Origin of the sequence: Afifella sp. IM 167, assembly GCF_020144925.1 — a bacterium.
Taxonomy (GTDB): Bacteria; Pseudomonadota; Alphaproteobacteria; order Rhizobiales; family Afifellaceae; genus Afifella.
On record NZ_NSLC01000001.1, the window covers coordinates 1 to 55,868 of the forward strand.

Consider the following 55,868-nt stretch of genomic DNA (forward strand, 5'->3'; position numbering starts at 1 on the left):
TCCCGCCCCCGACCAGCCGCCCCGCTCGAAGGAGCGCATCGCCACGTCGACCTGATAGGTGTCGCCACCCTCCGGATTGACGAAACGGTCGATGCGCGAAGTGAAGTGCGGGAACATGACATAGGCGCCGAAAAGCCCCGCCACGGCGAGGCCTGCGAGCCCGCCCACGATCGGCAGCGGCACGCCGGCAAGGAAGAAGATGGCGCCCCAGACGGCGAAGATGAGGATCGTCTGGCCGAGATCCGGCTCGGCGACGAGAAGCGCCGCCGTGATGATGAGGAGGATGACGGCAAGCAGCCGGCCGGGAACCTCAGGATGCCGGGAGCCTTCCGCGAAGAGCCAGGAGACGATGACGATGAAGGCGGGCTTCAGGAATTCCGAGGGCTGCAGCGACATGCCGGCAAGATAGACCCAGCGCCGCGAGCCCTTCACTTCCTCGCCGATGAAGAGGACGGCGATCATCGCCGCCAGCGAAACGACGAGGATGAAGAGCGCCGTACGCCGCACCTGCCTCGGCGTCAGGAAAGAGATCGCGACGATGATCGCGGCCGCCACCGGCGCATAGATCGCCTGGCGGATAGCGAAGTGATAGGTCGGCAGCCCGATGCGCTCCGCCACCGGCGGGCTCGCCGCAAAGGAGAGGACGATGCCGGCGGCGAGCAGCAGGAGGACGAGGAAGAGCGTCGTCCGATCGACGGTCCACCACCATTCCGAAAGGGGCGAGCGTTCCCGGCGGCTGATCATCTGAGGGCCTCCCCAAGCTCCGGCTCCTGCGCCTTTCGCATATCAAGATCGGCGACGGCGGCGACGAAGGCCCGGCCGCGTGCCTCGAAATCGGCGAACTGGTCGAAGGAGGCGGCCGCCGGCGACAGGAGCACGACGGGCTCCGACTCCGGATCGAGCGCGGCATCCTCCGCAGCGAGCGCGACGGCGCGCGTCAACTCGCCAGCGATCACATGCGCAACCCGTCCGGCAAGCGTGGTGGAAAAGACATCCGCCCCCTCGCCGATCAGATAGGCCTTGGCGATCCGGGGAAAGAGGCCTTCCAGCCCCTCGATCCCGCCCGCCTTGGGGCGTCCGCCGGCGATCCAGTAGACCGGCGAGAAGGTCGAAAGCGCCGGCGCCGCCGCTTCTGCGTTGGTCGCCTTGGAATCGTCGACGAAGAGCACCTTGCCCCGCCGCGCGACGATCTGCATGCGGTGCTGGAGCCCCGGAAAGCTCTCCATCCCGGCTGCGATTGCCTCCACGGAAAGCCCGAGGACCCGCGCCGCGGCATAGGCCGAGGCAGCATTCTGCCAGTTATGCCGACCCCTGAGTGCCGGTAGCATCGAAAGGTCGAGCTGCTCTCCGTCTCGCCGGTCACTCATCAGCCCGCTATCGTCGACGGCGATCTCGGCCTCTTCGCCGTGCACGCTGACGCGTGCGATCTCGGGGTGCCCACCACGCGCCGAGAGCGACGCGAACACCTCCCGCATCTCCGGCTCGTCGACGCCGAGGATGGCAAGATCGTCCGCCTGCATCGCCTGGAAGACGCGCTCTTTGGCGCGCCGGTAGCCCGCCATGTCTCCGTGCCGATCGAGATGGTCAGGCGTCAGGTTGAGCCACAGCGCCACGTTAGGTCGGAACTTCACGCAAAGATCGAGCTGATAGGAGGAAAGCTCCAGCACATAGACACTTTCCGCAGCGGAAGGCGGTTCAAGATCGAGGGCGGAGCGGCCGATATTGCCACCGACCCTGGGTTCCAGGCCGGCCGTCTCGAGGATGTGGCCGATCAGCGCCGTCGTGGTCGATTTGCCGTTGGTGCCGGTGACGGCGACGAAGCGCGCCTTGCCGGCGAGTTCGCGGTAAAGAAGCTCTGCGTCGCAAACGATCTCGACGCCCGCCCCCTTGGCCGTTTCGACGATCTCGTGCGGGCGCGGATGGGTGAACGGCACACCCGGCGCGAGAGCGAGGAGCGACAGTTTATCCCACTCCCATGCGTCCGGTTCCGCGACCCGGGCGCCTTCGGCCTCCGCCTGCTGGCGTCCCTCCTGCCTCGCGTCCCAGGCAACGACAGAGGCTCCGCCGGCGATCGCTGCCCTGACGGTCGCAAGCCCGCTGCGCGCGAGCCCGAAGACCCCGATGCTCTGGCCGGCAAGGTGGGTGAGCGGGACCGTCATCTCCGCCTCAGCGCAGCTTCAGCGTGGAAAGGCCGATGAGGGCGAGCACGACGGCGACGATCCAGAAACGGATTACGACTTGTGGCTCCGTCCAGCCGAGTTGCTCGAAATGATGGTGGATGGGCGCCATCTTGAAGACGCGCTTGCCGGTCAGCTTGAAGGAAGCGACCTGAATGATGACCGACATCGCCTCCATGACGAAGATGCCGCCGATGATGGCGAGCACGATCTCGTGCTTGGTGGCAACCGCGACGGCGCCGATCATGCCGCCGAGCGCCAGCGAGCCCGTATCGCCCATGAAGATGGCGGCGGGCGGCGCGTTGAACCAGAGGAAGCCGAGGCCCGCTCCGATCAGGGCGCCGCACAGCACCGAGAGTTCGCCGGTCCCGGCGACGTAATGGATCTGCAGGTAGTCGGCGAAGCGCACGTTGCCGGCGAGATAGGCGATGAGACCGAAGGAGGCGGCGGCGATCATCACGGGGACGATGGCAAGCCCGTCGAGCCCGTCGGTCAGGTTCACCGCGTTGCCGGCGCCGACAATGACGAAGGCGCCGAAGACGACGAAGAAGATTCCGAGCTGGATCACCGTCTCCTTCAGGAACGGCAACGTCAGCGCGGAGGCGGTATTCCCCTCGCCTGCCCGCATGATGGCGAAGACGGCCGCTCCCGCGATCAAGGCCTCAAGGCCGAGCCGCGCTCGTCCGGAAAAGCCCTTCGCCGAGGCGCCCTTCACCTTCAGGTAGTCGTCGTAGAAGCCGATGAGGCCGAAACCCACCGTGACGGCGAGCACGCACCAGACATAGATGGAGGAAAGGTCGGCCCACAGGAGCGCCGAGACGAGAACGCCCGTCAGGATCATCAGCCCGCCCATCGTCGGCGTGCCGGCCTTCTTGAAATGCGTCTGTGGCCCGTCGGCGCGGATCGGCTGGCCCTTGCCCTGCCGGAAACGCAGGATCTCGATCATCGCCGGGCCGAAGAGGAAGACGAAGAGCAGCGCCGTCACCGTTGCCGCGCCGGTGCGGAAGGTGATGTAGCGGAAGATGTTGAACGCGGAGAACTCGTCCGCGAAGGTCTGCAGATAGGCGAGCATCCGTATCAGCTCTCGTCTTTGGCGCCCGTGGGCGGAAAGCGGTCCTTGATCGCCTGAACCAGCCGGCCGAGGCCGGTGGCATTCGATGCCTTGACGACAACGACGTCGCCCGCCCGCAGCGCCTTTACGAGAATCGGTTCAAGCTCGCCCGCATCCCTCGCATAGGCTCCTCTTGCCCCCTCGGGCAAGACCTCCCAAAGATCATGCATGAGAGGACCGACGAGAAAAACCTGATCAGCCTTCGCATCGGCAAGATCATCGGCAAGTGCGACATGAAGATCACGCGCCCGATGGCCGAGCTCACCCATATCGCCAAGGACGGCGATGCGTCTTCCGCCTTCGCCGGGCTTTGCATCCCTCAGCAGCGCGATCGCCGCGCGCATCGATGCCGGATTGGCGTTGTAGCTCTCGTCGACGAGCGTGATGACACCGCCGTCGCAGGAAAGACGGTGCCGGTCCCCGCGGCCGGCGGGTGCCTTGAAGGCGGAGAGCGCGTCGGCGACCGTCTTGATGTTCGCCTCGAAGACATACGCGGCGGCGAGAACGGCAAGCGAGTTTGCCGCAAGGTGCCGCCCCGGGGCACCGAGCCGGTACTGGACCGTCTCGCCGTAGACGTCGACGGTGAGGCGCGTGCCTTCCGCATCGGCCATGGAGCCGACGAGGCTGACATCGGCATTCGGATTCTCGCCAAAGCTGACGATCCGCGCCCCGACCTCGCCGGCCCTGCGCGACAGGCGCTCGAATTGCGCGTTGTCGCGGTTGAGGATGGCCGCACCGCGTGGCTCAAGCCCGTCGAATATCTCCGCCTTGGCATCGGCGATCGCCTCGACGCTGTCGAAATACTCGATATGGACCGCCTCGACCGTGGTGATGATCGCCGCATGCGGGCGCACCATCTCCGTCAGCGGGGTGATCTCTCCGGCATGGTTCATGCCGATCTCGAATATGCCGAAATCGGCGTCGGCGGGCAGCCGCGCCAGCGTCAGCGGCACGCCCCAGTGGTTGTTGAACGAGCCGACCGGCGCATGCGTCGATCCGATGGCGGACAGGCCGAGGCGCAGCATCTCCTTGGTGCCGGTCTTGCCGACCGAGCCGGTGACGGCAACGATCTTCGCGCGAGAGCGCTCGCGGGCGGCGACGGCCAGCCTCGTCAGCGCGTCGAGCGGATCGTCTTCGACGACAAGCAGCGGCCCGCCGGAAATGCCCTCGCGCCGGTCTACTGAAACGATCGCGAGCGCCGCGCCGGCCTGAAGCGCGGCCTCGACATAATCATGCCCGTCGAAGCGTTCGCCCTTGATGGCAACGAATGCCTCGCCCGGCCGGATGGTGCGGCTGTCGATGGAAATGCCGCTGATTTCGGCAGGCACGGCACCTTCCAGACTGCCGCCGGCAGCCTCCAGAAACTCGGCCGCTTCCCAGAGCACGGTCACTTTCCTTCCCCCTCGATCGCGAGCACGGCACGCACTTCTTCCTGGTCGGAGAAGGGCAGCACCTCGTTTCCGACGGTCTGGCCGGTCTCGTGGCCCTTGCCGGCGACAAGCAGCACGTCGCCGGGCTGAAGGGAAGAAATCGCCGTACGGATCGCCTCGCGCCGGTCGCCGATCTCGATAGCATGCGGCGCCGCATCGAGGATCGCCCGGCGGATTGCGGCCGGTTCCTCGCTGCGCGGATTGTCGTCGGTGACGATCACCCGGTCGGCCGCAAGGCTCGCGGCTTCGCCCATCAGCGCTCGCTTGCCAGGGTCGCGATCCCCGCCGGCACCGAAGACCACGACGAGATCGTGGTCGGTGTGCGGGCGCAGCGCTTCGAGCGCCGCCGTCAGCGCGCCCGGCTTGTGGGCATAGTCGACGAAGACCTTTGCGCCGTTGGCGTGCATGCCGACGAGTTCCAGCCGACCCGGCGCGCCCTCCAGTTCCGGCAGGGCGGCGAGCGCCTCGTCCGCCGAAAGCCCGGCGCCCATGGCAAGCGCGGCAGCCATCAACGCGTTCGCGACCTGGAATTCACCGATCAGAGGAAGCGGCACGTATTTGTGCTCGCCTTCCACATCGAGGAGGAGGCGGGCACCGTCCGGCATGCGCGTGACGGAAAGAAGCTTCAGGGTCTCGCCGGCGGTGCCGACCGATGAAAAGACGAGCCCACGCCGCTTGGCGATCTGCGCGACGGCGGCTGCCTGCTTCTGGTCGGCGTCGACCACCGCGACGGCGCCCTCCGGGAGCAGCGTATCGAAGAGCCGCATCTTGGCGCGGAGGTAGTCCTCGACGCTTTTATGGTAGTCGAGATGGTCGCGCGAGAGATTGGTGAAGCCTCCCGCGACGAGCTTCAGCCCGTCGAGCCGGCGCTGGTCGAGACCATGGCTGGAAGCCTCCAGCGCAAGGTGCGTGACGCCCGAATGGGCGAGATCGGCGAGCGTGCGGTGCAGCGTGACCGGGTCCGGTGTCGTCAGTCCCGGCCGGGTGCGCCCGTCGGAAGTGGCAAGTCCGATCGTCCCGAGGCTCGCGGCCTTCTTGCCGGCATGGGCGAAGATCTGGCGCGCGAAGACGGCAACCGAGGTCTTGCCGCTGGTGCCGGTGACGGCGACGACCTTGTCCGGCTGCTTGCCGAAGAAGGCGGCAGCGGCGAGCGCCAGGGCGCGGCGCGGATCGGGCGCGCGGACAACAGGGATTCCGGGATCTTCCGCAAGGGGCGCGGACCCGGTCAGGATCGCCCGCGCGCCCTTTTCAACCGCCTGCCCGATGAAGGCCGTGCCGTCCGCCTTGCTGCCGGGCAAAGCCGCGAAGAGCATGCCTTGCGTGACTTCACGGCTGTCGGCCGTCAGGCCCGTGACTTGGATGCCGCCCACCTTCTTCGGCAGCGACGCCTCTTCGCCGAAGAGGCCCTTCAGCGGCCGCGGCGGGTAGGACCTGCCGGCTTCCATGGCTCCCCCGCTCACTCGACGGCTGCAATGGTGGTAGCCGGCCCCTCGTCTGGATCGGTGAGCAGCGGCGTCACGCCCAGCATCGGCGCGATGCGCCGGATAATGGCTGCCGTGGTCGGCGCGGCGTTCATGCCGGCTGTGGCGGGCAAACCCTGCTCCTCCGGTTGCGGCTCGTCGATCACGACAAGCACGAGATACCGGGGCGCGTCCATCGGAAATGCTGCAAGGAAGGCATTGCGCCGCTTATCGTTCGCGTACTTGCCGTTGACGACTTTCTCGGCCGTGCCGGTCTTGCCGCCGACCCGGTAGCCCGGCACGGAAGCGCGCCGTCCAGAGCCCTTGAGGACGTTCATGCGCATCAGCTTGCGCATCAGTTCACTGGTCTCCGGCTTGACGACGCGGCGGGCGAGATGGCCGGCCTCCGCCTCCGTGCGCGGACGGAAAGTCGGCGGAATATAATAGCCCCCGTTCATCAGCGCCGCGCCGGCGACGGCCGTCTGCATCGGCGAGACGGAGATGCCGTGGCCGAAGGAGATCGTCACCGAGGACAGCTTCGTCCATTCGCGCGGCTTCAGCGGCGCGCCGCTTTCGGGAAGCTCGGTGTGCAATTCGTCGAGAAGGCCGAGCTTGCCGAGGAATTCCTGCTGCGCGGGAATGCCGACCTCGAGCGCCATCTTGGCGGTGCCGACATTGGAGGAGTGGATGAAGATCTCCGGCACGCTCAGCGGGCGGTGCAGGGCATGGAAATCGTGGATGGTGAAACCGGAGATATAGAGCGGCTTGGTGGCGTCGAAGATGTCGTTGATGTGCACGAGCCCGGAATCGAGCGCCATCGCCGTCGTGAAGGTCTTGAAGGTCGAGCCCATCTCGTAGACGCCGACCGTCGCGCGGTTCATCCGGTCCTTGTCGAGGGTCTGGGAGGGATCGTTCGGATCGTAATCCGGCAGCGAGCTCATGCCGAGCACCTCGCCGGTCTTCACGTCGAGGACGATGCCGATCGCGGCGATGGAACGATAGCGCTGCATGGCGGAGGCGAGTTCGCTGCGCACGGCATGCTGCACCCTGAGGTCGACGGAGAGCGCGATCGGCTCCTGGCCGCGCTCCACCGCAAAGCCCGCGTCGTGGAGGTCCGAGAGGCCGGAATCGTCGATATATTTCTCGATGCCGGCGATACCCTGATTGTCGACGTTGACGGTGCCGAGGATGTGGGCCGCGGTCGGGCCGCCCGGATAGAAGCGGCGGTTCTCCGAGCGGAAGCCGATGCCCGGCAGGCCGAGATCATGGATGCGCTTGCGCTGGGCAGGCGTGATCTCGCGCTTCAGCCAAAGAAAGCCGGCGTTGGTGGCGAGGTCGCGGCGCAGCCGGTCGCGGTCGAACTCGGGAAATACCATCGACAGCTGCTCGGCCGCCTCGTCCGCATCGACGATGCGCCGCGGCTCGGCAAAGAGCGAAAAGGTCTTGATGTCGGTGGCAAGGATTTCGCCATGGGCGTCGACGATGTCGGGTCGGGCCGACGCGATCTCGGAGGAGGCCGCGGCAACCGCGGTGTCGTCCGCATCCCCCGCGACGCCGAGCTGCACGAGGCGTACGGCGAGCGTCGCGTAGAGGAGGCCGAAGACGACCATCGCCATCACCACGCGCCAGGAAAGGCGATCGCCCTTGAGCCCCTCGCCCGCGCCGGACTTGCCCGAGCGTCCCGCGAGATGACGCCAGCGGCTCTGTTGCCCGCTTTCCTCGGCCGTCGGCGTACCGGAAACCGGAATCGAGAGGCTCACTGAAGGTTCTCCGCTAGGTCGCCGGCGATGCCGGACAAAAGGTCTCTGTCTGTGTCGCTGGGAGCGATCGTGCGCATGGGAATCTGCGCCGGATCCGCCAGCTGCTTGGGCTCCACCGGCTTCAGGCCGAGCGTGTCCTGGTAGCGCTCGGCAAGCTCCTCCACGCGATCGGGCTGGTTGAGAACGCTCCATTCGGCGCGCAGCAGCGAGATCGATTCCTTCTCCTGGTCGACCTTGCGCTGCAGTTCGGCCACCTCCTTGGCCACGCCCTCGGCGCGGTATTTGAGGTTGAAGACCGACATCGCGGCAATCAGCGCGGCCGCGATCGCGACGACGTTGAGGATGCGGGTCATTGGTAGGCCTCCGGTCCGGAAATGCCCGCAAGGGCCGGCACGCCGAGAAGGCGCCGGTCGATGGCGCGCGGCGAAGCTGCGGTGCGCTCGCCGGCCCTCAGCCGCGCCGAGCGGGCGCGCGGATTGCTCTCCAACTCGGCCTCGCCGGCCTTGATGCCGCGCGTCAGAAGACGGAACGTCGGCGCCGGGCCTTCCACCATCGGCTGATGGCGCGAGCCGCGCTGTTCCTCGCTGCGCTCGCGCAGGAAGCGTTTGACGATCCGGTCCTCCAAAGAATGAAAGACAACGACGACGAGGCGTCCGCCCTCCCTGAGAAGCCTTTCGGCGGCGGCGAGAGCCTCCGCCAGCTCCTCCAGCTCGCGATTGACGAAGATCCGCAGCGCCTGAAAGGTGCGCGTCGCCGGATGGATGGCATGGCCGGGCGCCCTTCCCCCGAGCGCGGTTTCCACGATGCGGGCAAGCTGGCCGGTGGTGTCGATCGCGGCTTCCTCGCGCGCCGAAACGATGGCCCGCGCGATACGGCCGGCCTTCCGCTCCTCGCCGAGACTTCCGATGATCCGGGTGAGTTCCTTGGATGGAGCCCGGTTGACGACATCGGCCGCCGAGGGACCATCGCCGCTCATGCGCATGTCGAGCGGCCCGTCGAGCCGGAAGGAAAAGCCGCGGCCGGCTTCATCGAGCTGCATGGAGGAGACGCCGACATCGAGGACGATGCCATCGGCGGGCGCCAGGCCTGCTTCCTCGGCAAGGGCGTCGAGTTCGGAAAAGCGCGCCTCGACCAGGGTGAGCCGGTCGGGAAACTCGGCCTTCAGCGCCGCCCCGGCGGCAATCGCGCTCGGATCGCGGTCGATGGCAAGCACCGTCCCGCCGGCTTCCAGGATGGCGCGGCTGTAGCCACCGGCCCCGAAGGTCCCGTCGACATAGACGCCGCCGGGCCGCACGGACAGGTGCTGCATCACTTCGGCCAGAAGCACCGGCCTGTGGCGCACGCTGCCTTCCTCGATCTTGGCGCTCTTTTCCATCAGCGCGCCTCTTCCGTGCCGCGGGCCGGGCGCGACTTGCGGCCGAGCGAGCCTTTGAGGGAGCGCAGATGCTCGCGCGCGGCCTTCTGGCGCTCGCGGAAACGGCTCTCCTCCCAGATCTGGAACTTGAGGCCCTGCCCGGCGAAGAGAGCGGCATCGCCGATCCCGGTCACCTCGCGGAATTCCTCGGGCAGCATGACGCGGCCGTCCTGGTCGATCTTCAGCACGCGGCTGTCGGCGTAGAACGCCGTCGACAGGGTTTCGTAGTCTTCGGAAAACGTCTCGAAATCGGAAAGCTGGTCGGCGATGGCCTCCTGCAGCCGCACGCCGCCGGCGTCGATGGCGGGAAGGTCGAGAGCGGGATAGCAGTAAAGGCCCTCCTGCCCTTCCCGGGCGAGAACGGCGCGGAACGCGGCAGGCACCGAAACCCGACCCTTTGCGTCGAGCCGGTTGATGTATGTCGCGACGAACCCGTCCATTCCCCTACCGACCCCACGATTGAGCTCCCTTGCGTTGGCGACGCATCGCGCCGGCCGCATTCGCGCCCGAGACGGCTCACGCTCTTTCGACCTAGCCGGAAGAGCCGCACCCCCTTCGGCGATCCGGGATGAAATGGGATATCATGGGACCACATGGTTTGCAATGGAACGTTCCCCACCCCGAAGGCTCTGCGAGGCCACCGCAAAGAGTGCCGAAACAGGGTAAACGGAGGGTAAGCGTCGTTGCAGCGGGCGCTTCCAAGGCCCTTTGCCGGCAAAAGAAAATCGCTTCGCAGCCGCCCGGAACGCATGCCTGCGGCATTCGTTACCGCCACACTGGGGCAAAGGTCGGCCGCCGGCCGATCGGGTGCCGGCCTGGCGGCCCGAGGCAGCGCGGCATTCGTGCCGCGCTGCCTTCGTCCCATCACCGCTCACCACTACGTTCCCGCCGCAACTTGCGCGGCCCTGCCGCCCCGTTTACTGACGCGGCGACCCGGCGCATCGCGCCGTAGAAGGATCAGCGATGAGCATCTGGTCGCGCCTTTCCGACTTCCTGGAGCGTACCGGCGCCACCATCGCCGGCCTGCGCGACGCCTTCCTCCAGGTCGCGGGAGCCGAGCGCCGTAAGGAGATCACCTTCACCATCGCCATGATCGCTCTCTCGGCGAAGATGGCGAAGGCCGACGGCATCGTCTCTTTCGAGGAGACGGAGGTTTTTCGGCAGCTCTTCGCCGTTCCGGAAGGCGAGCAGCGAAACGTGGAGCGCATCTACCGCCTCGCCGCGGCCGACGTCGCCGGCTTCGAGACCTATGCGGGCGACGTGGCGCGGCTGCTTTCCGACGACCCGGCCATGCTGGAGGATATCCTCGACGCGCTCTTTGCCATCTCCAAGGCGGACGGGGCGGTACATGAGCGCGAGATCGCCTATCTGGAGCGCGTTGCCGAGATCTTCGGCTTCGGCGCGCGCGACTTCGCCCGCATTCGCGCCCGCCATGTACGGGGCGGCAAGGCCGATCCCTGGCTGGTTCTCGGCGCGGATCCATCCTGGAGCGACGAGGAATTGCGGGCGCACCACCGAAAACTGGTGCGCGAGAACCATCCCGACCGGCTGATTGCCCGCAACGTGCCGGAAGAGTTCGTAGCCATCGCCAACGACCGCCTCGCCGCCATCAATGCCGCCTGGGAAGCGATCGGCCGCAGCCGACGCGAGCCGGAACGCCGCAGCGCGGGCGAGACGCGCTGAAGGGCACGCCTTGACGCTCGCAGTTCACCCCCACCCTTCGCCGAACTTCAACGATCGGGGCGGCGCGCCCGTCGACATCCTGCTTTTGCACTACACAGGCATGGAGAGCGAAGAGGCCGCCCTCGCCTGGCTCTGCGACCCACGTTCAGAGGTCTCCAGCCACTATTTCGTCCATGCGGACGGCCGGGTCGCCGCGCTCGTCGGCGAGGAGTGCCGCGCCTGGCATGCCGGCAAGGGCAGCTGGGCCGGCGACAGCGATGTCAACGCCCGCTCCATCGGCATCGAGATCGCCAATTGGGGCCATGCCGCCGAAGAGGCGGGCCAGCCTCTGCCGGCCTTTCCCGAAGCGCAGATGGTCTCCCTGGAGGCGCTCTGCCGGGACATCCTCGCCCGCCACGACATCGCCCCCCGCCGTGTCCTGGCCCATTCCGACGTCGCCCCGGGCCGCAAGCGCGATCCCGGCGAACTCTTTGACTGGGCGCGGCTGGCGAAGGCCGGCATTGGCCATTTCGTCGCCCCGGAGCCGCTCGCCAGCGACGAGGGCGCGCTTTGTCGCGGCTGCGAAGGCGCGGCGGTCGAACGCCTGCAGAGCCTTTTTTCGCTGTACGGCTACGGCATCGCCGTGACGGGAATCCTGGATGCGAAGACGGAGGCCGTCATCGCAGCGTTTCAGCGGCATTTCAGGCCCGCGCGCGTGGACGGCGTGGCCGATCGTTCGACCCTTCAAACGCTCCAGAAGCTGCTCTGGGCGGTGCCCTGAGCCCCGCGGCAGCCATCTCCGCGCCGCAGCCGCGCCTGCTGCAGTGCACCAAATCACCTTGGAACCCGCACATTCTGGCCACAGCTGCCCCTTAGGCGCCGCGCCCCTTGAGACATGGCAAAGGGCCCGAAATGAAATTTCTGCTTGCTGCTGCCGCTCTGACGGCAGCGTCCATTTCCGCACCGGCTATGGCCGAGACGAACAACGCCTCCAAGGCCGTCATCGTCGCGCGCGGACAGGAAGCTGCCGCGGAGGCCAAGAACGAGAAGAACCCGACGGAGCGGACCGAAAAGCCGGAAACGGCATCGATCGCGGCGGCCGCGCCGTCCTCCAACTCCAAGGCCGTCATCATCGCGCGTGCGCGCGCCTCAAGCCCGGCCGAGGACAAGAAGGATTCCGGCAAGAGCAATGCCAACGCCCGCAAGACCGGCAAGTCGAATCTGCATGATCTGGTTGTGAAGGTCGCGGCCGCCCATGGCGTGCCCGCGGGACTTGCCCATGCGGTCGTCACCATCGAGAGCCGCTACAATCCGCGCGCCCGCGGTTCGGCCGGCGAAGTCGGGCTCATGCAGATCAAGCCCGCCACCGCCCGCGGCATCGGCTACACCGGCTCCATTGCCGCGCTCTACGATCCGGCGACCAATCTGGAATGGGGAATGCGCTATCTCGCCAAGGCCTACAAGCTCGGCGGCGGCTCCGTCTGCGGCACGGCCCTACGCTACAATGCCGGCCATTTCGCCAAGCGGATGACGCGCGGTGCCTCGGCCTATTGCGGGCGCCTGAAGGCCGTGATGGCCTCTGCCGGCACTGAGGTCTGATGCTTGCCGGCCCGCCATCCGGCGGGCCGCCTCAAGGCGAATAAAATGCCAGCCGGCCTGTAAGCCGGGTTCTGTACGGCCGCGGTTGCCCGCGACGTGACGGCCATTCATCTGGAGCGCCGGTTGCCCGGCGCTTCTCGCGACCCACCCGGGCGGCTGGCCTGAAAACGGGCCTGGGGCCGATGGCGCATAGAACGCCGCCCCGCGCCGCCCCTTCTCGGTCTTGCTCCCGACGGGGCTTGCCTTGCCGTCCGCATTGCTGCGTCCGCGGTGGGCTCTTACCCCACCCTTTCACCCTTGCCGGAGAAACCTCCGGCGGACTTCTCTCTGTGGCGCTTTCCCTAAGGTTCGCCCGGACCGTTGCCGGTCCAGACTCCCTCGCCGGGCGTTACCCGGCGTCGTGTTTCCATGGAGCCCGGACTTTCCTCCCCGCCGCCCTTTCGAGCCTTGGCGGAGCGGCCGTCCGGCCGGCTGGCGGATGAGAGGTGGCACCGTGCCTGCCCGGCGTCAATGGCGCGCCCGGGTGCGGGGCTTGCCTGGGCCTGTACGGCACTTCGCCGGACAGCCGAAAAAGCGCCCGATCGCGCAAATCCGCACAAGCCGATTTACCACTTTTACGCGAATGAAAAGTACCTCTCGCGCAGAGGAGTGAACCCCGTGTCGCGTACCAGCCTGAAGTCCGCCCGCATCGAGGCGCGCATCGCACCCGAGACCCTCGCAGCCATCCGTCTCGCCGCCGAGCTGGAGGGCCGCTCCCTGAGCGATTTCGTGGTTGCGGCGGCAGAGGCCGAGGCGCTGAGGCGACTGGAGGAAGAACGCCTCGTGCAGCTTTCAGCCGAAGGTCAGCGCCGCTTCGTCGAAGCTCTCCTGTGCGCCCCGGAGCCGGGCCCGACCCTGAAGCGTGCGAAGGACCATCGCGAACACCTCATCGACGGGGCCTGAGCGTGCCGCCCTTTCGCATCGAGCTTCTCGCCCGGCATGAAACGGCCGGATTTCGCTGCGGCATCGCTGGGCTCGACGCCTATCTGCGGCGACGCGCTGCGCGTGACATGGTTGCCCGCAAATCCGCCTGCTACGTCGCAATCGAGGGCGGGACGGACCGCATCGCAGGCTTCTACACGCTCTCCGCGGCGGGCATTCCGCTCGCCGGCCTGCCGGAGGGCTTGCGCCACAGGCTGCAGGAAGACTCAATCCTCTCCGCCGCCCGCATCGGGAGGCTCGCCGTCGACATCGCCTTCCAGGGCCGCAAGCTCGGCTCGGCCCTGCTGATCGATGCGGCGGCAAAGGCGCTCGCCGCTGGAACGGAGCCCCACGCCCTTATCGCCACCGCCCGCACCGCCGAGGCGAAGGCCTTCTACGGCCAGCACGGCTTCGAGCGCCTGCGCTTTGAACCGGGCTGTCTCGCAATACCGGTATCAACGCTCGCCATCCTCCTCGGAGCCGAGGTGCCGTCCTACATGGCCACCGCCGCGCGCGCCGCCTGATCGTAATGGCCTGAAAGGGCGCGCAGCAGCGCCGCCATCCGGCTCATCTCCTTCTCGTCAAGACCGAGCGCCTTGATGGCGGAGACGAGGAGCGCCTCGCGGATCTCGCGGTAGCGCAGGCACGCCGCCTCCCCGGCTTGGGTCACGCCGACAGCCTTTTCCTTGCCGACGCGGCTGGAGCATACGAGGCCCATCCGCTCCAGCTTCTTCAGCGTATAGGTGACCGTGTGCGTGTCCTCGATATTGAGGACGAGGCAGATGTCGGAGACGGTCTTCACCCGGCCGCGATGGCTGACGGTATGCAGGACGAACACATCCAGCGGCGAAAGCCCGGTGATGCCCGCCGCCGCCATCGCCCGCACCATCCAGCGCTGGAAGGCGTGGCTCGTCATCTCCAGCGCGAATTCGACTTCCGAGAGGGCCGGCATCGCCCCTTCGGCAAGATGGGCCGCCGAGACGACGGGGCCGAGCCCCGGCGCCTCAATCTTCTCCGCCATCTTGCTCACCGCGCCATCATGGTTCTGGGCAGCCACAGTGCCAGCTCGGGGAAGATGGCGATCAGCGCAACGCCGATGACCATGATGAGGAAAAAGGGCAGCGCCATGCGTGCGATCCTGAAGATGTTGTGTCCTGTCATGCCCTGCAGGACGAAGAGGTTGAAGCCCACCGGAGGGGTGATCTGGCTCATCTCCACGACAAGCACGAGATAGATGCCGAACCAGATGAGATCGAAACCCGACTGCTCCACCATCGGCAGGATGACGGAGGTGGTCAGCACCACCACCGAGATGCCGTCGAGAAAGCAGCCCAGCACGATGAAGAGGAGCGTCAGTGCGGCAAGAAGGGCGAAGGGCGAGAGTTCCATTGCGCCGATGGCGGAGGCCAGCTGGCGCGGAATGCCGGTAAAGCCCATCGCGACGGTCAGCACCGCGGCGCCCATGAGGATGAAGGCGATCATGCAGGAGGTGCGCGTCGCGCCCATCAGCGCGCTGGAAAAGCTCTCCCAGTTTAGCGTGCCGGTGGCGAAGGAAAGGACGAGCGACAGGACAACGCCGATCGCCGCCGCCTCCGTCGGCGAGGCAAGGCCCGCATAGATGGAGCCGATCACGCCGGCAATCAGCAGGATCACCGGCAACAGGCGCCGCGCCGCGCGATACTTCTCGTCCCAGCTCGTCGAAGGCCCCGCATCGGGCATGCCATCGCGCTTGAAGGCCGCCCAAAGCATCACATAGCCCATGAAGAGCACCGCCAGCATCGCGCCCGGCAGGATGCCGGCGATGAAGAGGCGCGCGATCGACTGTTCCGTCGCCGCGCCGTAGACGATCAGGATGATCGAGGGCGGGATGAGGAGGCCGAGCGTGCCGGAACCGGCAAGCGTGCCGATTGCCATGCGCTCGTCGTAGCCGCGCGAGCGCAGCTCCGGCAGCGACATGCGCCCGATCGTGGCGGTCGTCGCCGCCGAGGAGCCGGAGACGGCCGCGAAGATCCCGCAGCCGACGATGTTGACGTGCAGCAGCCTTCCGGGAATGCGCCGCATGAAGGGCGCAAGGCCCGAAAACATGTCCTCCGAAAGGCGCGTGCGAAAGAGAATCTCGCCCATCCAGATGAACATCGGCAGGGCCGTCAGGTCCCAGGAATTGGAAGCTCCCCAGGCAGCGGTCGCGGCGACGGCGCCGGCCGGCACGCTGGTCATGAAATAGATGGCGACGAGCGCCACGCCGAGCAGCGCCATGCCCACCCAGATGCCGAGGCCAAGGCAGGCAAGGAGCCCGAAAGCCAGAAGCGCGGAGGTTGCACCCAGTCCCATCACTCGCCTCCTTCCACAAAGTCCTCGCCCTCATGCTCGGCGAAGACCGGCTCCTTGCCGGTCGCGGCCCGCAGGAAGTCGTCGAGAAGGGCGATGGTGAGGATCACGAGCCCCACCGCCATGCCGCTTTGGGGAATCCACAGCTGAATCGGCACGATGCCGAAGGAGACCTCGCCGAAGCGCCGCGATTCCAGGACGAGCGCGATGGCGTACCAGGAGAGGAACCCCGCCAGAACGGTGGCGATGGCGAGCGCCAGGGCGTTGAGCGCCTTGCGGGCTTTCGACGGCACGGTCTGCACCAGAAGATTCACCCGGATATGGACGCCGTGCCGGAAGGTGGAGGCAAGCGCCAGGAAAGAGGCGGAGACCAGGAGGAAGCCGGCAATCTCGGCCAGCGAAGGCACGAGGAAGCCGTAGATCGGATAGCCGGTCAGGTAGAGGACGAGATCCGCGAGGCGGCCGAGCACCTGCACGAAGACGAGAACGGCAATGGCGACGATGGCGGCCGCAGCCGCGACGCCGGAAGCCGCATAGAGCGTATCGAGCGCCCTGCGCATCTTCCCTCCCCCGGTTTGGAGCAAAGGCGGTGGAATGGCGAAACGAAGACGGGCCGGCCCGCGGCCGGCCCGTCGTTGTGGGCTACATGCTCTTGAAGGCGTCGAGCACCTTCTTGCCGGCCTCGCCGGCCGTCTCGGACCATTCGTCGGCCATCTTGGAGCCGATCTCCTTGAGACCGGTCATCAGCTCGTCGGAAGGCTGGGCGACCGTCATGCCGTTGTCCTCCAGCATCTTGGTCTTTTCCTCGGTCTCCTTCCTGGAAGCTTCCCAGCCGCGGGTCTCGGCCTCGGCCGCTGCCTCCATGACCGCCTTCTGCTGATCTTCCGGCAGGCCCTCGAACGAGGCCTTGTTGACGATCACCATGTTCTTCGGCAGCCAGGCCTGCGTGTCCGTATAGACGTTGACGTAATCCCAGGCCTTGGAATTGGCGCCGGTGGAGGGCGAGGTCACCATCGCCTCGACGCGGCCGGTGGAGAAGGCGGTCGGAAGGTCCGGCACCTCGACCTGCGTCGGCACGGAGCCGGCAAGCTGGGCGAGCCGTTCGGTGGCGGCGTTGTAGGCGCGCATCTTCAGGCCCTTGAGATCGTCGACAGTGGCGATCTCCTTGGTCGTGTAGAGGCCCTGCGGCGGCCATGGCACGGTGAAGAGCAGCTTCAGCCCCTGCTCGTCGAGCACCTTTTCGAGCTCCGGCTTGGAGGCGTCGTAGAGCTTCTTGGCATCGTCGTAGCTGGTCGCGACGAAGGGCACGGAATCGATGCCGAAGATGGCGTTTTCGTTGGAGAGGCGCGAGATCAGCACTTCGCCGATCGGCACCAGCCCCTTGCGTACCGCGTCCTTGATCTCCGGGTGCTTGAAGAGCGAGCCGGCCGAATGGATCGTGATGGTGAGGCCGCCATCGGTCGCCTCCTTCACGTCGTTGGCGAACTCGGCGATGTTCATGGTGTGGAAGTTGGTGTCGCCATAAGGCGTCGGCATGTCCCAGCTGGTCTGGGCCAAGGCGGCGCCGGCCGAAAGGCTGGCGGCGAAGGCGGCACCGAAGGTGGCGCCTGCGAGCTTCTTCAGCATCAACGTTCTCCCTCTTATTGTCGAAGCCGGGCAGGAACCCGGCTCCCGGCGGTCGGCCCGAATCCTGCATGCCCTTTTCCCGTGGGGACGCAGAGGCCGTTTCCGAGGCGACGACTGTGAGAATTCGACGACATTTTGTCAACGACGTGTTGACGTTTTTTTGCCGTCATGCTTCCAGTCCCACTATCCTCATCCGCTGGAGAGCCGATCGTGACACAAACTGCATCCGCCGGGAAATGGGACTTCTGGATCGACCGCGGCGGCACCTTCACCGACGTGGTGGCGAGCGACCCTGACGGAAAGATCAACGCCGCCAAGCTGCTCTCCGACAATCCGGGCGCCTACGAGGATGCCGCCATCGAGGCGATCCGCCGTTTCCTGAAGGTGCCGGAGGGCGAGAAGATCCCTTCCGAGAAGATCGGCGCGGTGAAGATGGGCACGACCGTCGCCACCAACGCGCTGCTGGAGCGCAAGGGCGAGCGCACCGCCCTTCTCGTCACCAGGGGCTTCCGCGATGCGCTGCGGATCGGCTACCAGGCGCGCCCCGACATCTTCGCCAAGAAGATCGTTTTACCGGACCTTCTCTATGACCGCGTCGAAGAGGTGGAAGAGCGGGTGCGCGCGGATGGCACGGTCGAGGCCGAGCCGGAGGACGCCGCGATCCGGGCGACCCTGAGCACGCTGAAGGAAGACGGCTTCACCGCGCTCGCGATCGTCTTCATGCACGCCTGGAAATACCCGGACCACGAAGCGAAGGTCGCAAGGCTCGCCCGCGAGATGGGCTTTGCGCAGGTTTCCGTCAGCCACGAAGTCTCGCCGCTCGTCAAGCTGGTCGGGCGCGGCGACACGACGGTGGTCGACGCCTATCTCTCGCCGATCCTGTCGCGCTACGTGAAGCGCGTTGCCGGCGAGCTCGGCGCCACTCACGCGACCGACGGCAAGGACCCCAATCCCGGAGAAGGTCCGCGCCTCATGTTCATGATGTCCTCGGGCGGACTTACCGCGGCCGAGCTCTTCGCCGGCAAGGACGCGATCCTCTCCGGCCCCGCCGGCGGCGTCGTCGGCGCCACGGAGACGGCGCGCATGGCGGGCCTGGACAGGATCATCGGCTTCGACATGGGCGGCACATCCACCGACGTCTCGCATTATGCGGGCGAACTGGAGCGCGCCTTCGAGACCGAGGTCGCGGGGGTGCGGATGCGCGCGCCGATGATGCGCATCCACACGGTCGCGGCGGGCGGTGGCTCGATCCTGCATTACGCTTCCGGCCGCTTCCAGGTCGGACCGGATTCGGCCGGCGCCCATCCCGGCCCCACGGCCTATCGCAACGGCGGGCCCCTCACCGTCACCGACGCCAACATCATGGTCGGCAAGATCCGCGCCGAGAACTTCCCCGCCATCTTCGGCCCCGAGCAGAACGAGCGCCTCGATATCGAGGCCGTCCGGGCGGGCTTCGGCGAGCTGACGGAAAAAATCGCCGAGGACGAGGGCGGCCGCCGCCGCTCGGCCGAGGAGATCGCCGACGGCTTCCTGACGGTCGCGGTGGAGAACATGGCGAACGCCATCAAGAAGATCTCCGTTGAGCGCGGCCACGACGTGACCAGCTACGCCCTTTCCTGCTTCGGCGGCGCCGGCGGCCAGCACGCCTGCCTGATCGCCGATCGTCTTGGGATGGAGAAAGTGCATATCCACCCCCTCTCCGGCATTCTTTCCGCCTACGGCATGGGCCTTGCCGATGTGCGCGCAAACAAGAGCCGCGCCGTCGTGCTGCCGCTGGAAGCTGAATCGGAATCAAAGCTTCAGGAAGTTGAATCGGAACTTGAAGAAGAAGCCGTCAAAGAACTTCAGGATCAGGGCATAAGCGATTCCGATACGGAGGTTTTCGCCCGCATCCATGTCCGCTACGAGGGCACCGACACGCCGATCCCGGTTTCCTTCGGCGCCGCTGCCGATGTCCGGGCCCGTTTCGAGGACGCGCACCGCGCCCAGTTCGGCTTCATCTACGACGACAAGCCGCTCATTGCCGAGCAGGTCGAAGTGGAGGCCGTCGGCGGTGGCGCCGATATCGGCGAGGAGGACGCGCCCGCCGAGCCGCACGAGGTCACGGCCGAAGAGACCACCCGCTTTTTCTCCGGCGGCGCATGGCACGAAGCCGGCATCGTCAAGCGCGCCGACCTTGCCCCCGGGGCCCGCCTCAAGGGCCCCGCCCTCGTCATCGAGGACCACCAGACGATCGTGCTCGAACCCGGCTGGTCGGCCGAGATCACGCCGAAGGACCACATCATCCTCAACCGCACCGAGGCGCTTCAGCGCGACCACGCCATTGGCACGGAAGCCGATCCGGTGCTCCTGGAGATCTTCAACAACCTCTTCATGTCGATCGCCGAGCAGATGGGCGTCACGCTGCAGAACACCGCCTATTCGGTGAACATCAAGGAACGGCTCGACTTCTCCTGCGCCGTCTTCGATCCCGAAGGCGCGCTCGTCGCCAACGCCCCGCACATGCCGGTGCATCTCGGCTCCATGGACCGCTCGGTGGAAACCGTGCGCGAGAAGAATCCGGACATCGCGCCCGGCGACGTCTATGCGCTGAACGCGCCCTATAACGGCGGCACGCATCTGCCCGACATCACCGTGGTAACGCCCGTCTTCGACGACACGGGCGAAAAAATCCTCTTCTGGGTCGCCTCGCGCGGCCACCATGCCGATGTCGGCGGCACGGCCCCGGGATCGATGACCCCGCGCGCCACCAACGTCGATCAGGAAGGCGTCCTCATCGACAACTTCAAGCTCGTCGACCGCGGGCGCTTCCGCGAGGCCGCCCTGCGCGAGCTCCTCACGGACCACCCCTTCCCCTGCCGCAACCCGGAGCAGAACGTCGCCGACCTCAAGGCGCAGATCGCCGCCAACGAGAAGGGCGTCGCCGAGATGCGCAAGATGGTCGGCCAGTTCACCCTCCCAGTCGTCCAGGCCTATATGCGCCATGTGCGCGACAACGCCGCCGAAAGCGTGCGCCGGGTTCTGGAGAAGCTGAAGGATTCAAGCTTCGAGATCACCACCGACCAGGAAGCGACGATCAGGGTCGCGATCACCGTGGACCGTGAGAACCGGACGGCGAAGGTCGACTTTACCGGCACGTCCGAGGCGAAGGAGAACAACTTCAACGCCCCTGCCCCTGTGACGCGCGCGGCCGTCCTTTACGCCTTCCGCGTCATGGTGGAGGCGGACATCCCGATGAATGCGGGCTGCCTGGAGCCGATCGAGATCGTCATCCCGAAGGGCTGCATGCTCGCGCCCGAATATCCGCGCGCCGTCGTCGCCGGGAATGTGGAGACGAGCCAGCACGTCACCAACGTCCTCTTCGGCGCGCTCGGCACGCTCGCCGCCTCCGAAGGCACGATGAACAACCTCACCTTCGGCAACGACACCTACCAGTATTACGAGACGATCTGTTCGGGCTCGCCGGCCGGCATCTTCAACGACCGCACGGGCTTTGACGGCACGGACGCCGTGCACGTTCACATGACCAATTCGCGCCTGACCGACCCGGAGGTGCTGGAGATGCGCTATCCCGTGCTGCTGGAGGATTTCCACATCCGCCACGGCTCGGGCGGCAAGGGCAAATGGCACGCCGGCTCCGGCACCCGCCGCACCATCCGCTTCCTGGAAGCGATGGACTGCGCCATCCTTTCCTCGCACCGAAAAGTCCGCCCGCACGGGCTGGAAGGCGGCGAGGCCGGTGAATGCGGCAAGACGGAAGTGCGCAGGACCGACGGCTCGCTGGAGCTTCTGGAAGGCGCCGACCAGACGTTTCTGGAGGCCGGCGAGGCGGTGATCGTCACAACGCCGACCGGCGGCGGGTTCGGCAAGGCGGAAGGCTAGCCAGGATTCGACCGCCCCCGACTGGGCCAGGAGGACATTACCCGACGCGCGGCCTGATGCAGGAATGAGCCGCTCAACTTGCCGGCGAAATTCAATCGGGGCATCCTTGCCGGCCGAACGACGGGAGCTGGCCATGAAGACGCTTGCGGGGCTCTCCGACGGCAGCCGGCTCGTCGCGATCGCCCAGAAGGGGATCATGCAGGATGACGACCCGTCGAGCCCGCTGCACATGAGTTCGCAGGACTGCGCCGGAACCGTTCTGGTGCCAAAGACAGGCGGAGAGCCGTTTGGGGCCGGCTCGTGCACGGCGAGCGACAGGGATGGCGATATCTGGTGGCTGTGGTGGACGTCGAAGGGCGGCACCGGCGGGCAATGGGGGGCCATTGCCGGCACCGGGAAATACGAGGGATTGAGCGGCGGTGGAGAGGTCGCCTACACGCTCAATCTCTCTGATCGCACGGCGATCCGCTACACGGGCAGTCTCAACCTCAAATGAAGCAATTCTCAGGAAAAAGGCGCGCCCCCGACATGGAAAGCGCGCCTCTGGCCGGCTTCGGCATGCCTGCCGTCGCCGAATGGCCGATCTTCAGCTCAGCCCCCCGAGCCGCCGCCCCCATCCGATGAAGGCGCCTGAATATCGACGTCGACGCTGGGTCCGCCGCCACCGCCGCCCGAAAAGAGGCTCGTGCCGCCGAGGGCGAGAAAGAGGATGACGACGAGGACGACGAGCCCCCCCACGATGAAGGCGAGGAAGGTCGTGCCTCCTCCACCGGATTGTTCGGCCATTTTCGGCTCCTTGGCTGTTTCAGGTCGCGGACACAATGCCCGGCAGCGGAGGTTCGTTCCGCTGGCTAAGGGCGCCCTGCCGCCTCCCGCTCGGGCGCATGATCGGCTAGTCTTTGCCGAAAGCTCTGGAGGAACCATGTCACGCGCCCTACTCGCAGCTGCTTTCGCCCTCCTGCCCCTGCCCGCGCTGGCGGCGGGCTATGCCGAAGAAGGCGATGTCATCGCCCACCAATGGTGCGCCGAATGCCATGTGGTGGATGACGCCCAGACCAGCGCCGACGCAGCGGCTCCGAGCTTCCAGGCGATCGCGAAGAAATACGGAGAGGATGGCATGGGCGCGCTCGCCGCTTTCCTCGCCGACCCGCATCCGGTGATGCCCGACATGAGCCTGACGCGGCAGGAGATCCGCGATCTCACTGCCTATATCAGCAGCCTGCGGGCGAAGTCGGGAGGCTGAGCCGGGCGCCGCTCAATAGATGCTCTTGGCGCAGATCGTCGCCTGAAAATGGTCGAACGCGGCACGCAGCTCGGCCTCGCTCGCCGGGATATAGCCGAAGCGGTTGCCGTCCACCTCCTGGCAGGGCCGGTCCTTGGAGGGCTCGCAGCGCTCAACGCTCGCTCCGAGATAATCGACGAGCGTCGTGCCGTCGGGTGCACGCGGGTCGCGCTTCGGAAAGGCGATCTCCGTGGCGCGCGAGAAGTCGAACTTCATCGTGACCTGCGTCTCTTTGCCGGTGATATGAAGCTCGTAGCGGCAGGCGTCGACCTCTTCGAGCCGGTGGTTGAGGACGAGCGTGTAGATGGAGTTCTGGGCAAGGGCACGCACGTATTTGAGCCGCCATTCGCCGGGCTGCGGCGAAGGCGTCACAGTGCGGATGCCGTTCTCGGCATCCACGACCCGCTTTTCCTCTCCGCCCGGCGAAACGCCGGCCAGCATGAAACCGACCGTCGCCTTCGCCGATTGCGCCTGCGCGCTGCCGGAAAACGCGGCGAGCGCTCCCAGAGCGAAGAGCGAAACGAGAAGTCGGGTGATGCGCATGAAGATCCTCCCGGGCCGCGCGGAGGGCGCCAAGCGACCCCTTGCCTATCAGGAAGGGATAGCATGCCAGGGCGGGGGAGGAAGTCGCACCGGTGTCGCCCTTTCGGGCAGCCGGCGACGGCGCGGCGCGCTCCGTGGCCTACTGGGCCGCGAGCGCACCGGCTGGAAGCTTAGTTGAGAGCGGTGAGATCGGTCGCGGTCAGCTCCTCGCCGCGCATCTCCACATCGAAGAACACGATCTGGTTCGGCTGCAGCGTCTTCAGTCCGGCCCGCTCCAGGGCGGTGCGGTGGACGAAGATGTCCGCGCCCTCGTCGGGGCGGATGAAGCCGTAGCCTCTGCGGGCGTCGAACCACATGACGTTTCCGGTATGCATTTGTCGTAATTCCTTGGATCGAATCGCTTCCGCGCCACGCGATGCACGCGCTGGCTGCGGGCTGGCGATAGTTGAATGGGGGTAGTAAGCGCGCCGCCCGGATCGACCCAGGCTATCGGGCGCGTATGACCGTGGGATCACGGCCGGATGACGCTCATATGGCAGAGCCGTGCGGCGCTTTCAAGGCCGCCCCGCAACAACAACTTGAGCGGGCAGGCTTGCGCCGGGCTGTCGCCCTGAAAAGCGGCCTTCGCCGTCAGGGCTCGTCGGCAAGCCGGTCGATCGTCTCAATCCAGGGTTTGAGGTCCAGGATCGGCGTGCCATCAAAACAGTCGAGCGCGTCGACGGTGATCTCGCCAGCCTCCCGGTCAATCCCCTTCACCCGGACGAGCGAGAGCCCGATCGGATTCGGCCGCACCGGGGAGCGCAGGGAGAAGAGCCCGGCCGGCTCCGCGCGGTGGCGCGAATTCTGGATGATCAGGTCGCGTCGCGACCCGTTCATCCACATCAGCACCATCACCTTGTCGCCCGCCTTTACGTCTTTCAGGCCCGGGCGGAACGGCAGGTCGATATGGACGCGGAAGGAAAGCTCCGGTTCTTCGGCGAGCCGCTCGCGCACCTGGCGCGTGTTGCGCGGGCAGTCTCGCTCCGGGCGCCATGGCGTTTCGGCATGGCCGATATAGATGAGCCGCGCATCGTCTGCGGTCTCGGCGGGGTCGAACGGCAGCGCCACTTCGCCGGCGCGGATGGGGTTGTTCTCCATGCGCCAAGTAAGGCCCGCCTCCCCCTTCCGATCAAGCGCCGGATTGCCGCGAGGCGCGCCCAGCCGTTGCATCCTCGCCGATCTCGGTATAAAGGTATCTTTATATCTTTCTAGGAATGCCGAAGCCGATGGAGCTTGCCGCCCTTTCACGCGCCGCACAGGCGCTCGCCGACGAGACACGGCTGCGCCTTCTGGCGCTGCTGGCCGAAGGCGAGCGTCCCGTGAAGGAGCTAGTGGAGGTCGTCGGCCAGTCGCAGCCGCGCATTTCGCGCCATCTCAAGATCCTGACGGAGGCCGGCCTCATCCGCCGCATGCCGGAAGGCGCGCATGTCTATTACCGGCTTGCGCGCGACGGCGCAGCCGCAACCCTTGCCCGCGCCGCCCTCGATGGTCTCGCAGAGAGCACCGGCGAACCTCAGCTTCGCCGCGATCACGAGCGCCTCGCTCTCATCCGCAGCCGCAACCAGGAGGCGGCCGAGCGCTATTTCGCCGAGCATGCGGAGGAATGGCATCGTCTGCGCGCCCTGCACGTGCCGGAGGGCGAGGTTGAGGAGGCGATCCTCGCCGCGCTCGGCAAGAGCCGGTTTCGCGCCCTGCTCGATATCGGCACGGGCTCCGGCCGCATGCTGGAGCTTCTGGCGGGCCGCGCCGAGCGCCTGACGGGCGTCGACCGCTCACCGCAGATGCTTTCGCTGGCCCGCGCCCATATGGAAAGCGCCGGGCTCCCGCGCGTGCAGCTGCGGGCCGGCGATGCCCTCGCACTGCCCCTGCCGCGCGGCGCTTACGATCTTGTCGTGCTGCATCAGGTGCTGCACTTCCTCGACGACCCGGCGGCGGCAATCGCCGAAGCGACGCGCGTGCTCGCGCCTGGCGGTACCCTCCTCATCGTCGATTTCGCCCCGCACCACGTGGAGTTCCTGCGCGAGGAGCACGCCCACCGGCGTCTTGGCTTCTCCGACGAGCAATTGACGGCATGGCTCGCCGCGACCGAGCTTGCCGCCCCCAAACTTTCCCATCTCTCGCCGCCGAGCGGCAGCGGCGAGCAACTCACGGTCACGATCTGCGCCTCCCTGAAGGCGGCAGCCGGCAGGGAGCCGGGCGCAGTCGGTGGAGGCAGTCTATGAGTAGCAGCGAGAAGCAAACCGGACCGGAACTCTCCTTCGAGTTCTTTCCACCGAAGAACGACGAACAGAACGAGGCTTTCCGGGAAGCAGCGACCCGCCTTGCCGCCTTCTCCCCGGATTTCGTCTCCGTCACCTACGGCGCCGGTGGCTCCTCCAAGGAGCGCTCCTTTGCGGCAATCCGGCTCCTCGTCTCCGAGCTCGGCCTGCGGGCGGCGGCACACCTGACCTGCGTCTCGGCCTCCTGCGCCGACGTGGACGCGGCGATCGACACGTTTGCGCGTTCCGGCGTCACCCATTTCGTGGCGCTGCGCGGCGACCCGCCCGAGGGCCCGGGCACGCCCTATGTCGCCCACCCGGAGGGCTACGCCGACACCGCCGACCTCATCCGGGGCCTGAAAAGGATCTCCCCCTTCGAGATTTCGGTCAGCGCCTATCCCGAGCGCCATCCCGAAAGCCCGGATTGGGAGACGGAGCTTGCGATCCTGAGGCGCAAGCGCGAGGCGGGAGCGACGCGCGCCATCACCCAGTTCTTCTATGACAACGAGGATTTCGAGCGTTACCGCGACCGCGTCCGCGCCGCCGGCATCGACATCGCCGTCGTCCCGGGGCTCCTGCCGGTGCATCGCTTTGCCTCGGTGGAAAAGTTCGCAGGCCGCTGTGGCGCGCGCATTCCCGAAAGCCTGCGCCCGCTCGCCTCGCTCTCCGGCGAGGCGCATTTCGACGCGGCGGTGGAACTGTGTGCGCGTCAGATGGAAGATCTCGCCCGCCGCGGCGTGCCGGGCTTCCACGTCTACACGCTCAACCAGCACAAGCTGGTATCGGCCGTGCTGCGCGCCGCCGGCTTCAACGGCGACCGCCGGGGCAGCCGGAACGCCGACCGACAGGCCGCCTGAGGCTGGCTCGAAGTCCCGCCTTTCGCGAGGGGGGCGCCGGTCATGCTGTCCGGGGCCGCGAAGGCCCCGGATCAGGCAGTTTTCAGCTTTCCAGAAGTCCCGCGATCAGTCGGAAGTCACGCGCTCAGATTGCGCCAAGCACAATCGCGCAGATGAAAACGAATGCCGACAGGAATGCGATTGCATTGAGGGATCGTGTCACGCTCATTGGTCAGCCTCCCGCATCGTTACGACTAAAGTCTAGCGGCAAAAAATGCCTCGCGGAACGGTTTTCGTCGCTGCGACGCATCGCAGCGGTTTGACGAAAACTCGACGCGATCCCGTTTGCCGAGTCGCTATAGGCATTTAAGCCATGATGCAGTGCCGAAGAGACCGCCGAAGAATTGGGGAAAAAATGGGAGGATACAGGCCTTGCAACGGCCGCAATTACGGCTGAAAAATGGCTTCTTGGCGCGACTCCAGACTTGAGAGGCACTATGCCCCCATTGCTCAGGTTCCTTCTTCGTCATGTCCTCGTCGGCTCCGCCATCGGCTGGAGCTTTCTGGCCATCCTCTTCGCCTTCGACACGGGCGGCCTCTTCACGCTGATCAGCCATGCCGCCAACCCGGCGCTGCCGCTGATGCTGCTTCTCGTCGCCTTCTCCGTCACCTTCGGTAGCGCGGCCGTCGCCAGCGCCGTCCTGATGGGCGTGGATTTCGACGAGCGCGGCACGCTTCCGCGTCGCCGCCTGCCGGTGCTTTCCTTCCTCGACCACCGTCAGCCGGAGCTTCGGCCCGTGCCGGTGCGCGTGAAGGTAACGCCCAGGCACGAGGCACGCCGCTTCTAGAAGCCTTCGCCGGCTTAAATGCACCTGACGGAGGGTCTTCGCCCCGCCGCCCTCTCCTGCTAAACGGTTCAGGCGGCGATTCCTCCGGATTGGGGCAAGACCATCAAGACCTTTGCGAATGCACGCGAGGCCGCGCTGGAGATGAGGCCGGACGTTCCGGTCTATTGTTTCCGACCTGCGGTGCTCACGGAAGACACCCGACGTTTCGCCGATGCGTTTCCCGGCAAGACTGCCTATGCGGTCAAGACCAACGGCGAGCCCTTCGTCCTGGAGGAGATCGCCCGTGCCGGCGTGAAGGCGTTCGACGTCGCCAGCCCCGCCGAATTCGCCGCCGCCAGGGCGGCCGCGCCCGAGGCCGAGCTTCTCTACATGCATCCGGTGAAGGCGCAGTCGGATATCCGTCTCGCGCTGGAGACCTACGGCATCCGCACCCTCTCTCTCGACCACGAGGACGAGGTCGCCAAGATCCTGAGGATCGTGCGCGGCATGGATCTCGATCCGGCCGATGTCAGTCTCTTCGTGCGCCTGCAGACCAAGGGCTCGGCGACCTACGAGCTCTCGAAGAAGTTCGGCGCCGCCCCGGCCCATGCGGTGGAGCTTTTGCAGCGCCTCGACGGCATTGGCTTCAAGCCGGCCCTGGCCTTCCATGTCGGCAGCCAGATCGAGGATCCGGAAATCTACGAGCGCGCGCTCGGCTCGGCCGACTGGGTGCGATCGCGCGCCGGCGTGGAGCTCGCCGCGCTTGATATCGGCGGCGGCTTCCCCGCCTCCTACGGCCACGATCCCCGCCGCAAGAAGCCGGTCATGCCGAGCTTCGAGGAGATCATGGAGCGGCTGAGGAAAGACATCGTCGAATGGGGTTTTTCCGACATGCCCCTGATCGCCGAGCCCGGCCGCGTCATCGTCGCCCGCTCCATCTCGCTGATCGTGCGCGTGCTCCTGAAGAAGGGAAAGCGCATCTACATCAACGACGGCATCTGGGCCTCGCTTTCGGATTCCTGGACGGGCAAGATCACCCTGCCCGCCCGCTTCATCCCCGATCCGGCGCGCAAGCGGCGCACTGGCAACGCCGAGAACATCGTGCCGTTCAAGGTCTGCGGCGCGACCTGCGACAGCGTCGACATCCTCTCGCGCCCCTTCTGGCTGCCGGAGACGGTCGATACCGGCGACTGGATCGAGATCGGCCATATCGGCGCCTATTCGCTGGCGCTGAGGAGCCGCTTCAACGGCTTTTATCCGGACACAGTCGTGGAGGTGGAGACGCCCTTCGATGCCGGCGAGGAGCCGGAGGGCTTTGCCGCCATCGAGACCATGGCGGACTGAGAACTCCCCAGCCTTTCCACAGGCTTATCCATCGTCTCTGAATCGATTTATCCACAAGGTTTGCACAGGCTTTCCACGCCTGTGCACAGGCTTGCCCGCAAACGCTCCCCATCCTGTGGAAAACTCAGGCGAGCATCAGCTTGTCGTCATCGATCTGTTTGCCGATCGCCTTGCCGAACAGGTTGGAAAGGTCCTGCACCGTCAGCTTGGCCCGCTCCTCCTCGGTGAAGTCGAGCACGATGCGGCCGGAATCCATCATGATGGTCCGGTGGCCGACGGCGAGCGCGTCGCGCATCGAATGCGTCACCATCAGCGTCGTCAGCTTGCGCGTCTCGGCGATCTCGGTCGATAGCGCCAGCACCTTGGCCGCCGCGCCCGGATCGAGCGCCGCCGTATGCTCGTCGAGGACGAGGATCTTCATCGGCAGGAGCGTCGCCATCAGGAGGCTGATCGCCTGCCGCTGTCCGCCCGAGAGCGTGCCGACCGGCTGGGTCATGCGGTCTTCCAGGCCGATCTCCAGCTTCGCCACCTGGTCAGCCAGCCATTGCCGGTTGGAACGCGAGCCGAGCGCGCCCTTCAGGGTCCGGTTCTTGCCGCGCGCCGCAGCGAGCGCGAGATTCTCCTCGATGGAGAGCGAGGAGCAGGTGCCGAGGCGCGGCTCCTGGAAAACGCGCCCCACATGCATCGCCCGCTTCGCCGGCGGCCAGGCGGTCACCGCCTCGCCGTCGAGATAGACGCTGCCGCGCTCCGGCTTCACCGTGCCCACCACGACGGAAAGGAGCGTCGACTTCCCGGCCCCGTTGGAGCCGATGACGGTGACGAACTCGCCATCGTGGATATGAAGGTCGATACCGGTCAGCGCCCGCACCTCGGTCGGCGTGCCGGCGTTGAAGGTGACGGAGATGTCGTCGAGCTTCAGCATCAGCCGGCCTTCTTCGCTGCGGGGGCGGTATTCGGCGCGCCGCCGGCCTTGCGCCGGCTGCGCTGCGCCCTCCCCTTGGAAAGGATGACGGCGATGGCGACAACGATCGCCGTCACGAGGTTGAGATCCTGCGGCTGGATGCCGATCCAGCCGGCGCTGAGCGAGAGCGCGATGAAAAGCCGGTAGATCAGCGCGCCGACGATGCAGCCGAGCGTCGCCACGAAGACCATGCGCCGGCCGAGAACCGCCTCGCCGATGATCAGCGCGGCAAGTCCCGTGACGATGGTGCCGATGCCCATGGAAACGTCGGCGACGCCCTGAAGCTGCGCGAAGAGCGCGCCCGCCAGCGCCACGAATCCGTTGCTCATCGCCATGCCGACGAGCCTCATGCGCCCGACGGCGATCCCCTGCGCCTCGGCCATGGCCGGGTTCTCGCCGGAGGCGCGCAGCGCCAGTCCGATCTCGGTCTTCAGGAACCAGTCGGTGAGAAGTTTCGCGCCGATGGCAAAGACGGCGATGAGAAGGGTATTCGTCCACAGCCCGAGATCGATCCAGCTCTCGGCGACGTCGAACACCGTATCGACGTTGTAGAGCGGGACGTTCGGCCCGCCCATGATCCTGAGATTGATGGAAAAGAGCGCCACCATCGTCAGGATGCCGGACAGAAGGTTCATGATGCCGAAGCGCACATTGAGCGTGGCGGTCACCAGCCCGGCCGCCCAGCCGGCGAGGATCGCAAGCCCGGTGGCCAGGAACGGGTCGATGCCGGAAGCCAGAGCGGCGGCCGCGACCGCGGCTCCGAGGGGAAAGCTGCCATCAACTGTCAGGTCGGGGAAGTCGAGCACACGGAACGACAGAAACACCCCGAGCGCGACGAGGGAGAACAGAAGCCCCGATTCAATCGCGCCTGCAAAGGCGAAAAGACTCATCTCTAGCGAACGACCTTCTTCGCCTTGGCGAGCATGTCTTCAGGGATGGTAACGCCCATCTTCTCGGCCGAAACGGCGTTGAGATAAAGGTCCTGGCTCTGCGAGACAGCGACAGGGATGTCGGCGGGCTTCTTGCCGTTGAGGATCTCGGCGGCCATCTCGCCGGAGAGAAGGCCCATCTGATAGTAGTCGAAGCCGAGGGCGGCGATGGCGCCGCGGTCGACGGAATCGACATCGGAGGCGAAGACGGGAAGCTTTGCCCGCTCGCCGACCGTGACGACGCCTTCCAGCACCGAGACGACGGTGTTGTCGACCGGCAGGAGCACGGCGTCGGCGCGCCCGACAAGGCTGCGCGCGGCGTCGGAAACGAGCGTCGACTGCGCGGCCGGCGCCTCGATCAGCGTCATGCCGTAAGGCTCGACGGCTGTCTTGAGGTCTTCCACCTGCTTGGCGGCGTTCGCCTCGCCCGGATTGTAGATGACGCCGAGATTCTTGATGCCGGGAACCAGCGCCTTGATCAGGTCGAGGGTCGGCTCGTAGGGCTGCTGGTCACTCGTGCCGGTGACCATGCCGCCCGGCTTCTCGCGGCTCTCCACGAGGCCGGCACCGACCGGGTCGGTGACGGCGGCGAAGATCACAGGCGTATCTTCCAGAGCATGCTTCACGGCCTGGGCCGACGGCGTGGAGATGCCGACGGCAAGGTCAGGCTTGAGGCCGGCGAATTCGGAGGCGATCTGCGCCTGCGTGGCCATGTTGCCCTGCGCCGAGCGGGCGACGATCTTCAGGTTCTCGCCTTCCTTGAAGCCGGCCTCGGCCAGCCCGTCGATAATGCCCTTGCGGACCGCATCCAGCGCCGGATGCTCGACGATATAGGTAATGGCGACGGTCTTCATATCCTGTGCGGCCGCCACGCTGGCGACGCCGGCAATGAGCGCGGCGAGAGCGGCACGTTTCAGCATGCGCATGTGAGCCCCCTTTCAAGGTCATGGAGAAGCGGTGATCCCGCCTCGGCGGCTTGCCGGGGCGCCCCCCTGTCGGTCCGGTCTTCGGCCACAGGACACCCCTCTTCGGCCAGGTCCCCGCCAAAGAGATCGCTTTTCAACGATTTACCGATAGCACGGCAAACGCGTCGGGCAACTCCTTCGCGACTCCGAACCTGCGGTTGTTCGTCCGATGTCAGGCCGGCATGAAGGCCGTTGCCGGTCTCCTGACGCCTACAGGCCATGCCGGCGTCGGAACTCCGCCACCATCTCCGCCGAAATGTCGTCCGGATAGCACAAGGGCGAAGCGCCGCCCGGCTTCGACCAGGCGCTGAAGCCACCGCAGCGGCGTCCGTTGCGCATCACATTGTAGGGACAGGGACATGGCCCGGAATAGGCCGTGATCGATTGCTCGATCATGATCTCGCGGATGCGGGCATCCTCGCTCTGCGCCTGCGCTGCCCCGCCGCCGCGAGCGACAAGAAGCGCGGTGATGAGGAAAGCCCCGGCGTATTTCATGGCATGCGCTAGGGAAGCCTAGGCTTTGCGCCAGAGCTTCTCAACCAGCCTTGCGGCGCCCGCCCCCCCCCCCGGCTGGCACATGAACCCTGCTCGCTTGCCGGCCTTTGACGCCTCTGCCAACCTCTGGCGATGCGGGCTCTTTGTCTCCTTGCCGCTCTTGGCCTCCTCGCCGCGCCGGCGGGCGCGAGAGAGCTGCGTGCCGCGGGCTATGCCTTCTCCGACGAACTCGGCGGCTTCCGCCTCGTCGGGCTAGCCGGCAGCGGCACGACGGCAGATCCGTTCATCCTGCACGAGGAGATCGATGGCGTCGGCCCGGTGACGCTTGTGGTTCGCAGGATCGGCATGGAGCAGCGATATTCGCCCCGCGGCTGGATGGCGCTGCATCTCCGGAAGGTGGTCGAGAACCTTTCCGGGCGCATCTGGGCCGGCTTCGACATGGAGCTGCAGGAAAGGCTCAACGTCCCGTCGATCTACGGCGACGGCCTCTCTTTCGACCAGGGAAGGCTGGTGCCGGAGGAAGTCTCCTCCGACGCCTTTTCGGAATCCGACCGACGGTTCGAGCCCTACGATCGGTTGCGCTTCTTCGGAGGGTCTGTCGATCCGGGCCGGAACGTGCGCTTTGCGTTTCACATCACCGATCCGACCCCGACAGGCATTTTCTACCTCGTCCAGGACCCGCAGACCCTCTTTGCCGCGAGGCCGGGCGGCACGCGGCTCGCCGCCGCGCCCCCTCCCTCCGCGCCGGTCGCGCCCTAGCGAACCTTCGCGAGAAGCTCCGGCGTCGGCCAGGCATCGGCCGGCAGGCCGAGGCGGAGTTGCTCGGAGCGCACCGCATCCCGCGTCATCGCTCCGAGGATGCCGTCGACTTTTCCGACCTGGTATCCGCGGTTGATGAGCGCCTGCTGCAGCTGCTTCATCTGCGCCGCCGAGAGCCCGTTGGTTCCCGAGCCCATATTGGCCGGCGGCGCGCCGTCGAGGCGCGTGGCGAGATAGGCCGCCGTCGTCGCGTAGACGAGGGACTGGTTCCATTCCAGGTACACATGAAAGTTCGGATAGGCGAGGAAAGCCGGCCCGTTCCGCCCCATCGGCAGGACGAGCGAGGCAGGCAGGCTGCCCGCCGGCAGCGAGCCGGAGCGCGCCTTGACGCCCCATCCGGCCCACTGGCTTACCGGCAGCTTCGAATAAAGCCCGGCCTCCGCCCAGGGGATGTCGGCGGGGATCGTCACCTCCTGCAGCCAGGGCTGTCCTGCCTGCCAGCCGAGCTTGCGAAGAAAGTTGCCGGCGGTGGCAAGCACGTCCGGCACGCTCCTCTTCAGATTCACATGCCCGTCGCCGTCATAGTCGACGCCCGATTCCAGATAGTCGGAGGGAAGGATCTGCGTCTGGCCGAGCTCGCCCGCCCAGGCGCCGACCATCTCCGAGCGCGAAAGGTCCCCACGGTCGAGAAGCTTCAGCGCCGCGATGAGCTGCGGGCGGAAGAGTTCCGGCCTGCGGCAATCGAAGGCGAGTGTCGCCAGCGCGTTGAGTGTGTTGAAATCGCCCTGCACGGCGCCGAAATCCGTCTCCAGCGCCCAGAAGGAGGCGATCACGGGTCCGGGCACGCCGTATTGCTGCTCGATCTTGCCGAAGGTGGAGGCGTATTTGCCGAGCAGAGCCTTGCCGTTCTTCAGCCGGTAGGAATTGACCATACGGCCGGCGAATTCGGCAAAGCTCTGGCTGAAGACGCCCTGGGCCCGGTCCCGCGAGATGACCCGCTTGTCGTAGGCGACGTCGTCGAGGACGGACAGCGCCCGCGCCGAAACGCCTGCCCCCTGCGCGTCCTTGCGCACGCCGGACTTCCAAGCCGCGAAATCGCCACCGCATTGCTGCGCGCTGACCGGCGCGGCCGTGAGAGCCGTCAGGGACGCCGCCAGGGCGGCCCCGGCCAGGATGTTCCAAAAGCGCATCTTTCCTCCCGCTGATTCGCAAGGCTTTCGCCTGCGCCCCAATTCTGGGGGGCGCGGCGACGGTTTCAAGGCAGGTGGGAGGGAAAGCCTCAGGCCTGGGCCGCGCGAGCACCCGCAGAGAGCGGCGGGTAGTCCGTGTAGCCATGCTCTCCGCCGCCATAGAAGGTCGTCTCGTCCCACTCGGCGAGCGGCGCGTTGCTCTTAAGCCGCTCCACCAGGTCCGGATTGGAGATGAAGGGACGACCAAAGGCGACGAGGTCCGTCTTGCCCTCTTCAACGGCCGATATGGCGAGGGCCCGATCGTAGCCGTTATTGCCGATGTAGAGGCCGGAGAATTCCTGCTTCAGTGTCGTCACGTCGAAGGCACCCTCGACCTGGCGCGGCCCTCGGGTCGCGCCCTCGATGACGTGCAGATAGGCGAGCCCACGCTCGGAGAGTTCGCGCACATAGGCCCGGAAGAGCGGCTCCGGATCGGAATCGGCACAGTCGTTCGCCGGGCTCACCGGCGAGATGCGGATGCCGACATGCTCCGGCCCCCAGACCTCGGTGACGGCATCGACCACCTGCAGCGGAAAGCGCATCCGGTTGTCGATACTGCCGCCGAACGTGTCGTGCCGGCGGTTGGTCTTGTCGCGCAGGAACTGGTCGAGGAGATAGCCATTCGCCGAATGCACCTCGACGCCGTCGAAGCCGGCATTCTTGGCGTTCTGCGCGGCGCGGCGATAATCCTCCACGATGCCCGGCAGCTCGTCGGCGGCAAGCGCCCGCGGCTCCGGGATGTCCTTGAAGCCCGTCTCGGTGAAGGCCTTGACGTCCGGCTTGACGGCGGAGGGCGCCACGGGCAGGCCGCCATTCGGCTGAAGGTCGGGATGCGAGATGCGCCCGACATGCCACAGCTGCAGGAACATCTTGCCGCCAGCCTCGTGCACGGCGTCGGTCACCTTTTGCCAGCGCTCCACCTGCAGATCGGAATGGATGCCGGGCGTGAAGGCGTAGCCCTTGCCCTGCTGGGTGATCTGGGTCGCCTCGGCGATGATGAGGCCGGCCGTGGCGCGCTGGCGGTAATACTCCACGTGCATCTCGCGCGGCGCATCGTTCTCGTCGGCGCGGCTTCGGGTCAGCGGCGCCATGACGATCCGGTTGGAAAGAGAGGTCGGGCCGAGATCGATCGGCTGGAAAAGCTTGGGCAAATTATCGTGCATGTCGCGTCCTTGAAACGGGTGGCAATATACCGCCAGGGCGGCAGTCCCCCTCACGTAGTGCGCGGCAGCGAAGAACACAGGCGGCGAATGGCAGCCCCATGAAGATTGCAGCCCTTGTCCAGCGCGCTAACCTTTTGTGTGAAGAAGCCGGAGCACCCTCGATGCACCCCTTCCTTCTCGTCCGCCGGATCGCCGCCTGCGCCGCCATCTTGGCGGCCATGTCCCTCGCCTCGCCGGCGTCGGCAGCGCCCCTCCTCGCGCAGGGAGCCGAGGCGCCACAGCCAAGCCGCTGCCTTGCCATAGCCGAGGCCGCGCCGCCGACCCTGCATGCGAAATTCCGGCGTGTTCCGGCGCCCGCTCCCATCCCACTTCCGGTCCAGGGCGGGCCGCTCGGCCTTTCGCCACCGGAGACCGGAACGGTGACGATCCGCTTCATCGGTCACGCCACCTTCCTCATCACCACGCCCGGGGGCGTGAACATCGCCACCGATTACGATGGCTGGGCGGGCGGCGTGACGCCGGACGTCGTCACCATGAACCACGCCCATACCTCGCACTATACCGAGAGCCCCGATCCGGCGATCGGCCATGTCCTGAGAGGCTGGAACCCGGAAGGCGGCCCGGCGCGCCACTATCTCACCGTCGGCGACGTCCTCATCCGCAACGTGCCGACGGACATACGCCGCTTCGGCACGCGCGAGGAGGCGGGAAATTCCATCTTCATTTTCGAGACGGCCAATCTGTGCATCGGCCATCTCGGCCACCTCCACCATGTGCTGGCGCCGGAGGACCTTGCCACCATCGGCCAGCTCGACGTCGTCATGGTGGCCGTCGACGGCTCCTATACGATGAGTCAGGACGCCGTCGTGGAAACGCTGAAAGTGCTGAAATCCCGGCTCATCCTGCCGATGCACTACTTCGGCATGGGCACGCTGCAGCGCTTTCTCGCCCGGCTCGACGAGGATTTCGACGTGGAGGTGAATACGGGCGCGGAGACGACGGTCTCCATCGCCACCCTGCCGAAGAGCCCCAAGGTGCTGGTGCTGCCGGGGTTTTAGCCGCACGCAGGTGCTGCACGGGTCACCCGGGGCTTGTGACATCGGCCCGCTCTCTTTCCGACGGCCACCGAGCTTCCGACTGGCTGATCTTTCTGTGATTTCGCTCCCAAGGCAGCGACGCAGGAGCCGAATCATGCGACCGTAGCCAAACATCACTTGTTCTTCATATGTTCCTAAGCTATCGTCCCGCCGGGAGGGCGGTTCTATGCTGATTGATCCACAGAGTGCGTTTGCCGAACTTGGCCCGAAGGCAAGGAAACACTTTCACACTGTCCTCGCCGATCCGCCTTGGCGTTTTACCAATCGCACAGGAAAAGTGGCACCCGAACACAGGCGGCTATCGCGCTATGGCACCCTGTCAACGGACGAGATTTGCTCGCTTCCGGTGGCTGAACTCACCGCAATGCCCGCTCATCTCTATCTCTGGGTCCCGAATGCGCTTCTCCCCGATGGAATTCGCGTCCTGCAGGCGTGGGGCTTCGACTACAAATCCAACATCGTCTGGCACAAAGTGCGTAAGGACGGTGGATCCGACGGTCGAGGCGTCGGCTTCTATTTTCGCAATGTGACGGAGCTTTTGCTATTCGGCACCCGCGGCAAGAACGCCCGCACGTTGCAGCCGGGGCGCAGCCAAGTGAACTATATGGCCTCGCGGAAGCGAGAGCATTCGCGCAAGCCGGACGAGCAGTATCATATCATCGAAAGTTGTTCGAAAGGCCCCTACCTGGAGCTTTTTGCACGCGGCACCCGCCCCGGCTGGACTTATTGGGGCGATCAAGCGAACGACAGCTACAAGCCCACTTGGGAGACGTATTCGTACCATAGCCAGGTTGGAATAGCACCGAAGGCCTAGATCTCCTATAGCACCGAAGGCCTAGATCTCCTTGGGAGGCCAATCCTCAATGCAGGCAGGACGAATTCCGACCGCGAGCACTGGACATCCACCGTTTCTACCCGCATTTAGCCTATAAACCAGCTTGCCCCACCAAGTTGTGCTCGCCCCATACTTCTTGATGGTGAGGGTGGAGGCGGGATTACCCTTTTTATCAAGCGCGGGTCCGAGTTCCCTCAGCACTGCCGTGAGCGAGGCACCGCGCGTGAGCAGTACTCCAACGTCAATCACGCCACTCAAATGAAATGCATTGAAGGCGTATAGATCTCTATCAAACGTCTGGTCTTTACTATTCCACTCCAGATCGAAGGCAACCTTCCCCTTCACGTAGTCAATCTTATGGCCATCTATATAGTTATTCCTCTGCATTTCATCTACATGCGAGGTATATGTTGGTTTTCCGTTTTTTTTCGTCCCTGATAAACGTTTCGATATTCTCCTCACCCGCAGGTCGCCTCGGATGATGGTCTCCCTCCAATCGAGAGGACGAAGAATCCGGTTTACGACCTTAGGCACCTCCGACTCGTTGCCCCCCGGCATCCTGATCATCTTAGTAGTGATACTGAAACTACGAAGCATATGTAGGAGTTGTCCAAACTCCTCTGGATAGCCAAGTGCAAGCAAGACAACCGCACCTCGATAGCTGAGGACTTCGTACTTATCCCTCACATCTTCAGGGATGTACGTCTCCACCAACGAGGGATCGTCAGCGACCTCGTTGGGCTCGGTCTCCTCGATCGGCTCGAGCTCTGTGTCCTCTTCGTGTTCGTCGCTGTCGTCGTCAGAGATCATATTGTAACTATAGCCGCTTCGAGCCCCGATCGCACATCTGCTTCCTATTCGGTCCCTACCGCGTCAGCGGCTTGTATTTCAGCCTTCTGGGGTTCTCCACCGCGTCCGAGCCGAGGCGGCGCTTCTTGTCCTCCTCATAGGCTTCGAAGTTGCCCTCGAACCATTCGACATGGCTGTCGCCCTCGAAGGAGAGGATATGCGTGGCGAGCCGGTCGAGGAACATGCGGTCATGGCTGATCACCACCGCGCAGCCGGCGAAATCTTCCAGAGCCTCTTCCAGCGCCGCCAGCGTCTCCGTGTCGAGGTCGTTGGTCGGCTCGTCGAGGAGGAGGATGTTGGCGCCCGATTTCAGCATCTTGGCCAGGTGCACCCGGTTGCGCTCGCCGCCCGAGAGCTTGCCGACCGGCTTCTGCTGGTCGCCGCCCTTGAAGTTGAAGGCGCCCACATAGGCGCGGGAATTCATCTCGCGCTTGCCGAGCTGGATCACTTCCGCCCCGCCGGAGATCTCCTGCCAGACGGAGGCGTTCGCATCCATGTCGTCGCGGCTCTGGTCGACATAGCCGAGGACCGCGGTGTCGCCGAGGCGGATCTCCCCGCCATCGGGCTTTTCCTGTCCCGTCAGCATGCGGAAGAGCGTCGTCTTGCCGGCGCCGTTCGGGCCGATGACGCCAACGATGCCGCCCGGCGGCAGCTGAAAGGAAACATCCTCCATGAGCAGCCGCTCGCCGTAGCCCTTGGTCAGGCCCTCGGCCTCGATGGCGACGTCGCCGAGCCGCGGCCCCGGCGGAATAACGATTTGCGCATCGCGGCTTGCCATGCGTTCCTGATTCGCTTTCAGAAGCTCGTCATAGGCCTTGATGCGGGCCTTGGACTTGGCCTGGCGCGCCTGCGGCGAGCGGCCCATCCATTCGCGCTCGCGGGCGATCACCTTCTGGCGCGCCTCGTCCTCGCGCGATTCCTGCTTCATGCGCTTGGACTTCGATTCCAGATAGGCGGTGTAGTTGCCCTCGTAGGGGATGCCGCGGCCGCGATCGAGCTCCAGGATCCAGCCCGTCACGTTGTCGAGGAAGTAGCGGTCATGGGTGACGATGAGGACGGCGCCCGGATAGATCTCCAGATGCTTTTCCAGCCACGCCACCGTCTCCGCGTCGAGATGGTTGGTCGGCTCGTCGAGCAGCAGCAGCTCCGGCTCTTCCAGGAGCAGCTTGCACAGCGCCACGCGGCGCTTCTCGCCGCCGGAAAGGCTGGCGACGTCGGCATCGCCCGGCGGACAGCGCAGGGCCTCCATCGCCATCTCCACCTTTGAATCAAGATCCCAGAGATTGGCGCTATCGATCTGATCCTGCAGCTTCGATGCTTCTTCCGCCGTCTCGTCGGAGTAGTTCATCATCAATTCGTTGTAGCGATCGAGGATCGCCTGCTTGGCCGCGACGCCGTCCATGACGTTGCCCCGCACGTCCTTGTCCGGATCGAGCTGCGGCTCCTGCGGCAGATAGCCGACGCGCGCACCGTCCGCGGCCCAGGCCTCGCCGGTAAACTCCTTGTCCATGCCGGCCATGATCTTCAGAAGCGTCGACTTGCCCGAGCCGTTGGGGCCGAGCACGCCAATCTTGGCGTCGGGGTAGAAGGACAGGTGGATATTATCCAGTACCTTCTTGCCGCCGGAAAAGGCCTTCGACAGGCCCGACATGTGGTAGATGAACTGGCGCGCCATCGTCGCCGATCTCCATTCGTCTCGAAAAGTTCAGGAAAATTCGCCGCTGACATAGGCGAGGCAGCGCCCAGGAGCAATGCCGCATCGCACGCGATCGGCCTTCCCCGCCTCGCCGCGCCCGCTCACACGGGGCCGGCAGGGCAAGAATGGTGCGCTGCGAAAAAATCACACTGCCGCCGCAACTGGCTTGTAGTAGAGGTGTTAGGACTGTGGGCATTCGCTCGCGAAGACGACCCCTAACAACGAGACATAGATGGATAGGCGGGCATTTCTTCTCGCTTCACTGGCGACCGCTGCGACGGGCGCCTCCGGACAAGCATTGGCACAGCGCTCCGGAAACGGCGCCACAGAGACCGACCAGGCAGGCGAGGAGCTCGTCGCTCCGCCGGCGAATCCTGCCTTCTCCTGGGACTGGCTGAAGGGTCGCGCCGCGGCGCTCGCGCAGCGCCCCTACCAGGCGCCCCAGGATGATCTGCCCGAAACCTACAAGGACATGGACTACGCTCTCTTCCGCGAGATCGAGTTCAACCGCGAGCGGAGAATCTGGCGCGGCGAGGAAGGCATCGGCTTCCAGCTCGACTTCCTCCATCGCGGCGCCCTGTTCAAGGAGCGGGTGAACATCTCCATCGTGGAAGGCGATCAGGCAAAGCCGGTCGTCTACGACCCGGCCATGTTCAATTTCCGCCAGGCCCCGCAACCGCCGGCAGGCGAAGACCTCGGCTTTTCTGGCTTCCGCGTGCACAACCCGATCAATAGCCCGGATGTCTGGGACGAATTTCTCGTCTTCCAGGGAGCCACCTATTTCCGCGCCGTCGGTCAGGGCCAGTTCTATGGGCTTTCCGCGCGCGCCCTCGCCCTGAAGACCGGCGACCCGGGCGGGGAGGAGTTTCCCCGCTTCACCTCTTTCTGGATCGTCAAGCCGCAGCCCGGCGAGGAAGTCTTGACGATTTTCGCCCTCCTCGACAGCCCCTCGACGTCCGGCGCCTACCGCTTCGTGGTGCGGCCGGGCCGCGATACGGGCATCGAGGTAACGGGCGCCCTCTTTCCTCGCACCGACCTCAACCATGTCGGCCTGGCGCCGCTCACCTCCATGTTCCTTTTCGGCCCGCTCAACCGGACGGGCTTCAACGACTATCGCCCCCAGGTCCACGACAGCGACGGCCTGGAGATGCTGACCGGCAACAACGAATGGGTGTGGCGGCCCCTCGGCAATTACCCGACGCTGCAGAGTTCATCCTTCATGGACCCCGCTCCGCGCGGTTTCGGCCTCGTTCAGCGGTCCCGCGAATTCGACGATTACCAGGACCTGGAGGCGCGCTACGAGCGCCGGCCAAGCGTCTGGATCGAGCCGATCGGCACATGGGCGAACGGCCAGATCGAGCTCCTGGAGATTCCGACCGACCTCGAAATCCACGACAATGTCGTCGCCTTCTGGCGTCCCTCCTACAAGATCGCGCCGGGCGCCCCCTACACTTTTGCTTACCGCATGCGCTGGACGGACCGTCCGAAACTGCCCGAAGGCTTTCTTTATGTGGCCGAAAGCCGGGGCGGACGGAACTTCCATCAAGATCGCAACCTTTATGTCATCGACTTCGTCCCGGAAGGCGGCCTCTTGCCCAATCTCCAGGATCTGAAGCTGGAAGTCTCCGCCACGCACGGAAAGGTCGAGGGGCCGGTCTTGCAAACCAACCCGCTGATCAAGGGATTGAGAGCGACGTTCCTCTTCACGCCGGAGGACGAGCTGACCGAGTTCCGCCTGCGCATCATGAAGGGTGACACCCCGGCCAGCGAAACCTGGCTCTACCGCTGGATTCCCGAATGAGCGAACAGAGCGCTCCGACCGAGGACAGGGTATTGCGTCCCTTCGGGCCGATGCCGGCGCCTCAGCCGCTGCCGATGCCGCAGCAGGACTTCTCCGCCGTGCCGCAGCCGCGCTATCCGCGCAGCAACTCCTTCGCCGCGCGCCATGCGCGCGTGATCGCCGTCTGCTCCGCTCTCGGCCTCATCATCTACGGTATCCACGAGATGATCGCCGTCGTCGCGGCCGGCGGCGTGACGGTGCTCGAAGGCGTGATGACGTTCTTCTTCGCCATCACCTATTCGTGGATCGCCATGTCGACGAGCTTTGCGATCGCCGGCCTCCTCGCCCCGCGCCCGAAGCCGACGCGGGCCGTGCCGCAAAGGCCGCTCTCGAGCCGCACGGCCATCGTCATGCCGGTCTACAACGAGGACCCTGACATGATCTCGGCGAGCCTGCAGGCGATGGGCGAAGATCTCGCCCGTATCGGCCATGCGCATGCCTTCGAGATTGTCGTCCTTTCCGATTCCAATCGTGGCGACTCGCTGGTGCGCGAGACCGTTGCCATGGAGCGCCTCGCCGCCGGCCTCGCCGGAATCATGCCCGTCTGGTACCGCCGTCGCCCGATCAACGCCGCCAAGAAGTCCGGCAACATCGAGGACTTCGTCGCGCGCTGGGGCGGACGCTACGACTTCATGCTGGTGCTCGACGCCGACAGCCTGATGGAGGCCGACGCAATCCTGCGGATGATTGCGCGCATGGAAGCTGAATCCGACCTCGGCCTGCTGCAGAGCGTGCCGCGGCTCTTCGACGGCACCACCCTGTTTGCGCGCCTTCAGCAGTTCGCCGGGGCGGTCTACGGACCGGTGGTCGCCGGCGGCATGGCCGCCTGGCAGGGCTCGGACGGCAACTACTGGGGCCACAACGCCATCATCCGCACACGGGCTTTCGCCGCTTGCTGCGGCCTTCCGCCTCTGCCAGGCAAGCCACCTTTTGGCGGGCCCATCCTGTCCCACGATTTCGTCGAGGCGGCGCTCCTGCGCCGCGCCGGCTATCGGGTGGAGATGGCGATCGACATCGTCGATTCCTGGGAGGAGAGCCCGCCCTCCCTGATCGCCACCGCCATTCGCGACCGCCGCTGGGCACAGGGCAACCTGCAGCATTCCAAGGTGATCGGCGCCAAGGGCCTCGCGCCGGCCTCGCGGCTCCATTTCCTTATCGGAATCATGAGCTACCTTTCCTCTCCGCTTTGGCTTCTCCTCATCATGGTCGGCCTCGTCCTGGCGGTGCAGGCCAAGTTCGTGACGCCCGTCTATTTCGGAGAGGATCACCAGCTCTTCCCCAACTGGCCGGTCTTCGATTCCGAGCGCATGCTCGCGCTCTTCGGCTTCACGCTCTTCATCCTCTTCATCCCGAAGATCGCCGGCATGCTGCGGGCGATCATGTTGCCGAACCTTCGCAAGGTGCATGGCGGCGCCTCCAGCATCGTCCTCGGCACGATCTTCGAGATCCTCGCCTCCACCCTCTATGCCCCGATCATGATGATGCTGCAGAGCCGGCATGTCTGGGACATCCTGCGCCAGCGCGATTCCGGCTGGGCGCCCCAGGGTCGCAAGGGAAGCCTCGAAGCCTGGGGCGCGCTGTGGAAGACCCATAGCGGCCATGTCTTCTTCGGCGTCTTCCTCGCCGCCGTCGCCATGCTGGTCTCGCCGGTGATCCTGGCCTGGCTGTCGCCGATCGTCATCGGCCTGGTCTTCGCACCGGTGCTGTCGCGCTGGAGCGCCAGCGAGGAGATCGGCAAGGACCTCGCCCATCGCGGCCTTCTCATTATCCCGGAAGAGATGTCCAGGCCGGCCATCGCCAGGCGACGCGACGAAATCCTCGCCGATCAGCCCGCCTTCGAGGAAGACCCCCTCGCCGCTCTCGCCCGCTCCGCCGAGATGCGCCAGGCCTATCAGGCATGGCTGACGCCGCCCCCCGCCAAGGGGCGCGGTGAGGCGGACCGTTTCCTCTTGAGCGCGACGAAGAAGATCGATGATGCGCAGGATCTCGACGAAGCCCTCGCCTGGCTCGACCAGCAGGAGCGACTTGCCGTCGCCGCCCATCCGAGCGAGGTGGAGAGGCTGGCATCTCTCGCCGCCCGCACAGACGCGCGCGAGCGGGCAGCCTAGCAGCAGCACACCCTCCGCATGATCGCTTTCGTCGCCGAGTACCAGGCGTGGATCGCCCTCGCGATCCTCGGGACCGTCTTTGTATTCTTCGTGCTGGAGCGCTTCCCGCCGGAGGTCGTGGCGGTCGTCGGCGCCGCCCTCTTTCTCGCTCTCGGCATCGTCGACACGAAATCGGCGCTGGCCGTCTTCTCCAACCCCGCCCCGATCACCATCGGGGCGATGTTCGTCCTTTCCAGCGCGCTGGTGCGCACGGGTGCTCTGGAAGCGACCTCGCGTTTCATCCTCTCGCGCGCGACACGGCGGCCGGTCTATGCCATCCTCGCGCTTCTCGCCGCGACGGTCGCCGCCTCCGCCTTCCTCAACAATACGCCGGTCGTGATGGTGCTGATCCCTGTCGTGATGGGCCTTGCCCGCACCGTCGGGACGTCACCCTCCAAGCTCCTCATTCCCCTTTCTTATGCGGCGATCCTCGGCGGCACCTGCACGCTCATCGGCACCTCGACGAATATTCTCGTCGACGGCGTCGCGCGCGGGCTCGGCCTCGAACCTTTCAGCATCTTCTCCATCGCTCCGCTGGGTATCGTGGTGGCGGTGGTCGGCAGCCTCTACCTTTTCTTGGCGCAACGTTTCCTGCCCGATCGCCCCAGTCTCGGAGAGGTGCTGCAGGCGCAGCAGGGCGCAGCCTTCATTTCCGACTTCCGTATACCCGAGCAATCCTCCCTCATCGGAAAGCGGCTCGCCGAGGTACCGGCGCTGACGGAGCCGGGCGTCACGCTGCTTGCCGTGCGCCGCCAGGGAAGCGTCATCCGCCGCAACCTCCTCAACGAGGAGCTCGAAGCTGGCGACCGCATCGCCGTCAGCGCCTCGCTCGGCGAGCTTCTCGGCATCCGCGGCACCTCCGGCATTCGCATGGGCACGAGTGAGCCGACGACGGCCCCGGACGAGGAGAATCCGCCGCAGCTGGTGGAGGCGCTGGTCGCGCCCGATTCCCACTATGCGGGCCTGCGCATTCCCGATCTCGCCCTGACGAGCCGCTACGGCGTCGCCGCGCTGGCCGTCAGCCGCCACCGGCGCTGGCTCGGCCATAACCTCAACGCCGTGGCCTTGCAGCCCGGCGACGCGCTGCTTCTGGAAGGCAGTCCCCGCGCCCTTTCCGAGCTGGTCGAGGACGGCGGTGTCTTCAATCTCGACCAGCCCGAGGCGCAGCCCTACCGTCGAACCAGAGCGCCGCTCGCTGTCCTGGTGCTGGCCGCTGTCGTGGCGGCCGCCGCCTTCGATCTGATGCCCATCGCCGGCCTTGCGATCCTCGGCGTCGCCACCGTTCTCCTGTCGCGGTGCATCGACGCCCAGGAAGCCTTCGCGGCGATCGACGGGCGCATCCTCGTTCTCATCTTCGCCATGCTGGCAATCGGCGATGGCATCGCCAGCTCGGGCGCCGTCGACCTGATCGTGAACGGCGCCGTGCCGTATCTGAAGGAGATGCCCCCGATCGTACTGCTCGCCGCCGTCTACGCCCTCACATCCATCCTGACGGAGATGGTGACCAACAACGCCGTCGCCGTGGTGGTGACGCCCGTTGCGGTCGGGCTTGCCGCGAGCCTCGGGCTCGACCCGCGTCCGTTCGCCGTCGCCGTCATGTTCGGGGCAAGCGCTTCCTTCGCCACGCCCATCGGCTATCAGACCAACACGCTCGTCTATGTGGCCGGTGGCTACCGCTTCACCGATTTCGTCAAGGTCGGGCTGCCGATGAACATCGTCGTGGGCCTCACGAGCATCCTCGTCATCCCCCTTTTCTGGCCGCTGGAAGGCTGAGAAAAGGCGGCATTTCCGGCGCTCCGTTTAAGCTCCCTTAAGGCTGATCGGATACCCCGGAAGGCATGACCGCCAATGCCTCCTCGCCGGTGCTGATCAGCCTCGTTGTGCCCGTCCACAACGAGGAGGATACGATCGCTCCTTTCCTGGAGCGCACGCAGCCGATCATCGAGGAGATCGTGGAGCCTTTCGGCGATCCGGTGATCTACGAGATCGTTTTTGTCGACGATGGCTCCACCGACGACACGCTGGCGCGCCTTCGCACCCGCGCCAAGGCCGATCCGCGCATCCGCGTCGTTTCCCTCTCGCGCAATTTCGGCAAGGACGTCGCGCTGACGGCCGGCCTGCGCTTTGCGAGCGGCAAGGCCGTCGTCCCCATCGACGTCGACCTGCAGGATCCACCCGAGGTGATCCCGCTTCTTGTCGAGAAATGGCTGCAGGGCTTTGACGTCGTTTATGCGACGCGCGCCGACCGCAGCTCCGACGACACGGTCAAGCGCGCCACCGCCCGCGGTTTCTACAAGCTCTTCAACAAGATCGCCGACCGGCCGATCCCGCCGGATGCCGGCGACTTCCGGCTCCTTTCGCGCGACGTGGTGGATGTGCTCAACCGCTTCCCCGAGCGTGCCCGCTTCATGAAGGGGCTCTTTGCCTGGGTGGGCTTTCGCCAATGCTCGGTGCCCTATGCGCGGGTCGAGCGTGCGGCGGGCACCACCAAATGGGGTTACTGGCGTCTGTGGAATTTTGCCATCGACGGCATCACCTCCTCCACCACGATGCCGTTGCGCGTATGGAGCTACCTCGGCGGGCTGACCGCCATCGCGGCCTTCCTCTACGCCGCCTTCCTCGTCACCCGCACGTTGATCCTCGGTATCGACGTGCCGGGCTATGCCTCGCTGATGGTGCTCGTCCTCTTCTTTGGCGGCATCAATCTCCTGTCGCTCGGCATCATAGGTGAATATCTCGGCCGCACCTACACGGAGGTGAAGGGCCGGCCGCTCTACATTGTCCGCGAGACCTATGGTCTCGACGCAGCCCTTCGCGGAGAAGACCCATGGATCGAGCCGTCTATCGGCGAATGGCCGAGCAGGAAGACCGCCACTGGTGGTTCGCCGGTCGTCGCGAGATCATCGCACGGCTGATCGCGCGCGCGCTGCCGCAGGCGGCGCGCCCTCGCCTGCTGGAGGTCGGCTGCGGCACCGGCGGCAACCTTTCCCTTCTTTCCGGCTACGGCGCGCTCGACGCGGTCGAGTACGACGAAGAGGCGCGCCGGCTCGCAACGGAGAAATCCGGCATCGAGGTGATGGCGGGCGGGCTTCCCGGTCCGCTCCCCGTCGCGGACGCCACCTACGACCTCGTCGGCCTCTTCGATGTCCTGGAGCATGTGGAGGCGGACGTCGCCTCCCTTGCGGCCCTGCGCGACAAGCTCAGCGCGAGCGGCCGGCTGCTCGTCACTGTCCCCGCCCTTCCCTGGCTGTGGTCGGCGCACGATGTGAGCCACCATCATTTCCGCCGCTACACCATCGCCTCGCTCTCGGCCGCAGCCGATGAGGCAGGTCTTGCGATCCTGGAATGCGGCTACTTCAACACGCTCCTCTTCCCGGCGATCGTCGCCACGCGCCTTCTGAAGAAGACCGTCGGCAGCGACAGCGCCGATGACGAGATGCCGCCGCGCCCGGTCAACGCGGCGCTGAAGCGCATCTTTTCCGCCGAGAGCCATCTCGTCGGCCGCGTCAGCCTGCCGGTCGGAACCTCGCTTTACCTGATCGCCGAAAGGCCTCACGCCTGAGGCAGCCGGGGCTTTCCTCTAGTGCCTAGGCGACGCCGGCGCGCAAGAGGTCGAGCATATGGACGATGCCGACCGGGCGGCCCTCCTCCACGGCGAAGAGCACGTTGATCTTCTGGCCTTCCATGGTCTGCATCGCCTTGGCGAGCATGGCCTCGGGCGAGATCGTCCTGGGTGTCTTCGTCATCACCTCTTCGACGCGCTTTTCCATCAGCCCGTTGCCGATATGGCGGCGAATGTCGCCATCGGTGATGATCCCGGCGAGCCGGCCTTCCTGGTCGATCACACCGACCGTTCCAAAGCCCTTCTCCGTGATCGTGAGGATGGCCTCGCCCATACCGGCGCCCACGGCGCAAAGCGGCAGGTTCGGCTCCCGGTGCATGACTTCCTGCACCTGGCGGAGCTGCGCCCCGAGCTGCCCACCCGGATGAAAGACCTTGAAGTCCTGCGCCCCGAAGGATCGCGCTTCCAGCAGCGCCATGGCGATGGCGTCGCCAATGGCCATCTGGATGAGCGTGGAGGTGGTCGGCGCAAGACCGTGCGGGCAGGCTTCCGTCACCTTCGGCAGGACGAGCGCGACACTTGCCGCTTTGCCGAGCGTCGAGTTGCGTCCCGAGGTGAGCGCGATCATCGGCACCGCGAAGCGCTCCGCATACGCCAGGAGGCTCGCGAACTCCGTCGTTTCGCCGGACCAGGAGATCGCCAGAAGCGCGTCGTCGCGCGTGATCATGCCGAGGTCGCCATGGCTCGCCTCGGTCGGATGGACGAAATAGGCGGGCGTGCCGGTAGAGGCGAGCGTCGCGGCGATCTTGCGGCCGATATGGCCGCTCTTGCCGATGCCTGAAATCATCACCCGGCCCTTGAGGCCGAGAATAAGCTGAACCGCCTGATCGAGAGCGGAGCCAAGTTCGCCCTCGGCGATCTCCGTTTCCACTTCCCTGAGCGCGGCAAGGGCAATCGCGATCGTCTTGCGCACCGAAGCGCCGACCGCATCCTCGTTTGCGGCTGCGAGTTTCAGCATCGAATCTCCGCTTTCCTGCCATTGGCTCTATTGCTGGCGGGCCGGTGGGTCAATGGCGAGCCCACGCGGCGGAAATGGGGCCGGAGACGGGCCCGGTGGTGGCGCCGGGCGGCACGCTCCCCGCGCATGGCGGCTGCCCGGCCGCAAGATTGCCCTTGCGGGCGACACGGCGAACGCTATTGACTGGCCCTTTCCGACCGACCCGCCCATGAACCGACCCGGCACTTCGCAAGGCTCTGGCGCGCCACTGACGCCGCCCTCCCCCAGCTTCGTCGAGCTCTTCACGCCGAAGCTGATCACGGTGCTGCGCGAAGGCTACGGCCTGACCGAGCTGAAATCGGATCTCGTCGCCGGCCTCACCGTCGCCATCGTCGCCCTGCCGCTGTCGATGGCAATCGCCATCGCCTGCGGCGTGACGCCGGATCGGGGCCTCTACACGGCGATCGTCGGCGGCTTTCTCATCTCCCTGCTCGGCGGCAGTCGCTTCCAGATCGGCGGCCCGGCCGGTGCCTTCATCGTTCTCGTCGCCTCCACGGCGATGCGTCACGGCATCGACGGGTTGATGCTGGCGACATTCCTTTCCGGCATCTTCCTCGTGGTTCTCGGCTTCCTGCGGGCCGGCACCTACATCAAGTTCATTCCGTATCCGGTGACGGTCGGGTTCACCGCCGGCATCGGGGTCATCATCCTGACAAGCCAGCTGAAGGACTTCTTCGGCCTTGCCCTGTCAGGTCCCGAACCCGGTCCGATCGTGGAAAAGGTGCCGGCTCTCCTCGCCGCCGCCGACACGGCGAGCCCCCTCTCTCTCCTCCTCGCGGTCCTCACCATCGCCGTCATCGTCCTGACGAAACGCTGGCGTCCGGGCTGGCCGGGCATGCTCTTTGCGGTCGCGCTTGCCGCTGTCGCCGCCTGGCTTTTCCAGCTTCCGGTGGAGACGATTGGCTCCAAGTTCGGCGGCATCCCGCGCACCCTGCCGCTGCCGCATTTGCCGGATTTCTCGCTTCAGAAGATCCAGGCCGTCCTGCCGGACGCGGTCGCCTTTGCTCTTCTCGGCGCGATCGAATCGCTTCTTTCCGCGGTCGTCGCCGACGGCATGACCGGACGACGCCACCGCTCAAACTGCGAACTCGCCGCCCAGGGCACGGCCAACATCGCCGCCGCGCTCTTCGGCGGGGTTCCGGCCACCGGCACGATCGCCCGCACCGCGACCAACGTGCGCGCTGGAGCCCGCGGTCCGATCGCCGGCATGTCGCACGCCGTCTTTCTCCTGCTTTTCATGCTCGTCGCAGCACCGCTGGCGAGCTACATACCGCTCTCCGCTCTCGCGGGCGTCCTCGTCCTCGTCGCCTGGAACATGCTGGAGAAGCACGCCTTCGTCGCCCTCGTGCGCGCTTCGCGCGGCGAGGCGCTGGTGCTGATGGCCACCTTCCTGATCACCGTCTTTCGCGATCTCACCGAGGGCATCATCGTCGGCTTCTCTCTCGGCGCGATGATTTTCATCAATCGGATGGCGCAGGCTCTCACCGTCGAGTACCAGGTGCCGCTCGTCGCCCCGGATATCGCGGATTCGAGCGACGGTCGCGTGCGCTACGATCCAAGCCTTGCGAGCGACCCCGACGTCGTCGTCTACCGCATCTCCGGCGCTTTCTTCTTCGGAGCGGCCTCGACCGTCGGCGCCGTCCTCGACCGCATCGCCGATCACCGAAAATCGTTCATCCTCGATTTCTCCGAAGTGCCCTTCCTGGATTCCACGGCGGCGAACACGATCGCCGGCGCAGCCCGCAAGGCGGAAAGCGCCGGCGTACAGTGCTTCATCACGGGCGCTTCGCCCGCCGTTCGCCACACCTTGTCCGCGCACGGCGTGCGTCCACCGACTGTGCGGTTCGGGCGCTCGATCGACAGCGTCATCCGCCACCTTCGGAAGGGCGAGCCGGTGACGGACAGCAAGGAATTTGACTAAACTTATTCTCTTCTTTGTCGGGTTTCGTGAGCCGTCCGGAACGTTGATTCAGGACAGGACGTAAAGGTTTGATCAAGATATTCGCGCGACGCTAGGCACTCCGCGGGCAGGCAACTAAAAGTAGTATTCGCGGAGGGGGGACCCAAGCTTGATCCGAATCCGGGATTCTTCCGCCATGGCCGCATCAACGGCCGTAGACCGAACGAAACACCCTCATCGGGAAGCACAGAGCGAAGCGGATCTCGCACTTGCCGCCATCCAGGGCGTCAATTGGCCTGTCGCGCTGCTCGATCGCGACGGATCTGTTCTGCTCCAGAACCGCTGCTTCGTGGAGAGCTTTTGCGCTGACTGCACCGCGGAGTGTCTTTCCAAAGTCTTCGGCGCTTTTCGCGGAAGAGGCGAAAAAGAGCTCCGCCACCGTCTGACTCTGGCCGATGGCCGCACCTTCGACCTCGACCTCGTCGATCTGCCGGCCGGCATCCTTGTAAGCGGCCGCGACATTACCGCAAAGCTCGCTGAAGATGCCGAAGCCTATCGTTCGGCCCGCCTCGACGGACTGACCGGCCTTGCCAACCGGCTGCGCCTCGAGGAGCGCCTTGACGAAGTCGGCCGTGATGACCGGCGCGGCGCCGCAGCCGTCCTTCTCCTCAATCTCCATCGCTTCAAGCGGGTCAACGACACGCTTGGCCGTCCGGTCGGCAATGCGCTGCTGAAGATCGTCGCCGAGCGCATCCTTTCGGCCCTTGATCCGAGCGACTTCGCCGCACGCATCGGCGTCGACGAGTTTGCCGTCCTCCTCCCACACGGTCCCCTGCCCCAGAAAGCCGACATGCTGGCGGCGCGTCTCGTCGACCTGCTTGGACGCTCCTACGTGATCGAGGGTCAGCTCATCAATGTCGGCGTCAGCGTCGGCATAGCGATGATGCCGGCGGACGGTTCGGATGCCGAAACACTATTGAGGAATGCCGGCCTCGCCGTCTCGCAGGCCATGCGTGAAGTGAAGGACAGCTTCCGCTTCTTCGAGGGCGAGATGAACCGGCAGATGGAGGCGCGGCAAAAGCTGGAGACCGACCTTCGTCGCGCCATCGCCCTGCGCGAGTTCACGCTCGCCTATCAGCCGCAGTGCAATCTCGGCGACCACCGGATTACCGGCTTCGAGACGCTGCTGCGCTGGCAGAACCAGAACCGCGGTCCGGTCTCGCCGGGTGAATTCATCCCGCTTGCGGAAGAGATCGGCCTCATCGTGCCAATTGGAGAATGGGTCCTGCGCACCGCATGCCGCGAGGCGGTACGCTGGAACATTCCCTTCCGCGTCGCCGTCAATGTCTCGGTCATACAGATCGCAAGCCCGGGCTTCCCCGCTACGGTCATGTCCGCACTGTCCGAGAGCGGCCTTGCGCCCGAGCGGCTGGAACTGGAAATCACCGAAAGCGTCCTTCTCGGCGACAACGCCGCCGCGCTGGAAACGCTGCACCACCTGCGTGAACTCGGCGTGCGCATCTCCATGGACGATTTCGGCACCGGTTATTCCTCTCTTTCCTACCTGCGCAGCTTTCCCTTCGACACGATCAAGATCGACCAGAGCTTCGTGCGCGAAAAGTGCAACGACGGAAGCGGCATGGCGATCGTTCGCGCGGCGGCGGCCCTCGGAAAGAGTCTCGGCATGACGACGGTTGCGGAGGGCGTAGAGACGATGGAGCAGATGCGACTCGTTGCGGAGGCCGGCTGCACGGATTTCCAAGGCTATCTGATCAGCCGTCCTCTTCCTGCAAGCGAAATCGATGCGATCTGCGCGACGCATGAAGACCGTGCCCGCGAATGGATGACGGCGCGCGCGCCTTCAACCGAGTAGTTTGGCCATGGAAGACCCTGTCTATCGTCTCGTCTACCGCAGCCGCAACCGTGTCCTGGGCGACCGAGACGAGTTCGCCGGCCACATCGCCCACATCCTGTCGAGCTCGCAGACCAACAATGCTCGCAATGGCATCACGGGAGCGCTGCTCTTCAATTCCGGTATCTTCGCGCAGACGCTTGAGGGCCCGCTGAAGGCGGTCGAAAGGACTTTCGAGACCATCCAGCGTGATCCACGCCACGCCGACGTGCTGGTTCTTTTCCTCGAACGGGTCAACGAGAGGGTTTTCCCGTCCTGGTCGATGGCCTTCGTCGGCCGCTCACGCGAGGAAGACGATCTTTTCGGCCATCTCGGTGAAAAGAGCGACCCCCTCACGACGCATCTTGAAGGCGAGCGCATCCTCGGCATCATCCGCGAGATCGCCGAGGAAGAGGAGACGTCGCCCGCCGGATAGGCATACGCCACCTCTCTTGCGCCGGCGGCCAGGACCCCTTTGGATGGCGGCGATCATCCGGGGGAAAACACGATGCCCGTCATCTTCGATCGCCGCCTCGCGAAGCGGCTCGACCTTGAGCACCCGATCGTCCAGGCGCCGATGGCGGGCGTCTCGACGCCGGCCATGGCTGCCGCCGTCTCCAATGCGGGCGGGCTCGGCTCGATCGGCCTCGGCGCGGCAAGCCTCGATCAGGCGCGCGAGATGATTGCGGCGACGAAGGCCGTCACGGACCGCGCCTTCAACGTCAATCTCTTCTGCCATCAGCCTCCGGATTCGCATCCGGTCAAGGAAGCTGCATGGCTCGCCCGACTGGCTCCGCAGTTCCGCCATTTCGGCGCCGAGCCGCCGGCAGAGCTCACACCGGGCAATCCCAGCTTCCTCGTCAATCCGGCGATGCTGGAGCTTTTGCTGGAGACGCGCCCTGCCGTCGTCAGCTTCCATTTCGGTCTGCCGCCTGCCGAGACCATCGATGCGCTGCATGGGGCAGGCATCCTCCTCCTTGCAACGGCCACGGGCCCCGCTGAAGGCCGGGCGGTGGCGGAGGCGGGCATCGATGCCGTCGTGGCGCAGGGGATCGAGGCAGGCGGCCATCGCGGCATCTTCGACGAGGACGGTCCGGACGACGGGCTCGGCGTCTTCGCCCTGACGCGGCTCCTCGTCCGCGAGCTCGACATCCCGGTGATAGCCGCCGGCGGCATCATGGACGGCGCCGGCATCGCGGCCGTCCTGCGTCTGGGAGCCGCCGCCGCACAGCTCGGCACCGCCTTCATCGCGGCCGACGAGTCTTCCGCCGACACCGCCTTCCGCGCCGCGCTCGCCGGCGAAGGGGCGGCGCATACCCGCATGGTGCGCGCCATCTCAGGCCGGCCGGCCCGCTCGCTGCCCACTCGCTTCACCGCTCTTGCCGCAGATCTCCCGCCCGACGAGGTACCGGCCTTTCCGATCGCCTATGCGGCCGGGCGCGCGCTCGCAGCTGCGGCGAAAGCCGCCGGCGAGCCGGGCTTCGGCGCGCAATGGGCCGGTCAGGGCGCGCCGATGGCGCGGCCCATGGCGGCCGCCGAACTCGTCGCCACGTTGGCGGAGGAGATGCACGCCGCCTGAGCCGGCAAGAAGGCCGGCAAAGGATGCTCCGCGGCGCACAGCGCTTCAGGCGACCGCTTCCTCGCGCTGGAAATAGAGGATGTCCATCACCGGCCCTTCGCGGCCAAGGCCTGTCAGGATGGTGTGACACTGGCCGCGATGATGGGTCTGGTGGTTGAAGAAATGCGCCAGCGCCGGAGCGAGTTGGTCGGTATATTCGTCCGGCGTCGAGACCCGCCGATAGGTGAAGGTGCCGGCCAGGTCCTCGTCCCCGAGCCCCTCCACCCATTCCACGATGCGCTCGTCCTCGCGCAGGCGCGCCGCCTCCAGGGCGACGAGATCGTCGAACGGCATGGCGTCCAGCCGGTCATAGGTCTCGCCTTCGCCGGTGAAGCGGTTCAGCCAGATCCGGTCCGCGACGATGAGATGGGTGAGCGTGCCGAAGAGCGAGCCGAAAAAGGCGCCGCGATCCTCCTTCAGCTCCGCTTCGGGAAGCGCCGCCGCAGCAGCGTAGATTCTCTTGTTCGCCCAGCGATTGTAGCGGGCAAGCATGTCGTAATGCGCCTTCATCAGGGAAGCCATCGACCCCTCCTTGTCGGACAGGGATTTTCCCTCGCCCGCCGCAGAAGACAAGCCCGCGAGCGGCTGGCCGAGGGATCGGGACACAAAAAAAGGCCGCAGAGCAAACGCCCCGCGGCCGTCGCCCTTCCCTGGAAGGACTTTTCGCTTGAAAGCGGCCCTGCCTATTCGGCAGCCACCGGGGGCGTGTTCTCGTCCACCGGCTGGGCGTTCGGCTGATAGCCGCCTTCCGCCTTCACCTTCTCCCAGGCTTTGCGCACGCCCGCCTCGTAGTCCGGATGCACCTTCTTGAACTCGCCGAGCTGGCGCTCGCAGATGAACTCCGGAACGTCCGCCCACGTCCCGGCGATGTTGGAGAAGAGGCGCTCCTTCTCATCCGGCTCCAGAACCTTCTCGAAGAGCACGCGCACCTGGCTGTAATCGTCGTGACCGGTGCGGTGGTCGTAGCGGTTGGCATTGCCGTCGATGCGCAGCGGCGGCTCCTGCGCGGCCGGCACTTCCACCGGGCCGTTGAAGGAGTTCGGCTCGTAGTAGGCGTTCGGATTGCCCGTGGCGATGCCGCCATAGACGTTCATCTCGCCGTCCTTGTGGTAGTGGTGCATCGGGCAGTGCGGCCGGTTCACCGGGATCTGCTCGTAATGCGTGCCGAGCCGGTGACGATGCGCATCGGCGTAGGAGAAGATGCGCGCCTGCAGCATCTTGTCCGGCGACCAGGAGATGCCCGGGACGATGTTCGACGGCGAGAAGGCGGCGTTTTCGATCTCGGCGAAATAGTTCTCCGGCATCCGGTTGAGTTCGAAATAGCCGACGTCGATCGGCGGATAGTCGCCATGCGGCCAGACCTTGGTGAGGTCGAACGGATTGAACGGGCAGGTCTCCGCGTCCATCTCCGGCATCACTTGGATCTGCATCTTCCAGCGCGGATAGGTGCCGCCCTCGATGGCGTTGTAGAGCGCCTCCTGGTAGCTTTCGCGCGTCTTGCCGACGACCTGTTCGGCCTCAGCATTGGTGTAGTGCTTGTGGCCCTGCTCGGTCTTGAAGTGGAACTTCACCCAGAAGCGCTCGCCCTGGTCGTTCCACATCGAATAGGTGTGCGAGCCGTAGCCGTTCATATGCATCGGCGAGACCGGCAGGCCGCGATCCGACATCAGGATCGTCACCTGGTGCAGGCTTTCGGGCGACAGCGACCAGAAATCCCACATCGCCGTCGGCGAGCGCATGTTGGTCTTCGGATGGCGCTTCTGCGTGTGGATGAAGTCGGCGAACTTGTAGGGGTCGCGCACGAAGAAGACCGGCGTGTTGTTGCCGACGAGGTCCCAGTTGCCGTCCTCGGTGTAGAACTTCAGGGCGAAGCCGCGCACGTCGCGCTCCGCATCCGCCGCGCCCAGCTCGCCGGCGACGGTGGAAAAGCGCGCCAGCATCGGCGTCTCGGCGCCCGGCTGCAGGGCCTTCGCCTTGGTATAGCGGGAAATGTCGCCGGTGATCTTCAGCGTGCCATGCGCGCCCCAGCCCTTGGCATGGACGGTGCGCTCGGGAATGCGCTCGCGGTTCTGATGGGCCAGCTTCTCGATCAGCTGATAGTCTTGCATCAGAAGCGGACCGCGCTCGCCGGCGGTCAGGGAATCCTGGTTCGACGGGACCGGCGCGCCGGCCGAAGTCGTCAGATTCGGGCGTTTGTTCTCACTCATGGAATGCCTCCGCGAAAATTCTTGTCGCTCTCAGATTAGAGCGATTCTTATGAGCGAGGAGGCCGATAATGTCTAATTGTTATTCCTGACATCTTTCATTGGTTTTTCTTATCGCGTAGGCATCCGGCAT

At 65.8% G+C, this 55,868-nt stretch carries 53 protein-coding genes and 1 other RNA gene (1 of these 54 running past the window's edge); 25 read left to right on the forward strand and 29 right to left on the reverse strand.

The genetic code is table 11. The annotated features are described in order from the left end of the window. The 9 genes from CLD20_RS00005 to CLD20_RS00045 all read right to left on the reverse strand — a co-directional run. On the reverse strand, positions 1-744 hold a 744-nt coding region (locus tag CLD20_RS00005; protein ID WP_224404534.1), incomplete at its 3' end, for an FtsW/RodA/SpoVE family cell cycle protein. Further along, positions 741-2,159, reverse strand: a complete 1,419-nt coding sequence (gene murD, locus CLD20_RS00010) for a UDP-N-acetylmuramoyl-L-alanine--D-glutamate ligase (protein WP_224404535.1) — start codon at positions 2,157-2,159, stop codon at positions 741-743. The genes CLD20_RS00005 and murD, both read right to left, overlap by 4 nt. Before the next feature lie 7 nt (positions 2,160-2,166). After that, a complete protein-coding gene (gene mraY / locus CLD20_RS00015; protein WP_224404536.1) occupies positions 2,167-3,249 on the reverse strand; it encodes a phospho-N-acetylmuramoyl-pentapeptide-transferase in 1,083 nt (360 codons plus the stop codon). A gap of 5 nt (positions 3,250-3,254) precedes the next feature. Next, positions 3,255-4,673, reverse strand: coding sequence for a UDP-N-acetylmuramoylalanyl-D-glutamyl-2,6-diaminopimelate--D-alanyl-D-alanine ligase (locus CLD20_RS00020; protein ID WP_370636711.1), 1,419 nt, complete (start codon positions 4,671-4,673; stop codon positions 3,255-3,257). Positions 4,674-4,675: 2 nt separating this feature from the next. Then, on the reverse strand, positions 4,676-6,163 hold the full coding sequence (locus CLD20_RS00025) for a UDP-N-acetylmuramoyl-L-alanyl-D-glutamate--2,6-diaminopimelate ligase (protein WP_224404538.1): 1,488 nt from the start codon (positions 6,161-6,163) through the stop codon (positions 4,676-4,678). Positions 6,164-6,174: 11 nt separating this feature from the next. Then, complete coding sequence (locus tag CLD20_RS00030) at positions 6,175-7,794, reverse strand: penicillin-binding protein 2 (RefSeq protein ID WP_224405037.1); 1,620 nt, start codon at positions 7,792-7,794, stop codon at positions 6,175-6,177. 140 nt (positions 7,795-7,934) lie between these two features. After that, positions 7,935-8,291, reverse strand: a complete 357-nt coding sequence (locus tag CLD20_RS00035; RefSeq protein ID WP_224404539.1) for a hypothetical protein — start codon at positions 8,289-8,291, stop codon at positions 7,935-7,937. Continuing rightward, a complete protein-coding gene (gene rsmH, locus CLD20_RS00040) occupies positions 8,288-9,313 on the reverse strand; it encodes a 16S rRNA (cytosine(1402)-N(4))-methyltransferase RsmH (RefSeq protein ID WP_224404540.1) in 1,026 nt (341 codons plus the stop codon). The genes CLD20_RS00035 and rsmH overlap by 4 nt, the downstream gene beginning before the upstream one ends. Beyond that, on the reverse strand, positions 9,313-9,792 hold the full coding sequence (locus CLD20_RS00045) for a division/cell wall cluster transcriptional repressor MraZ (protein WP_224404541.1): 480 nt from the start codon (positions 9,790-9,792) through the stop codon (positions 9,313-9,315). The genes rsmH and CLD20_RS00045 overlap by 1 nt, the downstream gene beginning before the upstream one ends. A gap of 523 nt (positions 9,793-10,315) precedes the next feature. Between CLD20_RS00045 and CLD20_RS00050 the strand changes: the two genes are divergently transcribed. The 3 genes from CLD20_RS00050 to CLD20_RS00060 all read left to right on the forward strand — a co-directional run bounded on the left by CLD20_RS00050 (position 10,316) and on the right by CLD20_RS00060 (position 12,613). After that, on the forward strand, positions 10,316-11,035 hold the full coding sequence (locus CLD20_RS00050; protein ID WP_224404542.1) for a TerB family tellurite resistance protein: 720 nt from the start codon (positions 10,316-10,318) through the stop codon (positions 11,033-11,035). 10 nt (positions 11,036-11,045) lie between these two features. After that, positions 11,046-11,795: an N-acetylmuramoyl-L-alanine amidase gene (locus CLD20_RS00055; RefSeq protein WP_224404543.1), complete on the forward strand. Its 750-nt coding sequence runs from the start codon at positions 11,046-11,048 to the stop codon at positions 11,793-11,795. Positions 11,796-11,926: 131 nt separating this feature from the next. After that, complete coding sequence (locus tag CLD20_RS00060) at positions 11,927-12,613, forward strand: lytic transglycosylase domain-containing protein (protein WP_224404544.1); 687 nt, start codon at positions 11,927-11,929, stop codon at positions 12,611-12,613. A 44-nt stretch (positions 12,614-12,657) separates the two neighbouring features. Here CLD20_RS00060 and rnpB read toward each other — a convergent pair. Then, an RNA gene (rnpB, locus tag CLD20_RS00065) (RNase P RNA component class A) lies at positions 12,658-13,088 on the reverse strand. Positions 13,089-13,270: 182 nt separating this feature from the next. Here rnpB and CLD20_RS00070 point away from each other — a divergent pair. After that, positions 13,271-13,555: a YlcI/YnfO family protein gene (locus tag CLD20_RS00070; protein WP_224404545.1), complete on the forward strand. Its 285-nt coding sequence runs from the start codon at positions 13,271-13,273 to the stop codon at positions 13,553-13,555. 2 nt (positions 13,556-13,557) lie between these two features. Then, entirely contained in the window at positions 13,558-14,097 is a 540-nt protein-coding gene (locus tag CLD20_RS00075; RefSeq protein ID WP_224404546.1) for a GNAT family N-acetyltransferase, read from the forward strand. Here CLD20_RS00075 and CLD20_RS00080 read toward each other — a convergent pair. From CLD20_RS00080 to CLD20_RS00095, 4 genes are all read right to left on the reverse strand, one after another. Continuing rightward, positions 14,067-14,594, reverse strand: coding sequence for a winged helix DNA-binding protein (locus CLD20_RS00080; protein ID WP_224404547.1), 528 nt, complete (start codon positions 14,592-14,594; stop codon positions 14,067-14,069). The genes CLD20_RS00075 and CLD20_RS00080 overlap by 31 nt on opposite strands. Before the next feature lie 5 nt (positions 14,595-14,599). After that, positions 14,600-15,904 (reverse strand): TRAP transporter large permease, encoded by a 1,305-nt coding sequence (locus CLD20_RS00085; RefSeq protein ID WP_224404548.1) that lies wholly within the window; start codon positions 15,902-15,904, stop codon positions 14,600-14,602. Next, positions 15,904-16,461 carry a TRAP transporter small permease gene (locus CLD20_RS00090; RefSeq protein WP_224404549.1) on the reverse strand — a complete coding sequence of 186 codons (558 nt, stop codon included), beginning with the start codon at positions 16,459-16,461 and terminating at the stop codon, positions 15,904-15,906. The genes CLD20_RS00085 and CLD20_RS00090 overlap by 1 nt, the downstream gene beginning before the upstream one ends. Before the next feature lie 82 nt (positions 16,462-16,543). Continuing rightward, positions 16,544-17,527, reverse strand: a complete 984-nt coding sequence (locus CLD20_RS00095) for a TRAP transporter substrate-binding protein (RefSeq protein WP_224404550.1) — start codon at positions 17,525-17,527, stop codon at positions 16,544-16,546. 168 nt (positions 17,528-17,695) lie between these two features. Here CLD20_RS00095 and CLD20_RS00100 point away from each other — a divergent pair, with 168 nt between their 5' ends. Both CLD20_RS00100 and CLD20_RS00105 read left to right on the forward strand, forming a co-directional pair. Beyond that, entirely contained in the window at positions 17,696-21,409 is a 3,714-nt protein-coding gene (locus tag CLD20_RS00100; protein WP_370636712.1) for a hydantoinase B/oxoprolinase family protein, read from the forward strand. 133 nt (positions 21,410-21,542) lie between these two features. After that, positions 21,543-21,905 carry a hypothetical protein gene (locus CLD20_RS00105; RefSeq protein WP_224404552.1) on the forward strand — a complete coding sequence of 121 codons (363 nt, stop codon included), beginning with the start codon at positions 21,543-21,545 and terminating at the stop codon, positions 21,903-21,905. Between the two features lie 95 nt (positions 21,906-22,000). Here CLD20_RS00105 and CLD20_RS00110 read toward each other — a convergent pair whose 3' ends face one another. Continuing rightward, positions 22,001-22,195 (reverse strand): hypothetical protein, encoded by a 195-nt coding sequence (locus tag CLD20_RS00110; RefSeq protein ID WP_224404553.1) that lies wholly within the window; start codon positions 22,193-22,195, stop codon positions 22,001-22,003. 136 nt (positions 22,196-22,331) lie between these two features. Here CLD20_RS00110 and CLD20_RS00115 point away from each other — a divergent pair, with 136 nt between their 5' ends. Beyond that, positions 22,332-22,652, forward strand: coding sequence for a c-type cytochrome (locus tag CLD20_RS00115; RefSeq protein ID WP_224404554.1), 321 nt, complete (start codon positions 22,332-22,334; stop codon positions 22,650-22,652). A 12-nt stretch (positions 22,653-22,664) separates the two neighbouring features. On the opposite strand, the gene CLD20_RS00120 is transcribed toward CLD20_RS00115, so the two are convergent. The 3 genes from CLD20_RS00120 to CLD20_RS00130 form a co-directional block, all read right to left on the reverse strand. Further along, the gene (locus tag CLD20_RS00120) at positions 22,665-23,234 is read right to left on the reverse strand and encodes a hypothetical protein (protein ID WP_224404555.1); all 570 of its coding nucleotides are present in this window, start codon (positions 23,232-23,234) and stop codon (positions 22,665-22,667) included. A 170-nt stretch (positions 23,235-23,404) separates the two neighbouring features. Beyond that, complete coding sequence (locus CLD20_RS00125; RefSeq protein ID WP_224404556.1) at positions 23,405-23,608, reverse strand: cold-shock protein; 204 nt, start codon at positions 23,606-23,608, stop codon at positions 23,405-23,407. Between the two features lie 256 nt (positions 23,609-23,864). After that, the gene (locus tag CLD20_RS00130; RefSeq protein ID WP_224404557.1) at positions 23,865-24,371 is read right to left on the reverse strand and encodes a TrmO family methyltransferase; all 507 of its coding nucleotides are present in this window, start codon (positions 24,369-24,371) and stop codon (positions 23,865-23,867) included. A 128-nt stretch (positions 24,372-24,499) separates the two neighbouring features. Here CLD20_RS00130 and CLD20_RS00135 point away from each other — a divergent pair, with 128 nt between their 5' ends. From CLD20_RS00135 to CLD20_RS00150, 4 genes are all read left to right on the forward strand, one after another. Next, positions 24,500-25,495, forward strand: coding sequence for a metalloregulator ArsR/SmtB family transcription factor (locus CLD20_RS00135; protein WP_224404558.1), 996 nt, complete (start codon positions 24,500-24,502; stop codon positions 25,493-25,495). Next, positions 25,492-26,388: a methylenetetrahydrofolate reductase gene (locus CLD20_RS00140; RefSeq protein WP_224404559.1), complete on the forward strand. Its 897-nt coding sequence runs from the start codon at positions 25,492-25,494 to the stop codon at positions 26,386-26,388. Before CLD20_RS00135 ends, CLD20_RS00140 begins: the two co-directional genes overlap by 4 nt. A 476-nt stretch (positions 26,389-26,864) precedes the next feature. Then, the gene (locus tag CLD20_RS00145) at positions 26,865-27,215 is read left to right on the forward strand and encodes a hypothetical protein (protein ID WP_224404560.1); all 351 of its coding nucleotides are present in this window, start codon (positions 26,865-26,867) and stop codon (positions 27,213-27,215) included. Between the two features lie 102 nt (positions 27,216-27,317). Further along, positions 27,318-28,538, forward strand: a complete 1,221-nt coding sequence (locus CLD20_RS00150; protein ID WP_224405038.1) for an alanine racemase — start codon at positions 27,318-27,320, stop codon at positions 28,536-28,538. A 124-nt stretch (positions 28,539-28,662) separates the two neighbouring features. On the opposite strand, the gene CLD20_RS00155 is transcribed toward CLD20_RS00150, so the two are convergent. The 4 genes from CLD20_RS00155 to CLD20_RS00170 all read right to left on the reverse strand — a co-directional run bounded on the left by CLD20_RS00155 (position 28,663) and on the right by CLD20_RS00170 (position 31,888). After that, positions 28,663-29,460 carry an ABC transporter ATP-binding protein gene (locus tag CLD20_RS00155; protein WP_224404561.1) on the reverse strand — a complete coding sequence of 266 codons (798 nt, stop codon included), beginning with the start codon at positions 29,458-29,460 and terminating at the stop codon, positions 28,663-28,665. Next, the gene (locus CLD20_RS00160) at positions 29,460-30,389 is read right to left on the reverse strand and encodes an ABC transporter permease (RefSeq protein WP_224404562.1); all 930 of its coding nucleotides are present in this window, start codon (positions 30,387-30,389) and stop codon (positions 29,460-29,462) included. Before CLD20_RS00160 ends, CLD20_RS00155 begins: the two co-directional genes overlap by 1 nt. Positions 30,390-30,391: 2 nt before the next feature. Continuing rightward, a complete protein-coding gene (locus CLD20_RS00165) occupies positions 30,392-31,354 on the reverse strand; it encodes an ABC transporter substrate-binding protein (protein ID WP_370636715.1) in 963 nt (320 codons plus the stop codon). A 249-nt stretch (positions 31,355-31,603) separates the two neighbouring features. Next, positions 31,604-31,888, reverse strand: a complete 285-nt coding sequence (locus tag CLD20_RS00170; RefSeq protein WP_224404563.1) for a hypothetical protein — start codon at positions 31,886-31,888, stop codon at positions 31,604-31,606. Positions 31,889-32,020: 132 nt separating this feature from the next. Here CLD20_RS00170 and CLD20_RS00175 point away from each other — a divergent pair, with 132 nt between their 5' ends. After that, positions 32,021-32,647, forward strand: coding sequence for a hypothetical protein (locus CLD20_RS00175; protein WP_224404564.1), 627 nt, complete (start codon positions 32,021-32,023; stop codon positions 32,645-32,647). Here CLD20_RS00175 and CLD20_RS00180 read toward each other — a convergent pair. Continuing rightward, positions 32,644-33,837, reverse strand: a complete 1,194-nt coding sequence (locus CLD20_RS00180) for a lytic murein transglycosylase (RefSeq protein WP_224404565.1) — start codon at positions 33,835-33,837, stop codon at positions 32,644-32,646. The genes CLD20_RS00175 and CLD20_RS00180 overlap by 4 nt on opposite strands. Positions 33,838-33,926: 89 nt before the next feature. After that, complete coding sequence (locus CLD20_RS00185) at positions 33,927-35,039, reverse strand: alkene reductase (RefSeq protein ID WP_224404566.1); 1,113 nt, start codon at positions 35,037-35,039, stop codon at positions 33,927-33,929. A gap of 419 nt (positions 35,040-35,458) precedes the next feature. Between CLD20_RS00185 and CLD20_RS00190 the strand changes: the two genes are divergently transcribed. Next, positions 35,459-36,097, forward strand: coding sequence for an MBL fold metallo-hydrolase (locus CLD20_RS00190; protein ID WP_224404567.1), 639 nt, complete (start codon positions 35,459-35,461; stop codon positions 36,095-36,097). A gap of 205 nt (positions 36,098-36,302) precedes the next feature. Next, a complete protein-coding gene (locus CLD20_RS00195; protein WP_224404568.1) occupies positions 36,303-36,950 on the forward strand; it encodes an MT-A70 family methyltransferase in 648 nt (215 codons plus the stop codon). 21 nt (positions 36,951-36,971) lie between these two features. Here CLD20_RS00195 and CLD20_RS00200 read toward each other — a convergent pair whose 3' ends face one another. Both CLD20_RS00200 and ettA read right to left on the reverse strand, forming a co-directional pair. After that, the gene (locus CLD20_RS00200; RefSeq protein ID WP_224404569.1) at positions 36,972-37,781 is read right to left on the reverse strand and encodes a BglII/BstYI family type II restriction endonuclease; all 810 of its coding nucleotides are present in this window, start codon (positions 37,779-37,781) and stop codon (positions 36,972-36,974) included. Positions 37,782-37,836: 55 nt separating this feature from the next. Then, a complete protein-coding gene (gene ettA, locus CLD20_RS00205; RefSeq protein WP_224404570.1) occupies positions 37,837-39,495 on the reverse strand; it encodes an energy-dependent translational throttle protein EttA in 1,659 nt (552 codons plus the stop codon). A gap of 319 nt (positions 39,496-39,814) precedes the next feature. Between ettA and CLD20_RS00210 the strand changes: the two genes are divergently transcribed. The 5 genes from CLD20_RS00210 (at position 39,815) to CLD20_RS00230 (ending at position 47,065) form a co-directional block, all read left to right on the forward strand. Then, positions 39,815-41,317 (forward strand): glucan biosynthesis protein, encoded by a 1,503-nt coding sequence (locus CLD20_RS00210; protein ID WP_224404571.1) that lies wholly within the window; start codon positions 39,815-39,817, stop codon positions 41,315-41,317. Next, on the forward strand, positions 41,314-43,464 hold the full coding sequence (gene mdoH, locus CLD20_RS00215) for a glucans biosynthesis glucosyltransferase MdoH (RefSeq protein ID WP_224404572.1): 2,151 nt from the start codon (positions 41,314-41,316) through the stop codon (positions 43,462-43,464). The genes CLD20_RS00210 and mdoH overlap by 4 nt, the downstream gene beginning before the upstream one ends. Before the next feature lie 18 nt (positions 43,465-43,482). Further along, a complete protein-coding gene (locus tag CLD20_RS00220; protein ID WP_224404573.1) occupies positions 43,483-45,276 on the forward strand; it encodes an SLC13 family permease in 1,794 nt (597 codons plus the stop codon). 65 nt (positions 45,277-45,341) lie between these two features. Next, a complete protein-coding gene (locus CLD20_RS00225; protein ID WP_224404574.1) occupies positions 45,342-46,418 on the forward strand; it encodes a glycosyltransferase family 2 protein in 1,077 nt (358 codons plus the stop codon). Beyond that, positions 46,331-47,065 carry a bifunctional 2-polyprenyl-6-hydroxyphenol methylase/3-demethylubiquinol 3-O-methyltransferase UbiG gene (locus tag CLD20_RS00230; protein WP_224404575.1) on the forward strand — a complete coding sequence of 245 codons (735 nt, stop codon included), beginning with the start codon at positions 46,331-46,333 and terminating at the stop codon, positions 47,063-47,065. Before CLD20_RS00225 ends, CLD20_RS00230 begins: the two co-directional genes overlap by 88 nt. A gap of 25 nt (positions 47,066-47,090) precedes the next feature. On the opposite strand, the gene CLD20_RS00235 is transcribed toward CLD20_RS00230, so the two are convergent. Beyond that, positions 47,091-48,083 (reverse strand): SIS domain-containing protein, encoded by a 993-nt coding sequence (locus tag CLD20_RS00235; RefSeq protein ID WP_224404576.1) that lies wholly within the window; start codon positions 48,081-48,083, stop codon positions 47,091-47,093. A 208-nt stretch (positions 48,084-48,291) separates the two neighbouring features. Between CLD20_RS00235 and CLD20_RS00240 the strand changes: the two genes are divergently transcribed. The 4 genes from CLD20_RS00240 to CLD20_RS00255 all read left to right on the forward strand — a co-directional run bounded on the left by CLD20_RS00240 (position 48,292) and on the right by CLD20_RS00255 (position 53,492). Beyond that, the gene (locus tag CLD20_RS00240) at positions 48,292-50,043 is read left to right on the forward strand and encodes a SulP family inorganic anion transporter (protein WP_224404577.1); all 1,752 of its coding nucleotides are present in this window, start codon (positions 48,292-48,294) and stop codon (positions 50,041-50,043) included. A 175-nt stretch (positions 50,044-50,218) separates the two neighbouring features. Continuing rightward, the gene (locus CLD20_RS00245) at positions 50,219-51,895 is read left to right on the forward strand and encodes a bifunctional diguanylate cyclase/phosphodiesterase (RefSeq protein ID WP_224404578.1); all 1,677 of its coding nucleotides are present in this window, start codon (positions 50,219-50,221) and stop codon (positions 51,893-51,895) included. 7 nt (positions 51,896-51,902) lie between these two features. After that, entirely contained in the window at positions 51,903-52,349 is a 447-nt protein-coding gene (locus CLD20_RS00250; protein WP_224404579.1) for a BLUF domain-containing protein, read from the forward strand. A 72-nt stretch (positions 52,350-52,421) separates the two neighbouring features. Next, entirely contained in the window at positions 52,422-53,492 is a 1,071-nt protein-coding gene (locus CLD20_RS00255) for a nitronate monooxygenase family protein (protein ID WP_224404580.1), read from the forward strand. 45 nt (positions 53,493-53,537) lie between these two features. On the opposite strand, the gene CLD20_RS00260 is transcribed toward CLD20_RS00255, so the two are convergent. Further along, a complete protein-coding gene (locus CLD20_RS00260; RefSeq protein WP_224405040.1) occupies positions 53,538-54,041 on the reverse strand; it encodes a DinB family protein in 504 nt (167 codons plus the stop codon). Between the two features lie 173 nt (positions 54,042-54,214). Then, positions 54,215-55,738 (reverse strand): catalase, encoded by a 1,524-nt coding sequence (locus CLD20_RS00265; protein ID WP_224404581.1) that lies wholly within the window; start codon positions 55,736-55,738, stop codon positions 54,215-54,217. Positions 55,739-55,866: 128 nt separating this feature from the next. Here CLD20_RS00265 and CLD20_RS00270 point away from each other — a divergent pair, with 128 nt between their 5' ends. Continuing rightward, positions 55,867-55,868, forward strand: a 2-nt sliver of a protein-coding gene (locus tag CLD20_RS00270; protein ID WP_224404582.1) for a hydrogen peroxide-inducible genes activator. The gene runs 940 nt beyond the window's last position; a 2-nt sliver of its 942-nt coding sequence is all that appears in the window; only part of the start codon is in view: it crosses the right edge, with 2 bases visible at positions 55,867-55,868; its stop codon lies beyond the right edge, outside the window.

Coding starts and splice junctions, on each gene's coding strand:
- murD (WP_224404535.1), bottom strand. CDS start 2,159: ATGACGGTCCCGCTCACCCACCTTGCCGGCCAGAGCATCGGGGTCTTC.
- mraY (WP_224404536.1), bottom strand. CDS start 3,249: ATGCTCGCCTATCTGCAGACCTTCGCGGACGAGTTCTCCGCGTTCAAC.
- CLD20_RS00025 (WP_224404538.1), bottom strand. CDS start 6,163: ATGGAAGCCGGCAGGTCCTACCCGCCGCGGCCGCTGAAGGGCCTCTTC.
- CLD20_RS00030 (WP_224405037.1), bottom strand. CDS start 7,794: ATGGCGATGGTCGTCTTCGGCCTCCTCTACGCGACGCTCGCCGTACGC.
- CLD20_RS00035 (WP_224404539.1), bottom strand. CDS start 8,291: ATGACCCGCATCCTCAACGTCGTCGCGATCGCGGCCGCGCTGATTGCC.
- rsmH (WP_224404540.1), bottom strand. CDS start 9,313: ATGGAAAAGAGCGCCAAGATCGAGGAAGGCAGCGTGCGCCACAGGCCG.
- CLD20_RS00045 (WP_224404541.1), bottom strand. CDS start 9,792: ATGGACGGGTTCGTCGCGACATACATCAACCGGCTCGACGCAAAGGGT.
- CLD20_RS00050 (WP_224404542.1), top strand. CDS start 10,316: ATGAGCATCTGGTCGCGCCTTTCCGACTTCCTGGAGCGTACCGGCGCC.
- CLD20_RS00060 (WP_224404544.1), top strand. CDS start 11,927: ATGAAATTTCTGCTTGCTGCTGCCGCTCTGACGGCAGCGTCCATTTCC.
- CLD20_RS00080 (WP_224404547.1), bottom strand. CDS start 14,594: ATGGCGGAGAAGATTGAGGCGCCGGGGCTCGGCCCCGTCGTCTCGGCG.
- CLD20_RS00085 (WP_224404548.1), bottom strand. CDS start 15,904: ATGGGACTGGGTGCAACCTCCGCGCTTCTGGCTTTCGGGCTCCTTGCC.
- CLD20_RS00090 (WP_224404549.1), bottom strand. CDS start 16,461: ATGCGCAGGGCGCTCGATACGCTCTATGCGGCTTCCGGCGTCGCGGCT.
- CLD20_RS00095 (WP_224404550.1), bottom strand. CDS start 17,527: ATGCTGAAGAAGCTCGCAGGCGCCACCTTCGGTGCCGCCTTCGCCGCC.
- CLD20_RS00100 (WP_370636712.1), top strand. CDS start 17,696: ATGCTTCCAGTCCCACTATCCTCATCCGCTGGAGAGCCGATCGTGACA.
- CLD20_RS00105 (WP_224404552.1), top strand. CDS start 21,543: ATGAAGACGCTTGCGGGGCTCTCCGACGGCAGCCGGCTCGTCGCGATC.
- CLD20_RS00110 (WP_224404553.1), bottom strand. CDS start 22,195: ATGGCCGAACAATCCGGTGGAGGAGGCACGACCTTCCTCGCCTTCATC.
- CLD20_RS00115 (WP_224404554.1), top strand. CDS start 22,332: ATGTCACGCGCCCTACTCGCAGCTGCTTTCGCCCTCCTGCCCCTGCCC.
- CLD20_RS00120 (WP_224404555.1), bottom strand. CDS start 23,234: ATGCGCATCACCCGACTTCTCGTTTCGCTCTTCGCTCTGGGAGCGCTC.
- CLD20_RS00125 (WP_224404556.1), bottom strand. CDS start 23,608: ATGCATACCGGAAACGTCATGTGGTTCGACGCCCGCAGAGGCTACGGC.
- CLD20_RS00130 (WP_224404557.1), bottom strand. CDS start 24,371: ATGGAGAACAACCCCATCCGCGCCGGCGAAGTGGCGCTGCCGTTCGAC.
- CLD20_RS00135 (WP_224404558.1), top strand. CDS start 24,500: ATGGAGCTTGCCGCCCTTTCACGCGCCGCACAGGCGCTCGCCGACGAG.
- CLD20_RS00140 (WP_224404559.1), top strand. CDS start 25,492: ATGAGTAGCAGCGAGAAGCAAACCGGACCGGAACTCTCCTTCGAGTTC.
- CLD20_RS00145 (WP_224404560.1), top strand. CDS start 26,865: ATGCCCCCATTGCTCAGGTTCCTTCTTCGTCATGTCCTCGTCGGCTCC.
- CLD20_RS00155 (WP_224404561.1), bottom strand. CDS start 29,460: ATGCTGAAGCTCGACGACATCTCCGTCACCTTCAACGCCGGCACGCCG.
- CLD20_RS00160 (WP_224404562.1), bottom strand. CDS start 30,389: ATGAGTCTTTTCGCCTTTGCAGGCGCGATTGAATCGGGGCTTCTGTTC.
- CLD20_RS00165 (WP_370636715.1), bottom strand. CDS start 31,354: ATGCGCATGCTGAAACGTGCCGCTCTCGCCGCGCTCATTGCCGGCGTC.
- CLD20_RS00170 (WP_224404563.1), bottom strand. CDS start 31,888: ATGAAATACGCCGGGGCTTTCCTCATCACCGCGCTTCTTGTCGCTCGC.
- CLD20_RS00175 (WP_224404564.1), top strand. CDS start 32,021: ATGCGGGCTCTTTGTCTCCTTGCCGCTCTTGGCCTCCTCGCCGCGCCG.
- CLD20_RS00180 (WP_224404565.1), bottom strand. CDS start 33,837: ATGCGCTTTTGGAACATCCTGGCCGGGGCCGCCCTGGCGGCGTCCCTG.
- CLD20_RS00185 (WP_224404566.1), bottom strand. CDS start 35,039: ATGCACGATAATTTGCCCAAGCTTTTCCAGCCGATCGATCTCGGCCCG.
- CLD20_RS00195 (WP_224404568.1), top strand. CDS start 36,303: ATGCTGATTGATCCACAGAGTGCGTTTGCCGAACTTGGCCCGAAGGCA.
- CLD20_RS00200 (WP_224404569.1), bottom strand. CDS start 37,781: ATGATCTCTGACGACGACAGCGACGAACACGAAGAGGACACAGAGCTC.
- ettA (WP_224404570.1), bottom strand. CDS start 39,495: ATGGCGCGCCAGTTCATCTACCACATGTCGGGCCTGTCGAAGGCCTTT.
- mdoH (WP_224404572.1), top strand. CDS start 41,314: ATGAGCGAACAGAGCGCTCCGACCGAGGACAGGGTATTGCGTCCCTTC.
- CLD20_RS00220 (WP_224404573.1), top strand. CDS start 43,483: ATGATCGCTTTCGTCGCCGAGTACCAGGCGTGGATCGCCCTCGCGATC.
- CLD20_RS00225 (WP_224404574.1), top strand. CDS start 45,342: ATGACCGCCAATGCCTCCTCGCCGGTGCTGATCAGCCTCGTTGTGCCC.
- CLD20_RS00230 (WP_224404575.1), top strand. CDS start 46,331: ATGGATCGAGCCGTCTATCGGCGAATGGCCGAGCAGGAAGACCGCCAC.
- CLD20_RS00235 (WP_224404576.1), bottom strand. CDS start 48,083: ATGCTGAAACTCGCAGCCGCAAACGAGGATGCGGTCGGCGCTTCGGTG.
- CLD20_RS00240 (WP_224404577.1), top strand. CDS start 48,292: ATGAACCGACCCGGCACTTCGCAAGGCTCTGGCGCGCCACTGACGCCG.
- CLD20_RS00245 (WP_224404578.1), top strand. CDS start 50,219: ATGGCCGCATCAACGGCCGTAGACCGAACGAAACACCCTCATCGGGAA.
- CLD20_RS00250 (WP_224404579.1), top strand. CDS start 51,903: ATGGAAGACCCTGTCTATCGTCTCGTCTACCGCAGCCGCAACCGTGTC.
- CLD20_RS00255 (WP_224404580.1), top strand. CDS start 52,422: ATGCCCGTCATCTTCGATCGCCGCCTCGCGAAGCGGCTCGACCTTGAG.
- CLD20_RS00260 (WP_224405040.1), bottom strand. CDS start 54,041: ATGAAGGCGCATTACGACATGCTTGCCCGCTACAATCGCTGGGCGAAC.
- CLD20_RS00265 (WP_224404581.1), bottom strand. CDS start 55,738: ATGAGTGAGAACAAACGCCCGAATCTGACGACTTCGGCCGGCGCGCCG.